Origin of the sequence: Knoellia terrae (assembly GCF_048606435.1) — a bacterium.
GTDB lineage: Bacteria > Actinomycetota > Actinomycetes > Actinomycetales > Dermatophilaceae > Knoellia > Knoellia terrae.
In genome coordinates this window covers 111339-169009 of record NZ_JBMBWH010000008.1, presented here as the reverse complement: position 1 = coordinate 169009, position 57671 = coordinate 111339, and the positions used below count along the sequence as shown (strand labels likewise).

The following is a 57671-nucleotide window of genomic DNA, read 5'->3' as shown; positions in this document are numbered from 1 at the left end:
GGAACCCACTTCTCCTCGCCGACGGAGCGGCTCCCCGGGTCGCTGACGTGTGACGGGATGGTGCGAGAGGCGCGCAGCTTCTCGCCCGTGGCCTTGGCGGCATCGGCGACGAAGTCGGCCACCACCGGAGCCGCCTTGGTCCGGGCGCTCTCCTTGGCGGCGGAGACCTGCTTCTGGACCGGCTTGCTCTGCCAGACCTTGCCGGAGACGGTCTTGATCTGGGCGTAGCGCTCGCGTCCGGCGCGGGCGCCGAGGACGTAGCCGGCGGCGAGGCCGGCGAGGAAACTCAGTTTGGGCACGGTGACCATCCCTTTCGATGTGAGCAACGACCCTACCTGCCGGGATGTCGGCCGCCGGGTTCCGCGGCAGGGGCGCTCGCGGCATACCCTGTCTGTCGGTCACCGGTTCGCCGGTGGGCCGGGCGGGTTCGCATAGTGGCCTAGTGCAGTCGCCTTGAAAGCGACCAGAGGGAGACCTCTCGTGGGTTCAAATCCCACACCCGCCGCCCTGCGTCGACGTGCTCGAGGGGTTCCCGGCACGTCTCACCATCCGACATCTCCGGTTGACGTACTCCCCGGTCACGTGTGAGGTCGTGCCTTGACAACGTTGTCATACCCGGGGAGACCATTCCATGCCACATCTCGTCCGACCACGTACGCGCCGCCACGGCCTCGTCCTCTTCGTCGTCGCGGTGCTCGCGGCGCTGGGCGTCGCGCCGGCTGCGGCCGACACGCCGCAGCACCGGCCCGCCTACCACTTCAGCCCGGCCAAGAACTGGATGAACGACCCCAACGGGCTCGTCTTCCACAAGGGCGTCTACCACCTCTTCTTCCAGTACAACCCGCTCGGTGACCGGTGGGGCAACATGTCCTGGGGTCACGCGACAAGCGCCGACCTCGTGCACTGGGACGAGCAGCCCGTCGCGATCCCGTTCGACGCCAACGAGGGGGTGTTCTCCGGCTCGGTCGTCGTGGACACGGCCAACAGCTCGGGCTTCGGCACGGCGCAGAACCCGCCGCTCGTGGCGATGTACACCAGCGCCTACACGCCCGCCAGCGGCCGCGACGGCATCCAGGCGCAGTCACTGGCCTACTCGACCGACGACGGCCAGACCTGGACCAAGTACTCCGGCAACCCGGTCATCGACATCGGTTCGCGCGAGTTCCGCGACCCCAAGGTGTTCTGGTACGCGCCGGCGAAGGAGTGGCGGATGGTCGCCGTCATCGCCAACGAGCACAAGGTGCTCATCTGGCGCTCGGCCGACCTCAAGAGCTGGACCCGGCTGTCCGAGTTCGGCCCGCGCAACGCGACGGGTGGGGTGTGGGAGTGCCCCGACCTCTTCCCGCTCGCGGTCGACGGTGACCCGGCCAACGTCAAGTGGGTCATGCTCGTGAGCCTCAACCCGGGCGGCATCGCCGGCGGCTCCGGCACCCAGTACTTCGTGGGCGACTTCGACGGCACGACGTTCACCGCCGACGGCCCCGCGACCTACGAGCCCCCGTCGGGAACGCTCCTTCAGGGCTTCGAGAACGGGTATGCCGGCTGGACCCCGACCGGGACTGCCTTCGGCTCCGAGCCCGTCGCCGGGACCCTGCCCGGACAGCAGGCCGTCACCGGCTACGTCGGGGAGCGCCTCGTGAACAGCTTCGTCGACTTCGACGCGGCCCAGGGCGAGCTGACCTCGCCGGAGTTCACGATCGACCAGCGATACCTGAACTTCCTCGTCGCCGGTGGCCGCCACCCGGCGGTCCCCGGTTCGACCCAGGGCGACCCGGGCGGCACGGTGTTCACCGACTTCGAGACCCTCGACCCGGCGACCCACTTGCCCGCCGGGTGGAGCGCCACCGGCGAGTTCGTCGGCTACGGCGCGACGAGCTCGGGCCTGCCCTACCACCAGGGGGACAAGGTCCTCGACACCTGCGTCGTGCCCGACCGCTGCGACCCCGCGACCGGCACCTTCGTGTCGCCGGAGTTCACGGTGACCCGCGACTGGGTCAACCTCCTCATCGCCGGCGGGAACCACCCGCTCGGGACCAGTGGTCCGACCGTGGTCGAGCTCGTGTCGGGCGGTGCGGTCGTCGGGTCCGTGACCGGCAACAGCTCGGGTGACATGGACTGGCGCCACATCGACGCCCGCTCGGTCGTGGGCTCGACGGCCCGCATCGTCGTGCGCGACGAGAACGCCACCGGGGACTGGGGCCACCTCATGGTCGACGACATCCGCTTCTCCGACACCGCCGCCGGACCGCGTGACGTCCAGACGACGGTCAACCTCGTCGTCGACGGTGAGGTCGTGCGCTCCAGCACCGGCTCTGACAGCGAGGCCCTCGACTGGGCCTCGTGGGACCTCTCCGACCTGCAGGGTCGCTCGGCGCAGATCCGCATCGTCGACCACAGCTCTGGCGGCTGGGGCCACGTCTTGGCCGACCAGTTCATGCTCGCGGACGCCCCCGCGAAGAACGGCACCGACCGGGCGGACTGGGTCGACTACGGCCGGGACAACTACGCGGGCGTGACCTTCAACGGCCTGCCGGACTCCCAGCGCATCGCCATCGGCTGGATGAACAACTGGCAGTACGCCCAGGACGTCCCGACGAGCCCATGGCGGGGCCAGATGACGATGCCCCGCACGCTGTCCCTCGTCTCGTCCGACGCCGGTCCACAGCTGCGGCAGGCTCCGGTGCCAGGGGTCGAGGCTGCCCTCGTGAACCGGGAGAAGCAGCAGGCCAAGGTCCGCCCGGTGGCGGTCGGCGAGCGGCCGACGGGGCTGGACGCGACGGTGGCGAAGGTCGAGGTGCGGGTGCACCTCGGTGCGGCCAGCGAGGCGGGCGTCGTGGTGAGGCGCAGCGCCGACGGCTCGGTCGGCACCAGGATCGGGGTCCGTCGCGACGGCACCCTCCTCGTCGACCGGACGAAGAGCGGTGACGTCGGCTTCCACGCCCTCTTCGCCAGCGTCGAGGAGGCCCCGGTGACGGTCCGCGACGGAGAGGTGACCTTCACGGCATACCTCGACCGCAGCTCGGTCGAGGTCCTCGCGGAGGGCGGACAGCGCTCCGTCACCGACCTCGTGTACCCGCCGGCCTCGGCCACCGGTATCGCCACCTATGCGGTGGGAGGGTCGGCCAAGGCGGTCGACGTCAAGGTGACGCCGCTGCGCCCCTGACCGGATCGGCCGCCACCGCCTCCGTGCCCGACGTCGGGCACGGAGGCGGTGGTGTCAGCCGGGCGGGATCTCGCCGGAGCCGCGGACGACCAGGGTGGGCTCGACGACCACCCGCTGCGGGGGCGAGGTGTCGCCGTCGATGCGGCCCAGCAGGATCTCGGCGGTGCGGCGACCGATCCGACCGACGTCCTGGCGGATCACGGTGAGGGCCGGGGTGAGCAGGTCGGCCAAAGGGAAGTCGTCGAACCCGACGACGGCCACCGACCGGCTGAGCCCGCGCCGACGGAGCGCCCGGACCGTGCCCTGTGCCAGGTCGTTGCGCCCGGCGAAGACCGCCGTCGGCGGGCGGTGGAGGTCCAGCAGCTGGATGACCGCCTCCTCGGCCGCGGCGGCGCCCCGCAGCCCCGAGACCATGAGGCGCTCGTCGGGCCGCTGCCCCCGCTCGGCATACGCCTGGACGAACCCGGCCCTCCGCCTCTGCGCGGTGGAGATCTCGGGCAGGTCGGTGAGGCAGGCGATGCGTCGATGGCCTTGTGCGAGAAGGTGTTCGGTCCCCATCTGGGCACCCTCGAAGTTCTCCACGCTGACCGAGTCCGCGGCCACCCCCTGGGGCTCACGATCGACGAACACCACCGGCAGCCCGGCCCTCACCTCCGACGACAGGTAGTCCTGACGAAGGGTCGACGGCATGATGACGAGGCCGTCGACCCGACGGGTCACGAGGTCGTGGACGAGGCTCAGCTCCCGGTCGGGCTCCTCGTCGAGGCTCGCGGAGAGGATGGCGGTGCCCCGGGTCCGGGCGGCGTCCTCGAGGGAGCGCAGCAGCGCGGCGGAGAAGCTGTTGCTCACGTCCTGGAGCAGGGCGCCGATGAGGCCGCTCCGGCTCGAGCCGCGGCGCAGGTTGCTGGCGCCGAGGTGGTGCCGGTAGTCGAGGCGGGTGACGGCTTCCTGGACGCGCCCGCGCACGGGATCGGCCACTCCCGGTTCGGCGTTGACCACCCGCGACACCGTCTTGATGCTGACCCCGGCGAGGGCGGCGACGTCGCGCATCGTGGCGCGCCCGCCCCGCTCAGTCATCGCCGAGAGGGGGTCGCGGACCTGACAACGATGTCACCGTCATGTCACGAGTTGTACGGCATGTCTTGACCTGAGCGCAAGGGGGCCCTATAACTGTCTCTGACAACGTTGTCATCGGACTCAAAGGAGAGAACCACCATGCGCATCACACCTCGAGCTCCCCGAGCCGCCCGAGGCCTCGTCTTCGCCGTGGCCGCCACGACCGCCATCAGTCTGGCCGGCTGCAACCGTGCGAGCGACTCCGACACCGCGTCCGGTGACGGCGGCGAGGCCCAGGTCGGCGTCGCACTCATCACCAAGGACTCGACCAACCCGTTCTTCGTCGCCATGCAGAAGGGCGCGAAGGCCGACGCGACCAAGAACAACGTCAAGCTCACTGTGGCCTCCGGCAAGCAGGAGGGCGACGATCAGGGTCAGATCACCGCCATCGAGGACTCCATCGCCCGCGGCGACAAAGGCATCCTCATCACCCCGATGAGCACGGGCGTCAACGCCGCCATCAAGAAGGCCCGCGACGCCGGTCTCTACGTCATCGCGCTCGACACCCCGCCCGACCCGGCCGACCTCGTCGACATCACCTTCGCCACCGACAACCGTGAGGCCGGCAAGCTCATCGGCCAGTGGGCCGCGGCTCAGGTGGCAGGCAAGCCGGCGACGATCGCGCTCCTCGACCTCTTCACCGACAAGATCGTCTCGGTCGACTACAACCGTGACCAGGGCTTCCTCGAGGGCATGGGCATCGACGTCAAGGACGGCAAGAAGAACGGCGACGAGGCCAAGTCCGGCAAGTACACCGCGGCGGGCGGCGGCGACTACACGATCGTCTGCAACGAGGCGAGCAACGGCGCAGAGGACGGCGGCCGCACGGCCATGGAGAAGTGCCTCGCGAGGAACCCCAACATCAACGTCGTCTACACGATCAACGAGCCGGCCGCGGTCGGCGCCAACGCCGCCCTCAAGGCCGCGGGCAAGACGGCGACCATCGTCTCGGTCGACGGCGGCTGCGCAGGCGTCGCGTCGGTCAAGAGCGGGGTCATCGGCGCCACCGCCCAGCAGTACCCGCTGAAGATGGCCACTGAAGGCATGGCGGCCATCGCCACCGTCGCGCGCGGTGGTGAGAAGCCCAAGCCCGACGCCGGCCTTGACTTCAAGAACACCGGCGTCGCCCTCGTGACCGACAAGAAGGTCGACGGCGTCGAGAGCATCACCTCTGACGAGGGCTCCAAGATCTGCTGGGGCAACTGAGCATGAGCACCACCGAGGTCACGTCTGCGTCCGCCGAGTTCGCTCGGCGGCAGCATTCGCCCGTCCAGCGGTTGCAGCACCAGCTCCACGGCAAGCCGTGGATCAGTCCGCTCTTCCTGCTGCTGGTGGCGTTCCTGGTGTTCTTCATCGCGACGCCCACCTTCCTGACGGCGAGCTCGATGGGCATCCTGCTCCAGCAGACCGCAGTCGTCGCTGCCCTCGCCGTGGGTCAGACCCTCGTCATCCTCACCGCCGGCATCGACCTCTCGGTCGGCGCGATCATGGTGCTGTCGATGATGGTGATGGCCACCCTGGCCCGCGACGACGGGATGCCCGGCATCCTCGCGCTGCTCATCGGCGTGGCACTCGCCACCGGTGCCGGCATGCTCAACGGGCTGCTCGTCACCAAGATCAACCTGCCGCCGTTCATCGTCACGCTCGGCACGCTGAGCATCTTCACGGCGATCGCGCTGCTGTACTCCGGTGGTTCGAGCATCCAGGCGGACCGGCTCCCCGACAGCCTCAACTTCCTCGGTGAAGGATTCGGCATCGGTCAGTTCAGGCTGACGTGGGGCATCGTCGTCGTGATCCTGCTCTACGCCGTCATCGGATTCGTCCTGTCCCAGACGGCCTGGGGCCGATACGTGTATGCCGTCGGCGACGACGCGGAGTCGGCTCGCCTCTCCGGCGTGCCGAGCATGCGGATCCTCCTCGGTGTCTACACGGTGGCGGGCCTCATCTATGGCATCGCGGCCTGGATCCTCATCGGCCGGGCCGGCGCGGCGACGCCGAACGCCGCTCCGGACGCCAACCTCGCGAGCATCACCGCCGTCGTCATCGGTGGCACGAGCCTCTTCGGTGGACGTGGTCGACTCATCGGCACGCTGATCGGCGCGCTCATCGTGCAGACCTTCGCGTTCGGGCTCTCCCAGATGGGTGTCGACCAGCAGTGGCGCGTCCTCGCCACCGGCGTCCTCGTCATCGTCGCAGTCGCCATCGACCAGTGGATCAGGAAGGTGAAGGCATGAGCACCACCACGAGGGAGCTCGAGGTCGCCCACGGCGGGATCCCCGCCGGCAAGGAACACGTCTACTCCCAGCAGCCCGTGCTCTCGGCCCGCGACATCGTCATCACCTTCGGTCGCGTCGTCGGGCTGGACGGGGTCGACCTCGACCTCTACCCCGGTGAGGTGCTCGCGGTCATCGGCGACAACGGCGCCGGCAAGTCGACCCTCATCAAGTGCCTCACCGGCGCCTACGTCCCCGACTCCGGTGACATCAGGCTCAACGGCGAGCCGGTCTCCTTCCGCAAACCACAGGACGCCCGCGACGCCGGGATCGAGACGGTCTACCAGCAGCTGGCCGTCATCCCCGCGCTCGACATCGCGAGCAACCTGTACCTCGGCCGAGAGGACCGGCGCAAGGGTCCGTTGGGCTCGGTGCTCCGGATGCTCGACAAGAAGGGCATGGAGAAGCGGGCCGGCGAGTCGGTGCAGAACCTCGGGATCCAGACGATCCAGAACATGGGTCAGGCGGTGGAGACCCTCTCAGGTGGCCAGCGCCAGGCCGTGGCCGTCGCGCGAGCCGCGGCGTTCGGCAGCAAGGTGATCGTTCTCGACGAGCCCACCGCTGCCCTGGGTGTCAAGGAGTCCGGCATGGTCCTCGACATGGTCAAGCAGCTGCGTGACAAGGGCCTGTCGGTCATCCTCATCTCGCACAACATGCCGCAGGTGTGGGACGTCGCCGACCGCATCCACATCCAGCGTCTCGGTGGACGGGCCGGCGTCATCACCCCCGAGACGCACGACATGGGCGAAGGCGTCGCCATCATGACCGGCGCGACCAAGCTCAGCGAGGACGCGCCGTGACCATCGTCGTCGGCTACATCCCGAGCCCCCAGGGCCTGGCTGCGGTCGACATGGCGATCGAGGAGGCAGAGCGTCGCGGGTCACGCCTCGTCGTCGTCAACTCGGGTGTCATGGGCGACTACTCGGGGCCGAGCTTCGCCGATCCCAAGGACCTCGACGCGCTCGACGCCCAGCTCACCGAGCGGGGCCTCGAGCACGAGGTGCGGCAGATGACGCGCGGCCTCGCCCCGGCCGAGGAGATCCTCTCCGTGGCCGCCGAGGTCGACGCGGAGCTCATCGTCATCGGTGTCCGGCGCCGCTCGCCCCTGGGCAAGCTGGTGACGGGCAGCACGGCCCAGCAGATCCTGCTCGACGCGACCTGTGCGGTGCTCGCGGTGAAGGCCTGACCGACGACGACCGCGTATGCCGGTCACGAACGTCTGCGCGGATGGTCAGGTCCTGACCATCCGCGCAGACGTGGGCAGCGCTGCCCGGCCAGGACGTGGGTTTGCTGGTAGGTTTGTGGCCGGTTGCACAACAGCAGTTCCTCGCAGGTCGCAGTACGCGCCCGTCTCGCTTCCACAGAAGGCGGGCGTTGATGTGTCTCAACCGGGTCGACAGGTTCGGTGGGGTAGGCGGGTGCAGCCTGGACGCACGCGATTCTGCTGCGGCCGAGTGCTACACACAGGAAAGAGTTACCCCACATGGCACAGGGCACCGTGAAGTGGTTCAACGCTGAGAAGGGCTTTGGGTTCATCGCCCAGGACGGCGGCGGACCGGACGTCTTCGTCCACTACTCCGCCATCGACACCCAGGGCTACCGCAGCCTCGACGAGAACCAGCAGGTCGAGTTCGAGGTCGTGCAGGGTCCGAAGGGTCCGCAGGCCGAGCAGGTCCGCGCTCTCTGACGAGGACTGCACCAGTCTCCGACGACGCCCCCTCCGCCACGGCGGAGGGGGCGTCGTCGCAGGTCAGGACCCCTGCCGCACAACGGAAGCGCTCCGAGCGCCCCGCCACAGGAACTCCTCAGGGTCGGCCCCTAGAATCGAGGTTGAGCGGCCGCGCCGACCCGGGGAACGGCGCACCACACGACAGACGAAGAGGACCCAGTGCCGCAGGACGAGGACGAGCTGAGCAGGCGAGCCGACCGCCGCGCTCAGCGCGTCGTCGGGGCCCGGAGCCACCGCCGCCGTCGGGGCCTCGTCATCGCCGGCATCATCGCCTCGGTGCTCGTCGTGGGGCTGGTCGCCGTCTATGTCCGGTTCACCGGCAACATCGACCGGATCGACGTCTCCGACATGCTGGGCGACGACCGGCCGACCGCCTCCGGCGACGTGGCGACGGGGCCGCTCAACATCCTGCTCATCGGCTCCGACGTCCGCCAGGGCGAGGGCAACGAGGGGTACGGCAGCGGGGACTGGGAGCCCGGCCAGCACTCCGACACCAACCTGCTCATGCACATCTCCGGAGATCGCTTCTCGGTGACCATGGTCTCCATCCCGCGCGACTCGATGGTCCCCGCGCCGGTCGGCTGCGACGCCGGCGCCCCCGAGGCGCAGTGGAAGGTCCGGCAGTGGAACCAGAACTTCAACACCGGCGGTCCCGGTTGCCTGATCCGCACGATCGAGGGCAACACCGACATCTTCGTCAACCACTTCGCCGTGGTGGACTTCGGTGGCTTCAAGGACATGGTGCAGGCGCTCGGCGGGGTGCCGGTCTGCACGCCGGTCGACATCGACGACCCGAAGGCCGGCCTCCGGCTGTCGGCGGGACGCCACCGTCTCAACGGTGAGCAGGCGCTGGGCTACGTCCGCACCCGCTACTCCGTCGGTGACGGGTCCGACATCGGCCGCATCAAGCGCCAGCAGGCCTTCATGTCCTCGGTCGCGCAGGAGGCCACCCGCTCCTCGCTCCTGCTCCGGCCCGACAAGCTGCTCCGCTTCCTCGACGCCGCCACGCGGTCGCTCACCACCGATCCCGACTTCGGCCTCGGGCAGATGCGCGACGTCGCCGAGAGCGTCAAGGGCATCGGGGTCGACAAGATCCAGTTCGTCACCGTGCCGACCGAGCCCTACCCCGCGGACGCCAACCGGGTCCAGTGGGCCCCGGCCGCCAACACGCTGTGGGCGGCGATCCGCGACGACCGCGACCTCGGCACCCCCAGACCGACGCCGAGCCCCACCGACACGGCCCCGCTGACCGTGGCACCCGACAGGATTCCGGTCGAGATCGTCAACGCCTCCGGCACCATCGGCCTGGCCAAGCAGGCCGTGACGGCGCTGCAGGTCCAGGGCTTCCCCGGCCCGACGTCGGTCAACTCGGACGTTCCGGCCAAGGGCGTCACGGTCGAGTACTCCGGAGCGGGCCGCGAGGCCGCCCGCACGGTCGCCGCAGCCTTCCCCGGCGCCACCGTCAAGGCGGCGACGACGGACCTCGCGGGCCGGGTCCGCGTCACCCTCGGTGCCGGCGCCCCCGCCGTCGTCGAGGTGCCCAACCGTCTCGGGTCGGCGCCGCTGCCCGCGCCGACCGTGTCGGCGACCTCCAACCCGTCCCAGCTCGAGACCCGCAAGGCCGACCAGGACATCTGCGCCTGACCGGGGTGCACCGCAGCGAGCGCCTCAGAACAGGCGCGACGCCGCGATCTCGGCCGGTTCCTCGAGCGCGAGGAGACGGGCCTTGCGATCGAGCCCACCGGCATACCCGGTCAGGGAGCCGTCGGCGCCGACGACGCGGTGGCAGGGGATGACGATGCTCACGGGGTTGCGGCCGACGGCCTGGCCCACGCGTTGCGCCAGGCCCGGTGCGCCGAGCTCACGCGCAATGGCGCCGTAGGTGGTCGTCGAGCCGTAGGGGATGGTGACGAGCACGGTCCACACACGTTCGGAGAACGCGTCGCCGTCCGTCGCGGTGCGAAGGTCGAATGCCGTCCGCTCGCCACCGAGGTACTCGGCGAGCTGCCGGCAGGTCGCCTCGAACACCGGGTCACCCGTCGGGCGGACCGCGGGGCCGGTCGTGCCGGCCTTCGGCGGGTGCCAGTGGCTGGGGAAGTAGAGCCCGACGAGGGCCTCACCCTCGGCCACGGCGAGCAGGTCCCCGAGGTCCGTGGTGAGAGTGGTGTGGCGGCGGCTGCTCATGAGCCTTCAACGCCCGACGCGCTCCCCGTGTGAGCCGACGGCACCCGGTCCCGACCGCGCACCGCATGATCCAGACGCTCGAGGTCCCCGGAGTCGAACAGCTCACCCATGCGCCGATTGTGGACCGTCAGCGCCCGGCGGGCATGAAAAAGCCCCGGAAGCTGGGCTCCCGGGGCTGATCCATGCGCGGAGGCGGAGGGATTTGAACCCTCGATGGGCGGTTAGCCCAAACCGCATTAGCAGTGCGGCGCCATAGACCGGACTAGGCGACGCCTCCTCGGCCGGAACAGGGTAACCGTCGGGCCCGGCGCCGAGCAAAGCGGCCCACGTCCTGGCGGCGCTCAGGTCGGCAGCCGCACGCTGACGTCCGTCCGCCCCGGCCGCGAGGCGAGCTCCGCCCGGCCGCCGTGCGACCTCGCCACGGCGTCGACGATCGACAGCCCGAGCCCGGTCGAGCCCTGGGCCCGGTTGCGGGACTTGTCACCCCGCGTGAACCGCTCGAACACGCTGGCCTGTAGCTGCTCGGGCACACCGGGCCCGTCGTCGACGACGCTCAGCCGCACCCACCCGTCCTCGCGTCGCAGCGACGTGACCACGCGGGTCCCCTCCGGGGTGTGCGTCCGGGCGTTGGCGAGGAGGTTGGCCACGACCTGGTGCAGCCGCGCCCGGTCACCCGTCACCTCGACCGGCTCGGCGGGCAGGTCGAGCTCGAAACGGTGGGTGGGTGCGGCGGCGTGGGCGTCCGAGACGGCATCCATGGCGAGCAGGGTGAGGTCGACGGGCTCGCGCTCGAGGGGGCGGCCCGCGTCGAGGCGGGCGAGGAGAAGCAGGTCCTCGACGAGCCCCTGCATCCGCAGGGACTCAGCCTCGACCCGGGTCAGCGCGTGGGCGACGGTGGGTGGCACCGGGTCGGTCACGCGACGGGAGAGCTCGGCATACCCACGGATGGACGCCAGCGGCGTCCGCAGCTCGTGCGAGGCGTCCGCGACGAACTGGCGCACCCTGGTCTCGGACTCGTGCCGTGACCGCAGCGCCCCTTCGACGTTGTCGAGCATGCTGTTGAGGGCGAGGCCCACCTGGCCGACCTCCGTGCGGGGGTCGGTGTCGCGCTCGGGCACCCGCTGCGCGAGCGCGACGTCGCCGGCGTCGAGCCGGAGTCGGCTCACCTGGGTGGCGGTCCGCGCCATGCGCTGCAGCGGCAGGAGCCCGCGGCGGATGAGCCACTGGCCCCCGAGCGTGACGAGCGCCAGCCCGGCGACGGTGGTGCCGGCGACGAGACCGACGATCGCGTCGAGGATCCGGCTGACCCCGCTCATCGGCAGACCCGAGACGACCGTCGTCACGCCGCCCGCGCCAGTGGCGGCGGCGACGCGGTACTCCCCGAGCCCCTCGAGGTCGACCGTGCGGGGTGTCCTCCCGAGGTCGGCTCTGCGCAGGGCAGCGAGCTGGGCGGTGGTGAGCTCGCTGGTCGTGCGGCCGGACTCGACGCGGTTGACGACGACCTGCTCGTTGCGCGTGACGACGAGGAGGGACTCACCACCGCTCCCGGGGATGGGCCCGCCACCGCGACCCGGCCCGGACTCCCGCGGTCCGCCGGCGCGCACGAGCGAGGACGTGACGTCCTGGTCCAGCTGGTCGAGGAGGGAGCTCCTCAGCGCGAGCACCGTGAAGGTGGCGGTGGCGAGGGTGATGACGAGGAAGAGGCCGACGACCGCTGCGACGAGCTTGGTGCTGAGCGACCAACCGGTGGCGTCGAGCCGCGAGCTGTTGCCGTGTGAGGTCGTCGTCCGGCTCACTGCGCCGGCTTGAGGACGTAGCCCACTCCACGCATCGTGTGGATCATCGGCGTGCGTCCCGCGTCGATCTTCTTGCGGAGGTAGGAGATGTAGAGCTCGACGACGTTGGCCTGGCCGCCGAAGTCGTAGTTCCACACGCGGTCGAGGATCTGCGACTTCGACAGCACGCGCTTGGGGTTGCGCATGAGGTAGCGCAGCAGCTCGAACTCGGTCGCCGTGAGGTGGATCGACTGACCGCCCCGCGTGACCTCGTGGCTGTCCTCGTCCATGGTGAGGTCACCGACGACGAGGAGGGAGGAGGACTCGTCGGCGACGACGGCGGTGCGGCGCAGAAGCGCTCGCAGCCGGGCGACGACCTCCTCCAGGCTGAAGGGCTTGGTGACGTAGTCGTCGCCTCCCGCCGTGAGCCCCTGCACCCGGTCCTCGACCGCGTCTCGGGCGGTGAGGAAGAGCACGGGGACGCTGTCGTTCTCGGCGCGCATCCGCCGAAGGACCTCGAGCCCGTCGAAGTCGGGCAGCATCATGTCGAGCACCACCGCGTCGGGCCGGAAGGCGCGAGCGGCCCTGACGGCCTTGGTGCCCGTCCCGGCGGAGCGGACGTCCCAGCCCTCGTAGCGCAGGGCCATCGAGAGCAGCTCGGCGAGGTTGGACTCGTCGTCGACGACGAGCACCCGCACGGGGCTGCCGTCGGCGCGCTGGAGCTTCGCGGAGGAGGTCGATGTCGTGCTCATGGAACCCAGTGAACCGCTCCGGCCTCAGGGTTGTCCCAGTCCCGCCTGTGCAGTTGCTGTGAGGGCCGCGACGGTCGACGTCAGGCGTGGTGGTCCACGACGGCGGCGAGCGGGATGTCCCGCTCGGCCGCCCACTGCTCCCAGGCAGCAGCGCTGCGCCCTGCGAAGACGTGGCCCAGGCGCTCCCGGGTGAGCTCCTCGGGCAGGGCGTCCAGGGCGGTCGCGAGACGCTGCACGAAGTGCGGCTCGAGGGCGGCGAGCGCGACGTGCCCCTCAGCGGCGGAGTACACGGCATATCCCGGCACGTCCCCACCGAGCAGGCCACGCGCGCCGGTGAGCCGGTGCACGAGGGGGCGCGCCAACATGCCGGCGACGTCGGACAGGGCGACCTCACAGCGGCTGCCGCGGCCGGTGCCGGCGCGTGCGACGAGCGCCGCGGCCACCTCGCCCGCAGCGCGTTCGGCGGCCGCGAGGTCGACGACCGTGGTGGCCGGCATCCGGCCGTCCGGGAGGAGCCCGGCACCCGCCTGGTAGGTGAGGTCATGGCCCGCCACCTCGGCTCCCTCGCCGGGGTGGCCGACGATGTCGACCTGGCAGAGGTGGGGGTGGCGGCGGCTCACGTGCTCGTGGTCGAGCCCGAGCCGGGCGAGCGCGGACGGCCGTGAGCTGGTGAGCAGGACGTCGGCGCGGACGAGGAGCTGCTCCAGCCGGTCCCTGCCCTCCGCCGCCTTGAGGTCGAGGTGGAGCACCTCCTGCCCGTCGTGCAGCTCGTCGAAGTAGGCCGGTGCGAACTCCTGCAGCGGGTCCCCCGACGGGGGCAGCACCGTCGTCAGCTCGGCGCCCCAGGCCGTCAGCCGCGCAGCCGCGGCCGGGCCGGGCAGGTTGATGGCGACCGACACGACGCGCACGCCCGCGAGTGGAGCCGTCACGGCGCGCTCGCCCGGTGGCACTCGAGCTCGTCGAGGTCCACGGCGGCGGCCATGGCGGCGTACCCGGCGTCACCGGGGTGCAGGTGGTCGCCGCTGTCGTAGGCCGGGAGCATCCGGGCCGGGCGCTGCGGGTCACGGATGGCGGCGTCGAAGTCGACCACGGCGTCGAGCTCCCCGCTCCCACGGATCCACGCGTTGACCGCCTCGCGGACGTCGTCCTTGGCCGGCGCCCACCGGCTGCCGCCCTCCCACGGGGGAATCGTGCCGCCGACGACGCAGACGCCACGGGCGTGGGCCCGGGCGACCAGCTGGCGGTAGGGACCGATGAGGTCGGCCGGCGTCGTCGCGAGGTCCCAACGCAGGTCGTTGACGCCCTCCATGAGGACGACGGTGCTGACGTCCGGCTGGGCCAGCACGTCGCGGTCGAAGCGGGCCTGGGCGCTCTGGCCGGAGCCGTCCGTGAGGACGCGGTTGCCGGAGATGCCGGCGTTCATCACACCGAGGTGCTTCGGAGCCGGCTGACGCAGCAGGCGCTGGGCGAGCACGTCCGGCCAGCGGCGGTTCGCGCCCGTGGTGGACCTGTCGCCGTCGGTGATCGAGTCACCGAACGTGACGACCGTGTCGACCTGCTCCGGGGTCTCGACGACCAGCGCCTCCACCCACGCCCAGCTCGTCGTCGCTGTCGCGTATGCCGTGCTGCTCTCGTCCTGCGCGTGGTCGCCCGGGGCCGAGACCCAGCTCCGCTGGTGGGCGAGCCTGTGCCCGGTGACGGTGCCCGGGTCACCGACGGCGTGGACGCTCACCGCGAGGGTGGACCTCGCCGGGACCTCGCCCGGGAGGGGGTCGCTGAGGACCTCCGCGCCCGGCGGGACCGTTACCGAGGTGCTGCCGCTGAAGGTGACCCGGCGGTTGGTGCCGGCGACGACGGTGGCGCCGGTGCCGGCCGTCCCCGCCCAGACGGAGTCGAACGTCGCGGCTCCGGACCCGAAGGCGTTCGAGAGCGAGACCCGCAGGTTCGTCCCGCCCACGCTCGTGTGCACGACGTTGCGCACCGTCCGGTCGGTCAGCTCGAGGGTCGTCGTGTCGACAGCCGTGCCCCAGGTGCCCACTTGGTCGGTGGGAGCTCCCGGACTGGAGGTCGCCTGCTGCGGCAGGACCGTCAGCGCGATGGCGACCGCGCCGACCGCCGCGACGACGAGCGGGGCCCGGAGGAGCAGTCGTGGGGTCATGCCGCCCATCCAAACCCCGTCGTCGCGCCCCCGCCACCCGAACGCGCAATCCCGGCGCGACGGAGTCCGGACGTCTCCCCGGTGGCCACCGGACGGCATACCGGATGCGCCGGAGGCGCCGCCCCCGCGTGGGGGAGCGACGCCTCCGGTCGTCGTGCGCGGTCCGCGTCAGCGGCGCAGGACCTGCACCTCCGTCACCGCGACCTTCTGCGCGCCGGCGTAGGCCGTCGTGCAGTCGGTGGCGTTGCCCGGGTCGTTGTCCTGCTCGCCCTGGAACTTCGGGCCACCCTGGCACTGGTTGGTCACGAGCTCGACGCGCAGGTGCGTCGCCGCGGTCTGTGGGATGTCGAAGGACCGCATTTTGAGCTCGGGTGCGACCGGGCGGGGTGCGTCGCCCGGGAACGCGTCCGCGGCCGAGGTGAAGACCTCACGGAAGTCGGCGTCCTGGTCGCAGACGACCGCGCCCTGGGCGTCACACGCCCAGACCCTGAACTGGCGCACGTTCTGGAACCGTCCCGCGGCACCGGGCTCGGGGAGCGCGCTCACCTGCACCTTGCGGACCACCTGGCGACCACCGGCGAGGTCGATCGTGAACCTCTTCTGCGCGGCTGACGGCTGGTCGACCGTGGTGGCCGTCGAGCCCTCGTCGCCGTCGACCATCGCGGGGACGTCGACGCCCTCGCCGGTGACCGTGGCGCCCGCCTGGGTGCTGGCGAGGTTGGTCAGCAGCGAGACGGGGAGGTCGCGCACCTGACCCGGCTTGGCCTCGAGGGTGACCCGCGCCTGGGCCGTGCGGGGCGCCGTGACCGTGTAGGTCGTGGTGCCGGGCATCATCCGGAACTGGTCGGACAGGGGCGTGGCCGGGTCGCTGTCCGCGATGGGCGTGGACCGGGCGGTGTACTCACCGACGTAGAGCCTGGCGCCGGCCACGGCGAGGCCGTCCTCGCCGGTCGGCCTGAACCGCAGCGTCGCGGTGTTGCCGTAGGCCGAGTCGAACGACGGGGTCGGCTCGTTGTCGTTGCTGCTGGCGGAGGAGGCGTCCTTGCCGAGGCCACGCCTGGCAAAGCCGTTCCACAGCAGGTCCTGGTTGGCACCGCCGAAGCGGAGCGTGTCGGCGGCGAGCATGGCGTTGCGGGCGTCGACCATGCTCACGGCACCGCTCGGCATGAGCAGCCACGCGTCGAAGACGAGCTGCATCCACCGGCGGTTGCCCGGGCAGGAACCGACCGGGGTGTCACCCTCGGCGCAGCTGCGCTGGGTCGCGGCGTCGCCGGCTCCGTAGCGAGCCATGAAGGCGCTGCGGAGGTCGCTCTGCGTCGCCGACCAGATCTCGCCGTCCGCGTGGACCTGCGGGCCGGTGAGGTCGTAGCCGACGTTGCTGTAGTTGAGCGGGCTCCGGCTGAAGTTGTAGTTGCGGATGCCGCGGTTCTCGTTGCCGGTGACGTAGGCGCCCATCGGCGTCGCCGTCGAGCTCACCGGGACGTAGCCGTACTCCTGGAGGTACTCGGTTGCCATGAGGTCGGACCAGCTCTCGCCCATGCCGCCGGCCTGGAGGCCGGAGAGACCGCGGTCGGGACCACCGGCCATGCGGTTGCTGATGGCGTGGCCGTACTCGTGGCCGATGACCGACATGTCGTAGTCGCCGTCGACGCAGGGCGCGTAGAAGGAGCCGGCGAGCGGCTGCCAGAGGTACATGTTGCTGTAGCCGCTGACGCCGTCGGGCGGGGTGCCCTGGTTGGCGTTGTTGCGGGCACCGGCCTGGGCGCCGGACTGGGCGTAGCCGAGCTCCGGGTCGTTGCCGAGGCCGCCCTTGCCGGCGTTGTCGCGCTGCATGTTCCAGGCCGACTCGGTGAACCCGAGGTTGTAGGACCAGTCGTGCACGCGGTTGTGCATGGCGAAGAGGTTGGCCGTGGCGGCGTCGATGTCGTTGCGTGCGGCGCTCGTGTAGTTGGCCGGGTCGCACTTGTTGGCCGACCACTGGTTGGCCCACGGGTAGACGTAGCTGCGGTCGGTGCTCGGCGTGGCCGGGATGACCGCTCCGGTGCCGCGCCAGCGCTCACCCGTGAAGGCGTTGTTGCCGCTCGTCGTGGTCGTGGTGAGTCCGGTCACCGGGTCGACGTCCCAGGCTCGGGGGGAGGCCGGGGTGGCGACGCTCTCGGCGCAGCCGGTGGCGCTCGTCCAGCACCACTCGACGCGGGTGTCGGTGGAGCTGTGGTCGGTCGCCGGGGTGCCGGTGAAGACCTTCCAGCGCGGGTTGTCGGAGTCGAAGTCGACGAGCGACTCCCTGGCGAGGACCTCGCCCGTGGCCGCGTCGACGTAGACGGAGTAGCCGCTGTCGACGTCGTCGCGCACGACGACGTGGTATGCCGGACGGGCCTCGCCTCCCGGGACGGGCACCGCGACCTGCTTGGCGTACTGGTCGCCGGTGAGGCCCTGTGCCGTGAGGCTGGTCCACCCCGCGGCCTGGCTGCGGGCGGTCCCGTTGCCTCGGGTGATCTTCGACGCGGGGGCGCCGACGTTGCGGGCCGCCTTCTCGAGCGCCTTCTCCGGCGTGACCGACTGGGTGGCCCTGCCCTTGCCGCTTGCGCCTCGCAGCGGTGCCATGGAGGAGTTGAGGTAGCGCGCGTTGCCCTTCTCGATCGCGACGACGACGAGGCCGTCGAGACCGGCCGGGATGCCGCCCACGGTCTGGCGGAGCATGACGACCTGCGACGAGCCGATCGTGTTGGTGCTCACGTGGTCCATCGCGGCGATGTCGGCTGCGGTCACGCCGAGCGCCTGGGCGTTGCGGCCCAGGTAGGCGCGGGCGGCGGCCACCGGGTCGGAGCCGAGGCCGGTGGCGAGCGGAGCCCTGGTGGTGGGTGCGATCTCGCCGACCGAGCCGAAGCGGTTCCACGAGACCGAGGCCTGCGCACCCCCTCGCTGGTCGGCCCGGGTGACCTGCGCCGCCGCGGCCCGCTGGGCGGCGGACGGTGCGGCGGACGCCGTGCGGGCGTCGAGGTCGGGCCGGTGGTCGTGCGGGTCGCCGGCGGCTGGTGAACCCTGCGGCTTCGCGTCGGGCGCGGCGAGGGCCACCCCCGTCGTGCTGGTGCCGACGGCGACCGCCGCGGCGACGGCGACGGCCGAGACGGTCAGTCCCCGCCGTCCTCTGGTGCTGGTCATCCTGCTCCCTCCGAGGGCACCCGTGACGGTCGCGGAGTCGCCGCCCCCTGGAGTGCCGGATCTCAGCCAAGCGAACGGCGGGTAAGGGCACGTCCACGGATCGGTCAGGACTTGGCAAAGTCCGCGCCTCGTGGGTCGGATGCAGCGAGAGGCGCCGCCTCCCGGTGGGGAAGCGGCGCCTCTCGTGAGCGGGCCGGTGCGGCCGGGTCAGGCCTCGACGCCCAGGCGGGCCTTGAGGCCGTCGAGCTCGACCTGGAGGGCCGTCGGCAGGTTGTCGCCGAACTTGGCGAACCACTCCTCGATCTGCGGGATCTCGGCCTTCCACTCCTCGACGTCGACCTCGAGCGCCTTGGCGAGCTCGGCCGGGTCCATGTCGAGGCCGTCGGTGTCGATGGACTCGGGGGTGGGCACGTGGCCGATGGGCGTCTCGACCGCGGCCGCCTTGCCCTCGATCCGCTCGATGGCCCACTTGAGGACGCGGCTGTTCTCGCCGAAGCCCGGCCACACGAAGTTGCCCTCCTCGTCACGGCGGAACCAGTTGACGTAGAAGATCTTCGGCAGCTTGGAGGCGTCGGCGTCCTTGCCGAGGTTGATCCAGTGCTGGAAGTAGTCGCCGGCGTTGTAACCGATGAACGGCAGCATGGCCATCGGGTCGCGACGGACGACGCCGACCTCGCCGGTGGCCGCAGCGGTCGTCTCGGACGAGAGGGTCGCCCCCATGAACGTGCCGTGCGTCCAGTCACGCGACTCGGTGACGAGCGGCACGGTGGTCTTGCGCCGGCCGCCGAAGAAGATCGCGGAGATCGGGACACCGTTGGGGTCGTCGTACTCGGGCGCGAGGATGTCGCACTGCTTGATGGGGGTGCAGTAGCGGCTGTTGGCGTGCGACGAGAGGACGCCGCGCTCGCCGTCGGCGGGGGTCCAGGGCTCGCCCTTCCACGACGTCGCGCGCTCGGGCATGTTCTCGAGGCCCTCCCACCAGATGTCGCCGTCCTCGGTGAGGGCGACGTTGGTGAAGACCGAGTTGCCCTTGTTGATGGTCGTCATCGCGTTGGGGTTGGTGTGCTCGTTGGTCCCGGGGGCGACGCCGAAGAAGCCGAACTCCGGGTTCACGGCATACAGCCGGCCGTCCTTGCCGAAGCGCATCCAGGCGATGTCGTCACCGAGGGTCTCGACCTTCCAGCCCGGGATCGTCGGCTTGAGCATCGCGAGGTTGGTCTTGCCGCAGGCGCTCGGGAAGCCGGCCGCGATGTAGTAGACCTGCTGCTCCGGCGAGGTGAGCTTGAGGATGAGCATGTGCTCGGCCATCCAGCCCTCGTCGCGCGCCATGACCGAGGCGATGCGCAGCGAGTAGCACTTCTTGCCGAGCAGGGCGTTGCCGCCGTAGCCGGAGCCGTAGGACCAGATCATGCGCTCCTCGGGGAACTGCACGATGTACTTCTCGGAGTTGCAGGGCCACTTCACGTCCTGCTGTCCGGGCTCGAGCGGGGCGCCGAGGGAGTGCAGGGCAGGGACGTACTTGGCGTCGTCGCCGAGGTCCTCGATCCGGCGCAGGACCTCCGTGCCGCAGCGGGCCATGACGCGCATCGACGCGACGACGTACTCGGAGTCGGTCAGCTCGACGCCGAACATCGGGTTCTCGGACTCGAGGTGGCCCATGACGAAGGGGATGACGTACATGGTGCGGCCCGTCATGCAGCCGGCGTAGAGCCCGCGCATGAGGTCCTTCATCTCGTTCGGGTCCATCCAGTTGTTCGTCGGGCCCGCGTCCTTCTCGTCGACCGAGCAGATGAACGTGCGGTCCTCGACGCGGGCGACGTCGCTCGGGTCGGAGGCGGCGTAGAAGCTGTTGGGCTTCTTGCTCTCGTCGAGCCTGACGAAGGTGCCGGCCGCGACGAGCGTGTCGGTGAGCCGGGTCCACTCCTCGTCGGACCCGGTCACCCACACGACCTCGTCGGGGGTGGTCATCGTGGCGACCTCGTCGACCCAGGCCTGGAGGCCTGCGTGCGTGGTGCCCTGAACGGGTGCGGCGGGGGCGGTCATTGTCGTCCGTTGTCCTTCCGGTTCCGGGCTCGTGCCCGGCTCTGACCCGGTCAAATCCCGGAGCCACCTCGGAGGGGATCCGACGACTGACCTGCTGGATTGATCCACCGTACTCGCATCGTGAGACGGATCTGTTCACGGATGCGAAACCGTGGTTAACGGGCTCGTGGAGCTCGTTGTCCCCACCGTAGGAGGTGACCCGGGAGTACAGGGACGCGGAAGCCTTTCCGCACCTATGAGGTCCCTCACACGCGGCCGGACCTGCGGGAATGCCGGTACGCCGCCGGGTCGCGTCACGAGTCGGGGCCTGCGTGACCAGTCGCCACCCGGTGGTGCCCCGACTCGTCACACCGGTCCCGACAGGCCGGCTCGTGCGGGAGCCGAGGGCCGCACGGGAGGTCGGCGGACGGCATACGAGCGGATTTCTCGTGCGAGCAGGTGCTCGGGTACGCTTGCCGATCGTTGCCCCCACGGGGGTGGCAGGCGCCCGTAGCTCAACGGATAGAGCATCTGACTACGGATCAGAAGGTTAGGGGTTCGAATCCCTTCGGGCGCACTCTGTGTTGAGACAGAGGGCGAAGCCCCGGCAGCGGAAACGCGGCCGGGGCTTCGTCGTGTGCGGGTCGTGCCAGGGGTCAGTCGACGGTCTGGAGCGCCTTGACCTCGTTGCGCGCGGCGACCACGGCCTGGTGCTGGCGGGAGACGACCTCGCGGAAGCCGGCACTGAGGTCCTTCTCGAGGGCCTTCTCGTACTCGGAGACCGCGTGGTCCTCGCCGGTCACCGCGGCGCCGAGCACGGCACCCGCGTCGTCACCGGTCACGGCGTCCTTGAGCGCGATCCAGCCGCGGTGCAGCGCCGCCGTGGCGGTGCCGCTCTCGTCCACGTCGTCGCCGTACGCGTGACCGAGCTCGATGATCTCGCGGCTGAACTGCGCGCGCTGCTCCGACAGGCGCTGCAGGGTGCTCGCCCACTCGGGACGGTCACCGTCACGCAGCTTCTCGGCGGCGGCGGCGAAGCCCTTCTCACCGTCACGCAGGGTCTCGACCAGCTCCTTGGCAGCCTTCTCGTCGTCAGACATGGGCTCTCCTTCGCGTTGGGGAACGGCCCGGTGGGGCCGTTTCGCGACGTTACGCGAGCAGGAAGCCGAGGGGTGGGGGAGGGCACGCGCGATTTGCGTATGCCGTGCGGGCGCGGCATACGGTGCAGGTATGGACTACCGATACCTGGGCAACAGTGGACTGAAGATCTCCGAGATCACCTACGGCAACTGGCTCACCCACGGCTCGCAGGTCGAGAACGACATGGCGACGCAGTGCGTGAAGGCGGCCCTGGAGGCCGGCATCAGCACGTTCGACACCGCCGACGTCTACGCCAACACCAAGGCGGAGACGGTGCTCGGCGAGGCCCTCAAGGGTGAGCGGCGCGAGAGCCTGGAGATCTTCACCAAGGTCTACTGGCCGACGGGTCCGGGTGGCAAGAACGACACCGGCCTGTCCCGCAAGCACGTCATGGAGTCGATCGACGGCTCCCTGCGGCGCCTGCAGACCGACTACGTCGACCTTTATCAGGCGCACCGCTACGACACCGAGACGCCCCTCGAGGAGACGATGCAGGCCTTCGCCGACATCGTCCGCCAGGGCAAGGCGCTCTACATCGGCGTCAGCGAGTGGACCGCCGACCAGATCCGCGACGGGGTGCGGCTGAGCAAGGAGCTCGGCTTCCAGCTCATCTCGAGCCAGCCGCAGTACTCCATGCTGTGGCGCGTCATCGAGGACGAGGTCGTCCCCACGTCGAAGGAGCTCGGGGTGAGCCAGATCGTGTGGAGCCCGATCGCGCAGGGCGTGCTCACCGGCAAGTACCAGCCGGGGCAGAAGCCGCCGGAGGGCTCGCGCGCCACGGACGAGAAGGGTGGCGCCGACATGATCAAGCGGTTCATGAACGACGACGTGCTCACCCGGGTGCAGGACCTCAAGCCGGTCGCCGACGAGGCCGGGCTGACGATGGCCCAGCTCGCCGTCGCGTGGGTGCTCCAGAACGACAACGTCGCCGCGGCGCTCGTCGGCGCCTCCCGCCCGGAGCAGGTCCACGAGAACGTCAAGGCCGCCGGCGTGCGGCTCGAGCCCGAGCTTCTGGCGCGGATCGACGAGGTCCTCGGGGACGTCGTCGAGCGCGACCCGGGCAAGACCGCGGAGAACGCGCCGAAGCAGCGGGTCGCCTGATCGGGGTGACGGTCCCGGCAGCACTGACCTCGCGGTCGGGGCTCCGGAGGGTGTGGCACCACCCGACGACGGCCTTGGCGGCGAAGTCCGCGGCCGCCGCCGGGCTGGCGTTCTGGCTCGGCGGCCTCGCGCCGGGTGACGTCGACGAGTACCGCTACTACGCGGCGCTGGGCGCCTACACGGTGATGTACCCGAGCGTCTCGGACTCCCTCACCCAGGCCGCGCGGGCCGTGGTGGCGGTGATCCTCGGGGCGCTGCTCGCCATGGGGTTGCAGCTCGCCGCGTGGACCAACCCGATCACCGTCGGCCTCGCCATCGGCCTCGGTGTGGTGCTCGGCGCGTGGCGCTGGCTGCGCGACCAGACCTCGTGGGTGCCGCTCGTGGCGCTCTTCGTGCTGGCCGTGGGAGGCGCGGAGCCCGAGGGGTACGTCGCGGGCTACGTCCTGCAGATCCTGCTCGGTGCCGTGGTGGGGTCGGCGGTCAACTTCGTCGCCTTCACGCCGCTTCCCGTCCACGAGCTGCAGTCGGCGACGACGGCCCTCCGGCACGAGCTCTCGGTGCAGCTGCAGGCCGTGGCCGACGCCCTGGCCGAGGACGGCGAGGGACCGGCGGAGGACGTTCTGGCCGAGCTGCCTGACGTGGGTCCGGCCAGGGAGCGGGTGCGGGTGGCCATTGCCCAGGCCAGAAGGGCCCGCAAGGGGAACCCGCGCGCGCCGGGCGCGGCGCACATCCACCGGGCGCTCTTCGACCTCGGCGAGACCCTGCAGCGGTGCAGCACCAGCGTGGAGTCCATGGCGGTGGTCATCCTCGACCCCCACGCCGCGCCGCTGGCGGAGGACCTCCGCCACCGCACGGCGGCCCTGCTCACGTCGTTGGCCACCCTGTTCGACGACGTCGAGGACGGGGTGCCCCACGAGCGGCAGGTCGAGCTCACCAGGGAGCGCGTCGATGAGCTCGTCGCGGCCGTCGAGGCCGAGAACGACGAGGGCGGCCGGGAGAGCCGGTGGGTCGCCGGCGCGGTGGCCGTCTCCGGCCTGCGCTGCCTGGAGGCCTTCGTCACGGCCCAGCGCCGGTCGGGGCCGGATGCCTCGGCCGTCCCCGCACTGCCGGCCGGCGGCTGAGAAGGCCGTCGCTCCCGCCCGTCGGGGAAGAGGGAACGACGATGACGGGACAGGGCGCGTGGCGGATGACGTGGCTGCCGACCGAGCCGAGCAGGAGGCCGGGGAAGCCTCCGAGGCCGCGTCGCCCCACGACGAGCAGCTGCGCGGTGCGGGACTCCCGGACGAGGGCCGTCCCGGCGCGTCCCCGCGCCAGCGACAGGGTCACGTCGACGTCGGGGGAGTCGTGGCGCCACCTGGCGAGCATCTCCGCCACGGTCCGCCGGTGCGACTCGACGACCTGGGAACGGTCGGCTCGCCCACATGCCGCGGCGAGGGAGGCGTCGGCCTCGTCCGACCACCACGTGTGGACGGCCCGCAGGGGAGCCCCACGGCGGGAGGCCTCCGCGAAAGCGAGCTCGACCGCAGGGGCGGAGTGCTCGTGCGTGTCCACCCCCACGACGACCGGGCCCGTCGTCGACCAGTCGGCCGTGAGGGGGACGACCATCACCGGGCAGGAGGCGTGCGCCACCACCGTGTGCGCCGTGGCACCGAGGAGGACGGCGCCGTCCCGGCCGAGCCGGCCGCCGTCGAGGACGACCATCGAGGAGTGCTGGCTGGCCGCGACGAGCATGGCCGCCGGGTCGTCGACCTCGGTCGCGGTCGTGATGCGCAGGTCCGGTGACACCTTCGCGGCGCGATGCCGGCAGTGCGCTGTCACCACCGCCACCCGCTGCAGGTGCGCGGGGGTCCACGGGACGAACGTGCGACCGGTCGCGTGCATGAGGTGCAGCGGCCTGCCGCACCTCATCGCCTGCGCTGCGGCCTCCTCGACCGCCCGTCCTGCCGGCTGCCCGCCGTCCACGCCCACGACGACGACCGCTCCCTGCGCCTCGGCGCCCGGTGTGCCCACGTCCATCTCCTCTCGGCCCGTCCAGCGTCGGGCGGGAAGCCCATCCCGGACAGGGGCGAAGGTCCCGCGGCGCCGGATGGCGGGAGCGCGGTCACCGTGGGTGACACTGTGCGGATGCGGACCACGGGCGCGCACGTCCTCCTCACCGGCGCGACCGGGACGATCGGCGCCGCCCTCGCGCGACGACTGACCGAGCGCGGAGCGCAGGTCACCTTGCTCGCTCGGACGCCGACCGCGTTGCAGGCGCTCGCGGACGCGACCGGTGGCACACCCTTCGCGGCCGACCTGTGCGACCCGGAGGGGCTGCGGGGGCTCGTCGACCGGGTGGAGGTGCAGCAGGGGCCGGTCGACGTGCTGCTCAACAACGCCGGCGCCGAGACGACCGGCCTCCTGACCGACCTCACGGCGGAGCAGCTGCGGGCCACCGTCGACCTCAACCTCACGGCGCCCCTCGAGCTCTGCCGCCAGGTGATCCCGGGCATGCTCGCCCGCGGCACCGGCCACCTCGTCAACATCTCGTCCCTGGCCGGGGTGGCGACCTTCCCGGGCCTCGCGGTCTACGGCGCCAGCAAGGCGGGGTTGACCCACGCGACCTCGGGCCTGCGAGCGGACCTGCGCGGGACCGGCGTGGGGACGCTCGCCGTCGAGATCGGGCCGGTGGCCTCGGAGATGATGGACCGCATCAGTCTGCACGGGCCCAGCGAGGCCTCCTTCGCCCGTGTCCTGCGAGCCCGGCTGCTCAGCCTGCTCGACCCCGACGACGTGGCCCACCGGGTCGTGACCGCCATCGAGCAGGGCCGCCCGCACCTGCGCCTGCCCAGGCGCGCCGCCCCGCTGGCAGCCGTGACGGGCACGCCCCGGGCGATCGCACGCATCGCGCTGTCCGGCATACCGACGTCGTCGACCCGGCACGACGAGGACCGGGAGACGGCGACGTGAGCCGCCGCCGCACCCCGATCCGCCGCAAGATCGCCGTCGCGACCTGGCGACCGTCGCGCGACGGCCGGATCTACGCGCGGATGGAGGTCGACGCCAGCGCGGCGCTCGCCTACCTGGAGCGGGTGCGGGCCGAGTCGGGCGAGCGGGTCACCATCACCCACGTCGTCGGTGCGGCGCTGGGCCGGGCCATCCGCGAGGTGCCCGAGGTTCGGGCCCGCGTCGTGCTGGGCCGGCTCGTCGAGCTCGACACGTGCGACGTGGGCTTCGCGGTGGACATCGAGCAGGGGTCCGACCTCGCTCCGGTCAAGGTGCTCGACGTCGACCGGCTGAGCCCGCTCGAGGTGGCCCGCGCGGTGGACGCCGGCGCCGGTCGGCTCCGCGCCCACGAGGACCTCGCCCACCGGCGGAGCTCCGGGATCGTGCGGTTGGCGCCGAGCTGGCTGATGCGGCCCGCCCTGTCGTTCGCCAGCCTCGTCGCCGGGGGGCTGGGGCGCTCGGCGCTGGGTCAACCGGGCTTCCCCCTCGGCACGGCGTTCGTGTCCAACGTCGGCTCGCTCGGCCTCGACGAGGCGTTCCTCGCGCCGCTGCCCTTCGCCAGGACGCCGGTCTACCTCGCGGTGGGTGCCATCCAGCGCAAGCCGGTGGTGGTGGAGGACGAGGTCGCCGTGCGCCCGGTCGTCGTGCTCGTCGCGACGGCGGACCACCGCATCGTCGACGGCGCGCACGCGGGTCAGCTGGCCGGCATCGTGCGCGAGCTGGTGCTGCACCCGGAGCGCATGGACTGACGTGCGGGTGTCGAACCGCTTCTCGCCGGGTAGGTGAGGGTCAACGACACCGGAGGTGGAGCGCATGGCAGCAGAGCCGAGGACAGCGACCTGGCAGGGGAGGCGGGTCGTCGTCACGGGTGGGGCCGGGTTCCTGGGCAGCCACCTGTGCGACGCCCTCGTCACCGCGGGGGCGGAGGTGGTCTGCCTCGACAACTTCGTCACGGGTTCGGCCGACAACGTCGCACACCTCCTCGGGCACGACTGCTTCCGCATGGTGACGTGCGACGTCACCGAGTTCATCCACGTCCCTGGAAGGGTCGACCTCGTCCTGCACTTCGCCTCACCGGCCTCGCCCGTCGACTACCTGAAGATCCCGATCGAGACGCTCAAGGTCGGTGCCATGGGCACGTGGCACGCCCTGGGTCTGGCCAAGGAGAAGGGCGCTCGCTTCGTCCTCGCCTCCACGTCCGAGGTCTACGGCGACCCCCAGGTCCACCCCCAGACCGAGGACTACTGGGGCCACGTCAACCCGATCGGTCCGCGCGGGGTCTACGACGAGGGCAAGCGCTACGGCGAGGCGCTGACGACGGCGTACCGCAGCCACGAGGGGGTCGACACCGGCATCGTCCGGATCTTCAACACCTACGGACCCCGGATGCGGCCGCACGACGGCCGCGCCATCCCGACGTTCATCCGGCAGGCGCTGCTCGACCAGCCCGTCACCGTGGCCGGGGACGGGTCCCAGACCCGGTCGGTCTGCTTCGTCGACGACCTCGTCGAGGGCATCCTCGCCTTCGCGGCGCTCGAGCACCCCGGCCCGGTGAACCTCGGGAACCCCGAGGAGATGTCGGTGCTCACCATCGCCCTCGATGTCGTGGCCGCCACGCACTCGCAGTCGGGGGTGACCTTCGTGGACCTGCCGGTCGACGACCCGAAGGTGCGCCGACCGGACACGACCCGGGCCACGGAGCTGCTGGGGTGGCAGCCACGCACCCCGTGGCGCGTCGGCCTCGAGCAGACGGTGGAGTGGTTCAGGAGGCTGGCGCGCGAGGCCGGCTGAGGGCCGCCGCCTCGAGCAGCGACTCCGCGGCGTCGAGGACCCGCCCCACCGTGATCCTCAGCAGGCGCGGGTCGGGCGCGTCGCCGTGCGGGTCGCCGGCCGGGTCCGCCGGATGCGGCTCCCAGAGGACGCGGTGCAGGTGCGGGTCGGTGCGCGGCCCCCAGAGCGCCGGCGCGACCGGGCCGAACAGGAGCACCGACGGGGTGGCGTGGGCCGTGGCCAGGTGGGCGACGCCGGTGTCCCCGCAGACGACCAGCGTGGCAGACGCCACGAGATCGCTGAGGCTGGCGAGGTCGTCTCTCCCGCAACGGTTCTCGGCTCCTGTCGCGGCCACCGCCCGGCAGAGGCACTGCTCGGTCGCCGTGCCCGTGACGACGACCGTCCGGCCCCACGACGCGAGCACGGAGGCCAGCTCGACCCAGCGCTCCACGGGCCAGCGTCGCGAGCGCGCCGCCGCCCCCGGGTGCAGGAGGACGTGCCCGGCGCGCGGCGTGGAGGTGGCGAGCCTGAGGTCGTCCGCGGAGCAGGAGCCGCCGGCGCTGTGCACCAGCCGGATCCACCGGTCCACCTCGTGCTCCTCCGGGAGCCAGCGCGGGCCCGTCACCCCGGCCTCGGGGCAGTCGAAGGCGAGGAGGTCACCGGGGCGGAGCGCGGCCAGCAGAAGGTGGCTCTGCGGGCCGCGCCCGTGCAGGTTGACAGCGACGTCGGGGGGAGCGCCCGGCCAGCCGAGAGGGTCGAGGCCGGTCGCGGGGTGGACCCGGTCGACGACGCCGAGAGAGCGGAGCCACCCGCCCACGGCCGGCGACGCGGCGAGGACGAGCTCGGCGTCGGGCCAGCGGCGGCGCAGTCCTCGCAGGGCGGGCACCCCGGTCAGCGCGTCGCCGAGCCCGAGCGCACGGAGCGCGAGGACCGTGCTCACGGCCAGGACGGCTCCGTCGAGCTCGCGACCACCAGCTCACGCACCTCGCAGCCCGGCGGCTGCCGCAGGGCCATGAGGACGACGTCGGCGACGTGGGCAGGATCGTTGAGCTGCGCGTCGGGGCCCGGCCGGTACTGCTCCGTGCGGTCGTCGAAGAAGGCCGTCCGCATGCCTCCTGGCACGAGCAGGGTGACGCCGACGCGGCCGGCGAGCTCCATCGCCAGGGCCCGCGTGAACCCGACCACCCCGAACTTCGAGGCGCAGTATGCCGTCGCGTCACCTGCCGCACGCAGCCCCAAGGTCGAGGCCACCGTGACCACCGTCCCGCCGGCCGACTCGAGGGCGGGCAGGCAGGCCCGCACGACCGCCGCCGTGCCGAAGAGGTTGACCCGCACGACCCGCTCCCACGCCTCCGTGGCGACCTCGCCCAGGGGCCCGCACGCGTCCATGCCCGCGGCCGTGACGACGGCCGAGGGTGGACCGACCGCCTCGGTCAGCTCGGCCACGGCACGCTCGGCGGCAGCCGAGTCGGAGAGGTCGGCGACGGCATACGGGATGGAGCCGTCCTCGGGTGCTCGCAGGTCGATCACCGCCGGCCGACCACCGGCCTTGGTGACGGCCGCGACGACGGCGGCGCCGAGGCCGCTCGAGCCCCCGGTGACGTAGACGGTCCCGATCTGGCGTTCAGCTGGCACGGTGGCCTCCCTGGGTGAGTCGGTGGATGGTGGCGGTGCTGGAGCGTCCGGGCAGGTGGGCGAGAACCTCGACCCGCCCGCCCCACGAGCGCACGACCGGGGTCTCGGGCAGGTCCTCGACCTCGTAGTCGCCGCCCTTGACCCAGATGTCGGGTCGCAGGGCGCGCAGTGCATCGACGGGGGTGTCCTCGTCGAAGACGACCACCCGGTCGACGCAGGCCAGGGCGCGGAGCACGGTCGCACGGTCGGCGGCGGGGTTCAGCGGCCGGCTCGTGCCCTTGAGCCGCCGGACCGAGCGGTCGCTGTTGAGCAGGACGACGAGCTCGTCGCCCAGCGCCTTTGCGGCAGTGAGGGTCTCGACGTGGCCGGCGTGGAGGACGTCGAAGCACCCGCCTGTCGCCACCACCGTGCGGCCCGCGGCCGACGGGCGCGGGACGGCGTCGCGCCACCCGGCTGATCCGCCCAGTGCGACGAACGAGCCGGCCGAGGCCACCGCAGCGCGGACCGCGGTGCCGGGGTCCGCGCCGGCACCCACGGCGATCGCGGCGGTGGCCGCGAAGCAGTCACCGGCCCCACACGGGTCCCCGGTCACCGATTCGGCGGCGACGAGCTCCACGTCGCCGGAGCGACGGGCCACCCAGGCGCCCTCGGCGCCGCAGGTGACGGCGACCGCATCGGCATCCCACTCCGCGACGAGGGTGCAGGCCATCTCGGCGGGTGGTGCGTCCGGGGCGCCCACGAGGTCATGGGCCTCGGCGCGGTTCGGGGTCACGAGGAGGCAACCGGCCACCGGTGAGGGACCCTTGGGGTGGGGGTCCCAGAGGACCGGCGCCCGGCGGGCGCGTTCGGACAGGACCGCCCGGATGTCGTCGTCCGCGGCGGTGCCCGCTCCGTAGCAGGAGACGAGCACGACGTCGGCTCGCTCGATGGCTCGTCGAGCGTCGGCCTCGAGGGCGCCGACCGGCGTCGCCGGCCCACCACGGTCCAGGCGCAGGAGTGACTGCCCACTCGCCCGCACGCGCACCTTCTCCCGCGTGGGTCCCTGCTGCCGCAGTGCCACCAGCGTGATGCCGGCGGCCTCGAGGTCGGCGCGCAGCAGCCGTCCGGCGGGGTCGTCGGCCATCGGAGCCACGAGCGTCACGTCGGCGCCGTCCGCGGCCGCGAGCAGGGCGGTCAGGCCGGCTCCACCCGGTGAGGTGCGCTCCGACGCGACGTCGACGACCGGCACGGGCGCATCCGGGCAGATCCGGTCGACCGACCCCACGAGGTCCTGGTCGAGGACGACGTCACCGACGACGGTGAGGCGCACGGCCCGGCTCATCGGCCCGCCTCGGCCGAGGACATCGCGCCGCGGGCCGCGAGCGCCGCGTCGAGCGCCGCGCAGAGCGCGTGCACCGCGACGAGCTGCACCTCCTGGACGGCGGCCGTCGAGCCGGCCGACACGGTCAGCGCCTCGTCGGCGAGGCTGGCGAGGGGGTTGGGCGCGGGCCCCGTCATCGCCCAGACGCACAGCCCGACGTCGTGCGCGCGCTTGGCGGCATGGAGCACGTTGCTGCTCGACCCGCTGGTCGACAGCAGCATGAGGATGTCGCCGGGTCGGCCGTGGGCCTCGACCTGGCGGGCGAAGACCTCGTCGGGCCCGTAGTCGTTGAGGATCGCCGTCAGGCTGGACGTCTCCGCCGTGAGGGCGATCGCGGACAGCGGCCGGCGCTCGTCGCGGTAGCGGCCGACGAGCTCGGCGGTGAGGTGCTGCGCCTCGGCCGCGCTGCCGCCGTTGCCGGCCGCGAGCAGGCGGCTGCCTCCGACGAGTGCGGTGGCCAGGCGCTCGCCCCACGAGCGCACCAGGGCTGCCTGCTCCAGGAGCGACTCCATGCCGTCCCGGACCTCGGCCTGGTGCTCCTGCAGCCACTCGCGGGTCTGGCAGGTCGCCTGCACCGTGGGGCGGCAGAGCCGGCCGAGCGCCTCCTCGGTCTGCGCCGCCACGACGGACCAGTCGAACCGCTCGACCGCGCGGGTGCGGGCCGCGGCGCCCCACCGCTCGCGCAGCCCGGGGTCGCCCATCACCTCGGTCATGGCCTCCACGAGCGCCCCGACGTCCCGCGGCGGCACGAGCCGCCCGGTGACGCCGTCCTGCACCGAGTCGAGCAGTCCGCCGACGGCGCTCCCAACGACCGGTCGCCCGCACGCCGCCGCCTCGAGGGGAGTGATGCCGAAGGGCTCGTACCAGGGGGTGGCCAGCACGACGTCCGCGAACCGGTACCACGCGGGCATGTCCCGCTGCGCCACCTGGCCGACGAGGTGCAGCCGGTCGGCGACACCGCACTCTCGGGCGAGCCAGCGCAGCCGCCGCACCTCGGCATCGTCGTCGACGAGCTGCGGGGCAGGCCCGCCGACGACGAACAGCTCGGCTCCGGGGATGCGGGCCAGGGCGCGCACGGCCTCGTCGAAGCCCTTGCGCGGCACCAGCCGTCCGGCTGCCAGGAGCCGGAGCGGACGGTCCGGCGAGTCGGCACGGTCCACAGACCCGGACCGGACGGCATACCGGCCGTCGAGCTGCGGGGGGAGGGAGGCTCCCATCGGCGTGAACTGGGCGGTGTCGACCCCGCACGGGATCACCCGCACGTGGTCGGTCGGGACCCCCATGGCGTCGAGCTCGTGCACCTCGTCACGGCAGGTCGCGAGGACCAGGTCGACCTCGCGCCCGATGCGCTGCTCGAGGAAGATGCGGCTCGGCGGGCTCGTGTCGGCGGAGCCCTGGTGGCGACGCTTGACCGTCCCCAGAGCGTGGAAGGTCTGTGCCACAGGCAGGTTCAGCCCACGGGTGGCGCGGAGCGCCGCCAGTCCGGACATCCAGAAGTGGGCGTGCACCACGTCGGGTCGCCCGTGCACGTCCCAGTCGGCGCGGACCCAGTCGCCGAACGCGTCCATGAGGGGCAGCAGGTCGTCCTTGGGCACGGGCGCCGCCGGGCCGACCGGGACGTGGACGACGTGGGCGCCCGGACCGAGCTCGACGCGCTCGGCCACGTCGGGGTCGTCACGACGGGTGTAGACGTCGACCTCGTGCCCCAGCCGACCGAGCTCGCGTGCCAACGCCGCGACGTGGACGTTCTGTCCACCGGCGTCGACGCCGCCCAGGACGGCCAGCGGACTCGCGTGCTCGGACACCATGGCGATCTTCACAGCGCCACCTCCTTGAGGATCTGGTCCCAGTCCGCGAGGAAGCGGTCAAGACCGTAGTGGGACAGGACGTGCTCACGGGCGGCGAGCCCTCGCTCAAGGGCCTCACCACGGTCGGCGAGCCAGCGAGCGGCGGTGCGCCGCAACAGGTCGAGGTCGTTGGTCACCACTCCGGCGCCGGGGGGCACGGCGCGGTGGTGCTCCGTCGTCGCCAGGGCGAGGACCGGCATGCCGAGGGCCATGGCCTCGAGCAGCGAGAGGCCGAGACTGGTCCAGCGGTACGGGTGGAGGTAGGCGCGGTGGCGGCCGAGGCGCCGGTGCAGCTCGGCCTGGTCGAGGTCGTGGCACCGCGCCCGGCTCAGTCCGGGGAGCCCTCGCTCCTCCGCGACGGCGCCGAGCGCGTCGGTGCCCATGCCGTAGGCGCTCACGAGCAGCTCTGTCGCGAGGTCGAGGACGAGGTCGGTCCCGGCCACCCGACCCCGTCGCACGGGCTCGTTGACGACGACGGCGAGGTCGGCAATCTCACCGGTCCAGCCCGGACCCGGGTCCGGGATGCCGTGCTCCACGACCACCGTGGGTGCGGGCCCGCAGTCCCAGGCCATGGCGTTGAAGTGGGTGACGTGCACGACCGGGAGCCCGGTGAGCGCGAGGTCGGTGGTCACTGGGTGCGCGGTGCAGACGGCGTGCCCGGTTGGTGCGTTGTGCTCGAGGTAGACGGCCGGGACGTCGTGACCGGCCCGCAGTCCCGTCCAATCGCGCAGCAGGGCCGCCTCGTGCGGGCGCTGCAGCACCACGACGTCGAGGGGTTCGTCCGCCAAGGCCTCGACCGGGACCTCCCGGACGGTGTCGGGCCAGTCCCACGTGCGCGCGCGACCGCGCCCGTCGGGTCCGCGGTCCGGCAGCAGCGGGATGACGTAGTCGTGGCCGCCCGAGACGAACGACGTGGTCCACGACCCGTGGACGTGCCACAGGAGGATCCTCACGCAGCACCTCCCGGGGTGGTCGTCCGCAGGGTATGACCGAGGGGTATGCCGGCCAGCTCCTTGACCGCGTCGCTCACCTGCACCGGTGCCACCGTCGACACGCACGGGTGTCCGAGGACGGGGCACTCCCGCGCGCGGGTCCCCCGACAGGCGGCCTCCTGGTCGCCGAGCACGACGTGCGGGACCCCCCACGGGCCCCAGCGCTCGACCGGGACGACGGGGGCGAAGATGCTCACCACCGGGGTGCCCACGGCCGCGGCCAAGTGAGCCGGGCCGGTGTTGCCTACGACGACCGCGGACGCCCCCTCGAGCACGGCGGCCAGCTCGGGCAGGGCGGTCCGTCCCGCGATGCAGGTGCCACCGGCCGGGGTGGCCTCGGCGCAGAGCTCCTCCTCACCCGGGCCACCCGTGACGACCACGTCCCAGCCGTCCGTGAGGAGCGCAGCAGCGAAGGCGTGGGCGAGGGCGAAGCCGATCCGGCGGCTGGGGACGGAGGCCCCGGGGTGGACGACGACGTAGTCGGTGCCCGGGAGGTCGGCCGGTGGGGAAGCGGGCACAGGGCGCAGCCGGAGCAGCTCGTCGCCGCCGAGCGGCGCGGGGAAGCCGGCCGCCTCGGCGAGCCGGAGGGCGGCCGTGACCTCGTGACCGCCCCGGGGGCCGCCGTCGTCGTCACCCCCGGGCAGGCGGCGGTGTCGGACGTCGAGGAGGCTGCCCGGATGGTCGTCGCAGGTGCCGGCGACGCGGGGGATGCCTGCCCAGCGCGCGAGCAGGGCCATGGGAAGCGGGCTCTGGTGGTAGGACGTGAAGACGACACAGACGTCGTGGGCCCGGGAGCGAAGCCGCTCCACGAGCGCGCCGAGCCCGGCCGGGTCGACGGGGGACGGGTCGAACCCGGTCCAGGGGGAGTCGAGGACGAGCACCTCGTCGACGCCCGGGAGGAGCCGGGCGGCGTGTGCGCCGCTCGGGCTCACGAGCAGGTCCAGCTGGCTGCTGCCCGCCCGCAGGGCTCGCAGGGCCGGGCCCATGAGGAGGACGTCGCCGTCGCTGTCGAGTCGGACGGCCAGGGTGCGGGGCCTGCGCTCACCCACGGGCACCCCCGAGGGCGAGCTCGACGGCGGACTCGAGGTCGGTGGCGACCACCGGGGCGTCGCGGACCTCCTGGGGCCGGGTCGCGGGGGTGGGCACGAGGATCGCCGACGCACCGACGGCCCGGGCGGCGAGCACGTCGGAGCCGATGTCGCCGATGACGACGCAGTCGCCCGGGTCCACGCCGAGGTCGCGTGCCGCGGCGAGAATCATCCCCGGTTCGGGCTTGCGACAACGGCAACCGTCGTTCGGCCCGTGGTGGCACACCTGCCAAGTGTCGAAGGGCCCCACCCGGGCCTCGACCTCGGCATTCACCGCGTCGACGTCCTCGGGGGTGAGCAGGCCTCGGGCCACGCCCGACTGGTTGCTCACCACCCCCACCTTGAGCCCGGCCTGGCGCGCCCGAGCCACCGCTGCAGCAGCACCGGGGACGGGCGCGACGCGTTGCGGGTCCCCGTTGTAGGGCACGTCCATGACGAGGGTGCCGTCGCGGTCGAAGAGGACCGCCCGGGGGCGCGGGGGCCAGGGATCGGCGCCGCGGTGGGCCCACCAGCCGGCCAGCCGGTGCGTTACCGCGGCGACGGGGATGGCGGCGCTCGTCCACAGCATCTCGGTGACCTCGGCGGCGGTGCGCGGGCCGGGGGCGATCCTCCTGCGCGCGAAGTCGGCCGTGAGGAGCACGTGGGCGGTGCCGCCGATGGCCGCCGCCACCCGGCCGGGCCGGGTGCGGCCGGCGACGGCGCCGCCGACGGCGAGAGCGGCGGCCGCGGTCGTGGCGACGTGCCACGGCAGCCGACCCCTGCCGATCTCCGCCATCGTCCTCCAGCGACGCCCGTGCAGGCGTCGCATCAGCGCGTCGTCGGCGTTGCCCCGCTGCGTCCGCAGGCTCGCCCCGCGCACGGACGGGCGGACCGGGTGCACGACGACTCGGGCACCCTTGCCCAGCGACCAGCCGGCCCGCCGGACACGCAGGGCGAGGTCGGCGTCCTCGCGGTAGGCCCGGGGGAAGCGCTCGTCGAAGCCGCACACCTCGACGAGCGCCTCCCGCCGGTAGGCCATGTCCGCCGTCACCCAGTGCGCCTGCTCCAGTCCCGCCGTCGAGCGCTCCCAGTCGGTCGGCCGCCGGTCCGCGTGCAGCGGCACGTGCAGACGTGCCTGCACGCCGGCGCAGCGTGGAGGTGCCGACCGCAGGTCCGTCAGGAGGGCCTCCAGCCAGCCGTCGGGCAGGACGACGTCGTCGTCGAGGAAGCAGACCCACACGCCGTCGCAGACGCGCCAGCCCACGTTGCGGGCTGCGGCCGGTCCGCGTCCCAGGCCGGGGACGACCCGCACGTCCAGTGTCCGGAGGAGGTCCGCGGGGAGCTCCAGCGGCGGCGGTGACCCGGGGCGGTCGTCGACGACGACGACCTCGTTGGGGCGTGGCTCGCCCTGGGCGGCCAGGCTCTCCAGCAGGTCCACCAGGCTGGCGCGGCCCACGGTCGGGACCACCACGGCATACGAGATCGGCTCGGTCACGGACGACCTCCGGCGAACAGGTCACCTCGGCGGACGAGGTGGGGCCCCAGAACGAGCGCGTCGACCGGTGCCGACCCGAAGAGCTCGAGGGCGTCACGGGGGTCGTCGACCATGGGGCGGCCCGCGGTGTTGAGGCTGGTGTTGGCGACCACCGGCAGGCCGGTGCGGGCCTCGAAGGCGCGCAGCAGCGCGGCCACCCGCGGGGTCGTCGCGTCGTCGATCGTCTGGATGCGGGCGGTGCCGTCGACGTGGACCACGGCCGGGATGCGGTCGCGCCAGGCGGGGTCCACCGTGTGGACGAAGAGCATGTAGGGGCTGGGCAGCGGGCCGTCGGAGAAGATGGCGGCGGCGCGGTCGGCGAGCACCATGGGAGCGACCGGGCGGAACTGCTCACGCCCCTTGACGTCGTTGAGACGCTCGAGGTTGGCAGCACGACCGGGGTGGGCCATGAGGGAGCGGTGGCCGAGGGCCCGTGGGCCGAACTCGCTGCGGCCGTCGAACCAGGCGAGCACGCCGTCGGCGGCCAGGACGTCCGCCGCCGCACCGGGGAGGTCCGGCGGCGTCGTGAACGGCACGGCAGCGGCGCGCAGCCATGCGGCGAGGTCGTCGTCGGACCAGCCGCGCCCCAGGGCGGCCGTCGTCATCGGGTCCGCGAGGGACCCGTCGTCGGCGCTGACCTGGAGCGCGGCGCCCAGCGCGGTGCCCGCGTCGCCGGCCGCCGGCTGCACCCAGACGTCGTCGAAGGGCGTCTCGCGCCAGATCCGGCTGTTGGCGACGCAGTTGAGCGCGGTGCCGCCCGCCATCGTGAGGGTGGTGTCACCGGTCTGCGCGTGCAGCCAGCGGGCGAGGTCGACGAGCACCTCCTCGACGACCGCCTGCACCGAGCAGGCGAGGTCGGCGTACTGCGGCGGCCAGTCGAGCTCGCCCCCGGGGCGGGGCGGGGCGAACTCGGACCAGTCCGGCGGCAGGGCCACGAAGCCGCCGTCCCCCGTCGCGTGCACGACCTCCCGGAGACGGTCGAGGTGCACCGGCTTCCCGTAGGACGCCAGCGCCATGACCTTGTACTCGTCGGAGGACCGGAGGAACCCGAGGTGCGCCGTCAGCGACTCGTAGAGCAGCCCCAGCGAGTGGGGGAGCGCCTGGGCCGCCAAGGTCTCCAGCCGGCCGTGCTCGTAGCGACCGGCCAGGTGCGAGGCCTGCTCACCCCGCCCGTCGAGGACGAGCACGCTGCAGGGTCGGCCGGCACCGCGCAGTGGTCCGGCGAGGGCGGCCGACGCGGCGTGGGCCACGTGGTGGGGGACGAAGCGGACCCGGCTCCGGTCGAGACCCGGCAGGGCGGTTGCGAGGAAGCCCGGCGCCGCCTCGGCGTAGCGCAGGCGCAGGTGGTCCCAAGGGTCGTCGAGCCCCATGTCCTCGGCCGGCTTGGCCAGGGCTGGGTCGAACGAGTACCCCACGGCGTCGAGGTCCTCGGGGCCCAGCCCGGCCTCGTCGAGGCACCAGCGCATGGCCTGCTCGGGCAGCTCCCAGGCGGCGAAGGGCACCGGGCGCTTGCCGTGCTTGCGCCGCGAGAACCGCTCCTCCTCCGCCGCCGCGACGATCCGTCCGTCGACGACCAGTGCCGCCGAGGGGTCGTGGAAGAGGGCGTTGACTCCCAGCACCTTCATGGAAGCGCTTCTACCCACGAGAAGCGCTTCTCACGCTTCTCGGTGGAGAAGTGACTCGTGGAATGACCCGCTCCACCTCCGCCAGGCGGTACGCGCCGGTTCACGTTTGGTCATGGCGATGGCGGGGCACTGCCTTGCCATGACCACCCTTCAGCAGCAGTCGGAACCACACGAGGACACCGGCACCAGTGAGGTGGCTGACGCGGTCGACCGGGCCCGGGCCGCGACGGTGTCGTGGCGGCGCACGGCGCCCGCAGAACGCGCTGCCTGCCTGCGCGCCGCGGCTGACGCCGTCCGCGCGCACGTCGAGGACCTCGCCGACGACCTCACCGGCACGACCGGCCGGCTCCTGCGCGAGTCGCGCGAGTCGGCGACGGTGGCTGCGGCGCTGCTCGACGAGGCAGCCGTGACCGGCCTCGCGGGCGGCCGGTCCCTCGCCGGGGCGAGCGGGGCGGTCGACTGGGTCCGCCACGAACCGCGCGGTGTGGTCGCCGTCCTCACCCCGTGGAACGACCCCTACCCGGCCGCGGCCGGGCTCCTCGCCGCAGCACTGGTCACGGGCAACACGGTCGTGCACAAGCCGTCCGAGCGGTCCGCCGGGCCCGGTCTGCACCTGGCGCGGCTGGTCCGGGAGTGCCTGCCCGCCGGCGTCCTCGAGGTGGTCGAGGGCGGACCCGACGTGGGCAGGGAGCTCGTGGACCTCGTCGACGTCGTCTGCCACATCGGCAGCAGCGCCTCCGGCAGGGAGATCCGCACGGTCTGCGCCGCCCGGGGTGCCAAGGCGATCACCGAGAACGGTGGCAAGGACCCGCTCGTCGTCGACGCCGGCGTCGACCCCGCCTGGGCGGCCTCACAGGTCGCGATCGGGGCCTTCACCAACGCCGGGCAGCTCTGCACCTCGGTCGAGCGCGTCTACCTGCACCGCGACGTCGCCGACGCCGTCACCGAGGAGCTGGTCGCCCTCGCCCGGGCCTCGGTGGCCGGTGACCCGCGCGACGAGGCGACGACCCTGGCCCGCCTCGTCGACGAGCAGCAGCTCTCCGTGGTGCAGGCGCAGGTCGAGGAGGCGGTGCGACGTGGCGCGCGGGTGCTCTGCGGCGGCCACCGGCTCGACCGGGACGGACCGTGGTTCCGCGCGACCGTCCTCGACCGGTGCGAGGACGACATGGAGGTGATGCTCGAGGAGACCTTCGGCCCGGTGGCGCCGCTCGTCACGGTGGACTCGTGGGAGGAGGGGCTGGCGCGTGCGGCGACGAGCCGCTACGGCCTCGCCGCCACGGTGCTCACCCCGGACGCTCGGCACGCGCTGCAGGCGGTGGAGGAGCTCCCGGTCGGCACGGTCAAGGTCAACGCGGTCTTCGGTGGTGCTCCCGGCGGGTCGGCGGACCCCCGGGGTGACAGTGGGGCCGGGCGGGGCTACGGACCCGACCTGCTCGGTGAGCTCGTCGCGCTCAAGGCCGTGCACTGGGAGCCGGGTCCACCGGCGTAGGAGTCCCAGCCGGCGGCGTGGGCGGCGGCGGTCGCCTCCGCGAGGACGACCCGAGACGGTATGCCGGCCAGCTCGGCTGCCGTGCGCACGTCCTCGAACTCCGGGGTCATGTGCACGACCCGACCCTCGAGGTCCAGCGACAGCTTCACCCTCACCTCCTGGTCCCGGACGGTGACCGACTCGAACCGGCGGCCGTGCGAGCTGCGGTCCACCCGGTGCTCGCGGACCCCGAGCGTGGACGTGTGCGTGAGGACGATGTCCCGCAGCGCCACCCGGTGCTGGTCGTCGGCGAGGACGGACAGGGTGTGGGCCGGCCGGCCCTTCTTCATGAGGATCGGGGTGAGCCACGCGTCGGCGGCCCCGGCGTCCATGAGGGCGGCGAGGACGCCGGGCCACAGACGCGGGTCCAGGTCGTCGACGTTGGCCTCGAGCACCCACAGGCTCTCGGAGGCGGGCTCGCCCGGGCCGGAGGTGGCCCGGGCCGCGTCGAGGAGCTCACCGACGACGACGCGCGTGACGTTCGCGCGTCCGTCGACGTCCCTGCTCCCGGCACCGGTGCCCGAGGCGGTGATCCGCACCGTCGGCAGGCCCTCGCACACGTCGGTGAGGCCCCGGATGAGCGCCATGCCCGTCGGCGTCGTCAGCTCACCCTTCCCCCCTGCTGCCACCTGCCAGCCGGTTGCGAGCTCGAGGGTGGCGGGTGCGGGGACGCCGACGACCCCGTGGGAGGTGCGCGCGGTCCCCGACCCGAGCGCCACCGGCCCGGCCGACACGGAGGTGATCCCCAGCAGGTGCACCGCGGCGACGGCGCCCACGACGTCGGCGATCGAGTCCCAGGCGCCGACCTCGTGGAAGTGGACGTCCGTGGCCGGCACGCCGTGCACGTGGGCCTCGGCCCTGGCCAGCAGGGCGAAGACCCCGAGCGCCGAGGTGCGGACCGTCTCGGAGATCGGTGCACCGTCGAGGAGGCCGCGGATGTCGGACCACCGGCGGTCCGGCTGGTCGGGGGCGAGCACCTCGACGTCGACCTTGCACGCGCGCAGGCCGGCACGGGTCACCTCGCCGGCCACCAGCCGGACGGTCCCGGGCAGCACGGCGTCGACCGTGGCCTGCACCTCCTCGAGCGGGGCGCCGGCGTCGACGAGGGCGGCGAGCAGCATGTCCCCGGCGACGCCGGCACCGGCGTCGATCCAGAGGTGGGTGGTCATCCTCGAACGCTAGACCCCGCACCGACCGGCGTGCGGAAGAGGTCTCCGACGGCGGCATACGAGCCGAGGAGTGCGGGGATGCGCTGGCGCGCGGCGGCGTAGGCCTCGCGGTCCGCGTCGCTCACGTCGACCGTGTCGCCGGTCCCGCGCAGGCCGGGGGCCAGCTGGTCGAGGCCGTCGGCGAGGGAGGTCGCGCGACCCACCGCGAGCAGCCCGAGGGCCGCAGCCCCGAGGGCGGACCCCTCGGCGCCCCCGGTCACGGCGACCGGGCGCGCGAGCACCCCGGCCACGACCTCGCGCCACACCGGGGAGCGGAAGACGCCGCCGGTCGCACGGACGGAGGTCACGGGGGTGACCGCGTCGAGCGCGTCGACGATCGTCCAGAGCTGGAGGGCCACGCCCTCGACCACGGCGCGCACGACGTGGCCGCGGGTGTGGGAGTGCCGCATCCCCACCAGCGCGCCGGTGAGGCTCGGGTCCCACAGGGGAGCACGCTCGGCGAGCAGGTAGGGAAGCATGACGAGACCGTCGCTCCCGGCCGGCACGGTCGCGGCCAGGGCGAGCAGCGAGGCGTCGTCGCCGCCGGCGTCCCCGAGGATGTCGCGGGCCCAGCGGATGGCGATGCCGCCGTTGCTCACCGCCCCACCGACGACCCAGGCGTCGTCGGTCAGCGCGTAGCAGAAGAGCCGGCCGGCCGGGTCGGTGACCGGTGCCGGGACGACCATCCGCGCAGCGCCGCTCGTGCCGACTGAGAGGCCGACGACGCCGGGGTCGAGGGCGCCGGTGCCGAGGTTGCCGAGCGGGCCGTCGCCTGCTCCGACGACGACGGGCGTCGCCGTGGCCAGTCCCAGCCGGGTGGCTACCGACTTCGTGAGGCCGAGGACGGCCGTCGTCGGCAGGATCGGGGGCAGCTGGTCCTCGCGTATGCCGGCCAGCTCGACCGCGCGCGGGTTCCACGTCCGTGTGGTCACGTCGAGGAGCCCGGACCCGGAGGCGGTCGAGAGCTCGGTCGCGGACGTGCCGGTGAGCGCCTGGAGGATGTAGTCCTTGAGGCCGACCCAGGCGCGGACCCGGGCCGCGAGGGCCGGCTCGTGACGGCTGAACCACACGAGCTTGGCGAGCGGGCTCATCGGGTGCAGGGGCGTGCCGGACGCTCGATGGAGGGCCTCGGCGTCGTCGGAGCCGCGCAGCTCGGCGGCCTCCGCGGCGGCCCGTGAGTCGGCCCAGGTGATGAGCGGCGTGAGGGGGCGCAGGCTCTCGTCGAGGCCGATCAGCCCGTGCATCGCGGTGCTGACCGAGATCCCGAGGACCCGGGCCCCCCGCGAGGCGGTGACGACCTCGGCGAGGGCGCCCATGACGGCAGCGACGATCGTGGCCGGGTCCTGCACCTGCCATCCCGGGCCCGGGGCGAGCAGGGGGTACTCCCGCACGACGGTGTGCCGCCAGGGTGACCCCATGCCGAAGGCGACGGCCTTGGTGCCGGTGGTGCCGACGTCGAGACCGACGACGACCTCGGCCGGGGGGTAGGAGCTGGCGGTTGTCATCTCAGGACATCTGGATCTCGGCGCCGCCCTGCGACCAGGGGGTGTGGAACGTGCCCGGCTTGTCGACGCGTCCGTAGGTGTGCGCCCCGAAGTTGTCGCGCAGGCCCTGGATGAGGGCTGCGGGCAGCCGGTCGGCGCGCACGGTGTCGTAGTAGGCGAGGGCGCTGGCGAACCCGGGCACGGGGACGCCGGCAGAGGTCGCCAGACCCACGACCCGGCGCCAGCCGTCCTGGCGCTCGGCCAGGCCGGTGACGATGCTCGGGGCGACGAGGAGGGTGGCCAGGCCACCCGCGGCGTACTCGTCGCTGATCTGGCTCAGCAGCCGGGCACGGATGATGCAGCCGCCACGCCAGATGCGGGCGACCGTGGCGACGTCGACGTCCCAGCCGTACTCCTCGCTGGCGGCACGGATCTGCTCCAGCCCCTGGGCGTAGGCGACGACCTTGCTGGCCCAGAGGGCCTGGCGCACCTGGTCGACGAGGGCCGCGCGGTCGACGTTCCCCAGCTCGCGGTCGGGGCCGACGAGGACACCCCTGGCGGCGTCGCGGATGGCGAGGTCGCCGGAGGCCGCCCGGGCGAAGACCGACTCGGCGATGGTCGAGACGGGGACGCCGAGCTCGAGACCGGACTGCACGGTCCAGCGGCCGGTGCCCTTCTGCTCCGCGGCGTCGGTGATGACGTCGACGAGCGCGCGACCCGTCCCGGGGTCGACCCGGTCGAGCACCTCGGCGGTGATCTCGACGAGGAAGGAGTCGAGCTCACCGGAGTTCCACTCGCGGAACACGTCGGCGACCTCGGCGGCGCTCATGCCGGCGGCCGACAGGACGTCGTAGGCCTCGGCGATGAACTGCATGTCGGCGTACTCGATGCCGTTGTGGACCATCTTGACGAAGTGGCCGGCGCCGTCGGGGCCCATCCAGGCGCAGCACGGCTCACCGTCGACCTGCGCAGCGATCGACTCGAGGATCGGGCCGAGCGCGGCATACGACTCCTTCGAGCCACCGGGCATGATCGACGGGCCGTTGAGCGCGCCCACCTCGCCCCCGGAGATGCCGGCGCCGACGAAGTGCAGGCCGAGCTCGCGCAGCCGCGCCTCACGGCGACGGGTGTCGAGAAACTGGGCGTTGCCGCCGTCGACGACGATGTCACCGTCCTCGAGGTGGGGGAGGAGCTCGTCGATGACCGCGTCGGTGCCCGCGCCGGCCTGCACCATGACGATGATCCGGCGGGGCCGCTCGAGCGAGCCGACGAACTCCTCGACCGTCTCGGCGCCGACGAACGTGCCGTCGGCGGCATGGGCCTCGAGGTGGGCGAGGGTGCGGGCGTGGGTGCGGTTGAACACCGCGACGGTGTGGCCGTGCCGGGCGAGGTTGCGCGCGAGGTTGCTGCCCATGACGGCGAGTCCGACGACGCCGACGTTGGCGAGGCCGAGGCTGGGTGGAGTGGATGGAGTGGTCATGTCAGAAGTTCTTCTTCCAGCGGCGGCGCAGCGCGAAGGCAGCGGACTTGGGGCGCCGGTCGCGGGTGAAGGCGCCCTTCTTGTTGCCGTCGACGCGCATGATCCCGGAGGTCGTCGCGAAGTCGGCGAAGTTCCAGACGTGCTCGCCGACGACGGCGTCGATCGAGTCGAAGACGCGGTGGTTCATGTCGAGGTAGTCGACCTGGTACTCCTCGCTCCACGGCTGCGGGGTGAGGGAGTGGTTGCCGGCGAGCGTGTCCGCGCCGTACTCGGTGATGACGATCGGCTTGCCCTCGGTCGCCCAGCCCTGCAGCTCCTCGGTCCAGGCGATCTCGGCGCCGGGAAGGTCGCCGGTGTTGACGTACCAGCCGTAGTAGCGGTTGAGCATGAGGATGTCGGCGAACTGCGAGACGCGGCACGTCCCGTGCGGGGCGAGCATGACGTTGACGAAGCCGACCGGCCGGGTGGGGTCCGCCTCGCGGGCGACGTCGAAGAGCGGGCGGAAGTAGTTCTCGGCGCCCTCGGTGTCGGACTCGGGCTCGTTGGCGATGGACCAGACGACGACGCTCGGGTGGTTCTTGTCGCGGGCGATGAGCTCGCGGATGGCCTGCGCGTGGACCTCCTGGCTGGCGTCGTTGATCGTCTCGGGGGAGAAGGTGGTGTAGCCCTGCCCGCCGAAGATGCCGCCGCCCAGGCCCATGTTGAGGCCGACCGCGGCGGTCTCGTCGATGACGACGATGCCGTGCCGGTCGGCGTAGTCGAGCACGTCCTCGCTGTAGGGGTAGTGGGACGTGCGGAACGAGTTCGCGCCGATCCAGTCGAGCAGCTCGAAGTCGTTGACGAGGTGCGCGTCGTTCTGCGCCTTGCCGATGATGGCGTGGTCCTCGTGCATCCCGAAGCCGGTGAAGTAGAAGGGTTCGCCGTTGATGAGGAACTCGGTCCCACGGACCTCGACGGTGCGGACGCCGACGTTCTGGGAGACGGAGTCGACGACGGCGCCGCCGTCGTCGACGAGCTGCGCCTCGAGGCCGTAGAGGTAGCCGTCGCCGGGTCCCCACAGGTGCACGTCGGGGACCTCAAGGGTGCCGGTCGCGCCAGAACCCTCGGCGACGACCCCACCGGAGCCGTCACGGAGCACGACGTGGACGTCGAGCCCGTCCTGGTCGACCGCCTCGACGGTCCAGTCCACCGAGCCGGTCGAGCCGGTGAACCCGGTGACGACGGTGACGTCCTCGATGCGGGCCTGGGGGGTGGCCGAGAGCCACACCGAGCGGTGGATGCCGGCGTAGTTGAAGAAGTCGTGCCAGTAGACCTGCGCCGGGCCGCTGGGGCGCTGCTCGATGACGCCCGGCGGGATGCTCTGGAAGCTCAGGGTGTTGTTGACGAGCGCGGTGACGAGCACCTCCTCGCCGGCCGTGACGAACTCGGTGATGTCGGCCTCGAACGGGGTGTAGCCACCCTCGTGGCTCATGACCTCGTGCTCGTCGACCCAGACGGTGGCGCGGTGGGTGGCCGACTCGAAGTGCAGGACGACGCGCTGGCCGTCCCACCCACGGGGGACGCGGACCGTCCGCTGGTACCAGATGTCGCCGAAGTAGTCGCGGACCGCGGCGTCGGCCACGACGTCGTTGAAGCTGGCCGGCACGGCCATGTCGCGGGCGTCGGCGAGCGGGCCGGCATACCAGCGGGCGTCGCGACCGGCGGCCTCAGCGTCGAGTCGGAAGGACCAGATGCCGTCGAGGTTCTTCCGCTCGCGGGTGGTGGTGTCCTGGGGGCGCAACATGTGAAACCTTTCGCTGGGAGGGTCGGTGCTGTCCTGAGGTCCATTGAGACAGCCGCCAGCTGGCGCCGTACAGCGATTGCCACCAGTTGCCAACGTCCGGGACCCTGTGTGAAGCAGGTCCCCCAGCACGAGGGTGATGGCTCGATGGCAACCCCCGCGCAACAACTGGCAACTCGTTGTCGCCACGTACCGCACGGCGCTCTACTGGGTGACAACACCCCCACCCGCCACGAAAAGCGTTGCCATCAAAGGAGATTGACATGTCACATGTGACGAAGGAGGAGATCGCCCAACGGTTCGTCGACGAACGGCTTCCCAAGCGCTCGATTGTCGGATACGGCTTCGGCGACTTCGCCAACAACCTGGCCTTCACGCTGGGGACGGCCTTCCTGCTCTACTACTACACCGACGTGGCCGGCCTCTCTGCTGCGTCCGTCGCGACGATGTTCTTCGTCGTCCGCCTCTGGGACGCCTTCGCCGACATCTTCGCCGGGCGGCTCGTCGACCGGACGATGACCCGGATGGGCAAGTTCCGCCCGTTCATCCTCTTCGGGGCGGTGCCGCTGCTGTTCCTCAGCTATCTGACCTTCCACGTCCCGGCCTCGCTGGAGCAGGGGCAGAAGCTGCTCTACGCCTACGTGACGTATGCGGTCCTCGGCCTGGTCTACTCCCTCGTCAACATCCCCTACGGCTCACTCGCCTCGGCGATGACCCAGTCGGTCAACGAGAGGGCCAAGCTCGTGTCGTCGCGCTTCTTCGGCGGTGCGGTCGGCGGCATCGTCCTCAGCTTCATCATCGCCCCCCAGATCGCCGGCCTGCGCGAGGAGAAGAAGACGCTGAGCTCAGCCGACTACCAGGAGAAGGTGCAGGCCATCTTCACCCAGACCACCCTGCTCTTCGTCCTCCTCGGCACCATCTCCTACGGCGTCACGTTCTACTTCTGCCGCGAGAAGGTCGTCCGCACGCAGCCGCGGGTCAACCTGCGGGACACGTGGGACACCCTGAAGAGCAACAAGCCGCTCGGCTACCTGTGTGCCGCGAGCTTCTTCTACCTCATCGGTCTCTTCGCCGTCGGTGGCGCCTCGGTCTACTACGCGCTCTACGTCCTGGGCGACATCAAGTGGGTCGTGTGGATCACCATCGTCAACAGCGGCATCTCGATCGTCGCCGCACCGTTCATCCCATGGCTCGTCGACCGGTTCGGCAAGAAGGCCCTCTTCCAGTACTGCGGCGTGTTCACCGTCGTCGGCGGCCTGGCCCTGTTCTTCACCCCGACCGGTGCCGTCGCCCCCGCCCTGATCTTCCTGGGCGTCAAGGGCATCGGCGCAGCGCTCATCAACACGCTGATGTTCGGTCTCGAGGCCGACACGGTCGAGTACGGCGAGTGGACGTCCGGCAAGCGGACCGAGGGCACGACGTACGCGCTCTTCTCCTTCACCCGCAAGATCACCCAGTCGATCGGTGGCGCCCTCGGCGCCGCGGCCCTCGCCGCGGGCGGCTACCTCTCCGCCACGGCGGAGGTGGCCAACCCGGTCCAGCCCGAGAGCGCCATCACCGCGATCCGGGCGACCATGGGCCTCATCCCGGCCGTCGCCGCGGTGGTCGCCATGCTCATCTTCTGGAAGTACCCCCTCACCGACGCGCGCTTCCGCGAGATCCGCAACGAGACCGAGCTGCGCAAGCAGCGCGAGGGGCACCTCATCGCCCCCGACGGCCACGTCATCGACTGACCTCCGGTGCACGCTCGACCGGCCCCGCGGCAGCGCCTCCGGGGCCGGTCCCATTCCCCGGACCGTGAGCGGTGGCGGCGACAACTCATGGCAACCCATAGGTGGCTTCGGGGCGGTGCACGAGCCTGTGTCGACCGGGCACACGGTTCGTCGATGCACCCGCCCGGCAGGTCCTGCATCGCATCCCGGACAGGAAGCCCACCTCCATGAAGCCCTCCACACGACTGGTGCGGCACCGAGGCCTCCTCGGCCTCGCCACCGCAGTGCCGCTCACCCTGACCCTGGGGGTCGCGGCCGCAGCGCCGGCCCCCACCGCCCCTGCTGCGTCCGGCGCGGGACAGCCCACCGCTGCCGAGCGTGGCGACGAGGGCAACCACGGCCGGCCCCCGACCCTCGAGTCACGCGTCAAGGACGTCATCACGGTGACGGGACGCTCGTTCAAGGACCTCAACGACAACGGCCGGCTCGACACCTACGAGGACTGGCGCAAGCCCGTGGAGGAGCGGGTCGCCGACCTCGTCAGCCTGATGACGCTCGAGGAGAAGTCCGGCCTCATGCTCATCGACACCGTGAACGCGGCGTGCGACCCGGTGACCAAGCAGCGGGGCACGGTCCCGGCGTCGGCGCTCGACTACGTCACCAACCAGAAGATGCACCGCTTCATCTTCCGCAACGTCGTCACGTCGCCCGACAAGGCCGTCTGCGGCGGGACGGACGGGGGCTTCGGCGCGTCGACGTCGGTCACCCCGAGCGAGGCGGCGAGCTTCATGAACTCGATGCAGGAGCTCAGCGAGAGGACCCGCCTGGGCATCCCGGTCCTCTACAAGTCCAACGCCCGCAACCACATCGACCCGGATGCCCGCGCGGGGATCAACGAGTCGGCCGGCGCGTTCACCTCCTTCCCGAAGGAGGCGGGTGTCGCTGCCGCCGCGCTCGGCGAGGAGGCGAAGCGGACCGGGAAGGCTCCCACCGTCGGTGACATGTCCGTCGTGGAGGACTTCGCCGAGGTCATGGGTGACGAGTGGTCCTCGATCGGTCTGCGCGGCATGTACGGCTACATGGCCGACCTCTCGACCGAACCCCGCTGGTACCGCACCCACGAGACCTTCACGGAGGACGCGGACCTCGGCGCCAACATCATGGGATCGCTGGTCGAGACCCTCCAGGGTCCGGTCGGCAAGGACGGCACCTCGCTCAGCCCCGGGACCGATGTGGCGCTGACGATGAAGCACTTCCCCGGCGGCGGCCCCCAGGAGCTCGGCCTGGACCCGCACTACGCGTTCGGGAAGGCTCAGGTCTACCCCGGAGGGGCCTTCGGTGAGCACCTCAAGCCCTTCACCTCGGCCATCGCCGCCGGTGTCAGCGCGATCATGCCGTACTACGGCGTGCCCGTCGGGGTGACCTACAACGGCAAGACCTACGACGAGACCGGCATGGCCTTCTCCGACCAGATCGTCAACGAGCTGCTCCGTGACGAGCTCGGCTTCAAGGGATACGTCAACTCGGACACCGGCATCATCAACGACCGGGCGTGGGGCCTGGAGGACAAGACCGTGCCCGAGCGGGTCGCCGCAGCACTCAACGGCGGCACGGAGACGCTCTCCGGCTTCCACGACGTCAAGACCATCACCGACCTCGTCGATGCCGGGCTGCTCTCCGAGGAGCGGATCACCGAGGCGGCCGGCCGCCTGCTCGACCCGATGTTCCGGATGGGCCTCTTCGAGGACCCCTACGTCGAGGAGTCCGTCGCCACGGACACCGTCGGCAGCCCGGCCCACCGCGCCGTCGGCCTCGACGTCCAGCGGAAGTCCGCGGTGCTGCTCGAGAACAAGGACCGGGCCGACGGCAGCAAGGCGCTGCCGCTGAAGGCCGGCTCGACGGTGTACATCCTCGGCGACTTCAACGAGGCCACCGTGCGCAGCTACGGCTACGACGTCGTCAACGGCAACACCCTGGTGGACGGGAAGCGTCCGAGCGCGGCCGGGGCCGACCACGTCCTCATCTCGATGAGCGCGAAGAACAGGAACACGGGCTCGTACGTCAGCAACAGCCCCGCGACCGGCCTGAACCCGGACCACATCAACCCGAGCGTCGTCGAGGGCATCGCCGGTCTCGACGGCAGGAGCACCTACGGCACTGCCGACGCCTGCGTGTCGTACGGCGCCCGGGCGTGCACCGACAACGGTCTTCGCTTCGGGGGGTCCTTCCCCTGGGAGTCGAGCATCCTCGACTTCAGCGGGATGGAGACCTCGCAGTCCTGGCAGGTCGTGCCGGCGCTCAGCACGATCCAGCAGGTCATGGCCGAGGTCGGTGACCCGCGCAAGGTCGTCCTCCAGGTGTACTTCCGCCAGCCCTTCGTCATGGACGAGGCCAGCGGCCTGCGTGACGCCGGCGCCGTCGTGGCCGGCTTCGGGATCAGCGACACGGCCCTGCTCGACGTCCTGTCGGGGAAGGTCGCACCCCAGGGTCGGCTGCCCTTCGCCCTCGCCGGCACGCGTGCGGCGATCGAGGAGCAGAAGGCCGACCTCCCCGGCTACGACGAGACGAGCGACGGTGCGCTCTACCCGTTCGGCCACGGCCTGACCTACGAGGACAGCGCCGGCTGACCCGGGGCGTCGCCCCATGGACGGAACGAGGCGGTCCGCACCTCTGGTGCGGGCCGCCTCGTCGGTGGCCGGACGGCATACGAGGTTGCTCTTGCGCATCGGCTCGGCCGATTCGTTGCCCCCGGGTCGCCGACCTCCCTAGATTGGCGCGATGGAGCGACGGCCGACGATCTACGACGTGGCCCAAGCCGCAGGCGTCGCGGCCTCGACCGTCTCCCGGGCGTTCGCCCGTCCGGGGCGGGTCAACGCCGAGACGGCCGCGAAGGTCTTCGCGGCCGCCCAGGTGCTGGGCTATCGCTCCGCGTCACTCCCCGGACTCACGACGACGCGCACCTCCACGATCGCGCTCGTCGTCACCGACATCACGAACCCCTTCTACGGCGACATCATCCGAGGCGCCCACGAGGCCGCGGGCGAGCTCGGCTACACCGTCCTGCTCTCCCACACCCAGGAGGACGCGCAGCTCGAGCGGGAGTGGACCGAGCGTGAGCTGCAGGGCGTCGACGGGGTCCTGCTCACGAGCTCGCGCATGTCCGACAGCGCGATCCGGATGATGGCGAAGCAGAAGCCGGTCGTCGTCCTCAACCGGCGGCTGCCCGAGGTGCCGAACATCCTCATCGACAACGCCCGAGGAGTCCGTCGAGCGGTCGAGCACCTGACCGAGCTCGGCCACGACAGCGTCACCTACGTCGCCGGCCCGGAGTCCAGCTGGACCGACGGGACACGGTGGCAGGCCATGAGGGAGGCGGCCTACGAGCTCGACATCCGCCTGCGACGGGTCGGTCCGTGTGCCAACCCGACGCTCCAGGCAGGGTTCGCGCGGGCGCGCGACATCGCGGAGCAGCAAGCGACCGCCGTCATCGCCTACAACGACGTCGTCGCGATCGGCGTGCTCAAGGGGCTGTTCCGGCTCGGCCTGCGCGTCCCGGAGGACGTGAGTGTCATCGGCTTCGACAACACCCTGCTGGCCGAGATCACCGAGCCCGAGCTGACGACCGTCGCCGCCCCCCTGCACGCCATGGGTGCGACGGGCGTGAGGAACCTCGTGGGGATGATCGGTGGTGCGGTGTCCAGCCGCGAGCCGGTCGTCATGCCGGTCAAGCTCGTGGTGCGGCGCTCCACGGCTCAGCGCAGCCGGAACAGGACCTCGCCCGCGTTGGGGACGACGAACGTGCCACCCTCCGCCTCGGCGGCGACGTCGATGGAGTCGAGGTCGACGTAGCCCAGGTTGGCCCGGCGGCACTGTTCCTCGGGAATCCTCGTCGCCAGGGTGACCCTGACCCGCAGCCGCTCCTCGCCGGTGTCGGCGTCGTAGGTCCCGGCGCCCCGCAGGTGCGTCGAGTGGGCGAGCGTGCCCCAGTGGATGTGCTTGAACCGGTCCCACTGCTTCACGAAGTAGTCGCGGCAGTGGTAGCCGATCTCGAGGATCTCGGGGTGGCTCGTCGAGATCTCGGTGATGTGCGGCGCGTAGAGGATGACCTCACCGCCGTCGGCGACCACCGGCTCGAGCTTGTAGAAGCCCTTGGCTCCGGTCCAGATGTCGTCGTACATCTCCGGAATCACCGAGATCACGCGCTGCACCTGCTCGTCGAGGTAGTGGACGTGCGTGGCGGCACAGACCTCGGCGGCGCTGGCCCACGAGGCGATGGTGTCGCCGAAGGAGATCGAGTGCAGGTCGAGGCTCCCGGCCTCGCCCACGACGCAGAACGCGAGCTTCTCGGCGGGGACCAGCGAGGCACCCTCGTTGATGAGCGCCCGGACCGGAGTGATCGCGGTCGTGCCGATGATCTCCGCGGAGGTGATGAGGGCGCCGATCCAGTGCGAGACGTCGATGATGTCCTGCCCGGCGACCCCGGGGAAGAAGTACTTGTTTCCCCCCGAGATGCCCACGACCTCGTGGGGCAGGACCGGTCCGACGACGAGGGCGATGTCGTGCTCGACGACGGCCCTGTTGAGCAGCACCGGCACGTCCATCGTCAGCCGTCCCTCGGACAGCTCGGCGAGGCGGGACGCGGGAATGGTGCCGAGGTCCGCGAACGTGGACTCGTCCCACCACTCGTGGTTCACGACCCGCATCCCCGGATAGGTCTCCTCGAGCGCGCCGGCCTCGTAGCCCAGGTGCGCGGCGAGGGCCTCCTCGCTCATCGGCTGGTGGGTGCCCAGGGCGATGAGGGTGGTCATCCGGCTGGCTCGACCGTGCAGCGCGGTGTGCACCGCCTTCATCAGCATCGGGAGGGGACACGTCCGCGTCCCGTCGGGCACGACGATGCAGACGCTCCTGCCGTCGACGTCGACCTTGCCCAGCTGTTCGGCGATGAACGCCGTCACCTCCTCGGTCGCGAGGACCCCGTGCTCGTCGCCCAGTCGCACGGCTCGAGCGGCCGCCTCGGACGGTGTCTCGACGGGGTCGGCTGTCGTCGTCATGGCCACACTCTCGCCCTGTCGGCGAGGGGAGGCAAGGCCGACCGGCAACTGGTGGCAACCCGTGGACGGGTCGTGCAACCGGGCTGCACGATCGTGACCATGACCTCACTGCACCCTGATCGGCTCCTTCCCGCTGACCCCGGGACGCGTGACGTCGCCCGTCGCCTGTATGCCGAGACGGCGGATCTCCCGATCATCTCCCCGCACGGGCACGTGCCCCCGGAGTGGCTCGCCGAGGACATCCCCTTCAGCGACCCGACGACCTTGCTCCTCTCGCCGGACCACTACATCTTCCGGCTGCTCCACGCCGAGGGTGTCCCGCTAGGGGACCTCGGCGTCGGTGGCAGCCGGCTCGACGAGCGGGGCTCACGCCGCGCCTGGCGGCTCTTCTGCGAGCGGTGGCCGGCCTTCCGTGGGACCGCGAGCCGGTACTGGATGCAGGACGTCCTCGGCGACGTCTTCGGTCTGGACGACGCGCCGTCACCCGCCACCGCGGACGCGCTCTACGACGCGATCGCGGCCGCCCTGACGACGCCGGAGTTCCGGCCGCGGGCGCTCGCCGAGCGCTTCGGGATCTCGGTCCTCGCGACCACCGACGACCCCGTCGACAGCTTGGAGCACCACCGGACCCTGCGGGACGACCCCGCGGTGGCGACCCGGGTCGCTCCCACCTTCCGTCCGGACCGCTACCTCGAGCCGGCACGGGCGGACTTCCCCGAGCTGGCCAAGGCCCTCGGACAGGCCGCCGACATCGACACCGCGACGTATGCCGGCTACCTCGCCGCCCTCGAGGACCGGCGCCGCTTCTTCAAGGACAACGGTGGCGTCTCCACCGACCACAGCCACACCGACGTCGTCACGTTGACCCTCGAGGCGGGCGAGGCCGCGCGCATCTATGCCAGCGCCATCGCCGGCGAGGTTCGCGAGGAGGAGGCCACCGCCTTCCGGCGGCACATGCTCGTCGAGATGGCCCGCATGGCGACAGAGGACGGCCTCGTCATGACGCTGCACCCGGGCGCCCTGCGCAACCACCACGGACCCACGTCCGACGCCTTCGGTCCCGACACGGGCCACGACATCCCGATCGCCGTCGAGTTCACCCGAGGGCTGCAGCACCTCCTGGGTCGCTTCGGCACCGCGGAGGGCTTCCAGCTCATCCTCTTCACCCTGGACGAGACGGTCTTCAGCCGCGAGATCGCGCCGCTCGCCGGCTTCTACCCCAGCGTGTATGCCGGTGCGCCCTGGTGGTTCCTCGACGCACCCGAGGCGGTGCGCCGCTACCGTGGAGCCGTCACCGAGACCGCCGGCTTCCACCGGACATCGGGCTTCATCGACGACACCCGGGCCTTCCTGTCCATCCCGGCCCGGCACGACATGTCCCGTCGTCTCGACGCGGCCTACCTGGCCCAGCTGGTGGCCGAGCACCGGCTCGACGAGGACGAGGCGCGCGAGACCGCGGTCGACCTCGTGACGACGGTCCCGACCCGGGCGTTCAAGCTGTGACCGCCGCCGGCTCCGCGCCCCGCCTGTCCCGGACGACCCACGGGCGCCCCGCGGCGCCGGTGCGCATCATCCACCTCGGTCTGGGCAACTTCTTCCGCGCGCACATGGCCTGGTACACCGAGCACGCCCCCGACGCCGCGGAGTGGGGCATCGCCGCGTTCACGGGTCGTTCGCCGGCCGCCGCCGAGTCGCTCGCCGCGCAGGACGGGCTCTACACGCTCCTGGTCAGGGGACCGCAGGGTCCCGAGCCGGAGGTGGTCTCCAGCCTGTCGGCAGTGCACGCGGGCGCCGACCTCGAGGCCCTGCGCGACTACTTCTCCCGCCCCGAGGTCGCCGTCGTGACGCTGACGGTGACCGAGGCGGGCTACCGACGGGCCGCCGACGGCGGTCTCGACCGGGAGGACGGTGACGTCAGCGCCGACATCACCGCTCTCCTCGCCGACCCCGCGCAGGGCACCGTGACGACGACGCCGGGGCGACTCGTCGCCGGTCTGCTCGCCCGACGCGCCGCCGGTGCCGGTGCGATCGCGATCGTCCCCAACGACAACGTCCCTGACAACGGCGCCATGGTCGCCCGGGTCGTCACCGACCTCGCCGCCGCCGTCGACCCCACGTTGAGTGCCTGGCTCGACGAGCACGTCTCGTGGGTCACCACGATGGTCGACCGGATCACGCCCCGCACGACCGACCACGACCGATCCGAGGTGCGCTCGCTCCTCGAGGTCGACGACCCGGAGGTCGTTCCCACGGAGCCCTACTCCGAGTGGGTCCTCGCGGGTGAATTCCCCGGGGGGCGCCCGGCCTGGGACGCCGTGGGCGCCCACGTCGTCGAGGACGTGGCACCGTTCGAGCAGCGCAAGCTGTGGCTCCTCAACGGATCGCACTCGCTCATGGCCTACGCCGCCTCGACCCTTGGTCACGAGACGGTCGCCGACGCGATCGGTGACCCCCAGGTCCGCCAGTGGGTCGAGGAGTGGTGGGACGCCGCAGCGCGACACCTTCCGCTCCCGGGAACCGACGTCACGGCATACCGGAACGCTCTGGTCGAGCGATACCTCAACGCCAACATCCGACACCTTCTCGTCCAGATCGCGGCCGACGGCTCACAGAAGATCCCGATCCGCGCCGTGCCCGTCATCAGGGCCGAGCTGGCCGATGGTGACGCCACCCCCGGCGCGCTGCGGCTCGTGTCGGCGTGGGTCGCCCACCTGCGCGGTGCCGGCGCACCCGTGACCGACACGCAGGCAGACGCGGTCGTGGAGCTGGCTTCCGGACCGCTCGACGAGGCGGTCGCACGAGTGCTCGAACGGCTCGGTCTCGATGCCGCGGTCGTCGGCGGGGTCGTGCGCGACCAGGTCGTGGACCTTCTCGCACCGCAGGATCGGCCGGGCTCACGGTGAGCGTCAGGGTCACCGACCCGGACGACGGTTCCCAGCAACCCACCGACTCTCCTCGGACACCGAGGACCCGCCCACCCTGGGCGTGACCTGACCCCGCTCCACCACCACGAAGGGCGGCGACCGGCATCTGCCGGTCGCCGCCCTTCGCGGTGGTGCGGGTCGGTCAGGGGGTGCCCGTCATCAGACCCATCTGGGTCGGCAGCCAGGTCGAGAGCGCCGGCACGAAGGTGACGACGAGCAGCCCGATGCACAGGGCCCAGAAGAACGGCATGACCTTGGCCATCAGGGGCTCGATCCGCACGTTCGCGACCCGGGCCGCGACGAAGAGGTTGTTGCCGATCGGCGGTGAGATGTTGCCGAGGCACATGTTGAACACCATCATCGCGCCGAAGTGGATCGGGTCCACCCCGAGCTCGGTCACGGCCGGCAGGAAGATCGGCGTGAAGATGAGGATCGCGGGGGTCGGGTCCATCACCGTCCCGGCGATGAGCAGGACGACCATGATGATGAACAGGATGATGACGACGTTGTCGGTCAGGCCCAGCAGCGACTCCGCGATCGTCTCCGGGATCCTGGCGAACGACAGGACCCAGGCGAGGATGCCCGACACCCCGACGAGCAGCATGACGATGGCCGTCGTCTTCGTCGCGTCGAGCAGGATCTGCGGCAGCTCGCGCACGGGGAGGGTGCGCTGGATGAGTCCCTGCAGCAGGGCGTAGACGACGGCGATCATGGCCGACTCGGTGGCGGTGAAGAAGCCCGCGAGGATGCCGCCGATGACGACGACGATCATGAACAGCGACGGAACGGCCCGGAGGAGGACGGTGAGGGCCTCGGAAGCCGTCGGCCGGGCAGTGCTCTTGAGCTCCGGGTGCTTGCGGGCATAGAGCGCCACGATGAGCACGCAGATGCCGGCCCAGAGCAGACCCGGTCCCACACCTGCCATGAAGAGGGCGGCGACCGACGTGCCGGACACGAGCGAGTAGACGATGAAGGTGTTGCTGGGCGGGATGAGCATCCCGGCGGGTGAGGCCGCGGCGTTGACCCCGGCGGAGAAGGCGGGGTCGTAGCCGTCGTCCTTCATCCGCGGCGAGAGCACGGTGCCGACCGCTGCGGCGGAGGCGACGGAGGCGCCGGAGACGGCGCCGAACATCGCGTTCGCGACCACCGTCGTCTGGGCCAGCGACGCCGGGAGCCGCCCCGAGACGACGAGGGCGAGGTCGATCAGGCGTTTGGCGATACCGCCGTTGTTCATCAGGCCTCCCGCGAGGATGAAGAACGGGATGGCCAGCAGGGCGAACGAGTTGCTCGCCGAGAACAGGCGTTGGGCGGAGGTCAGGGCAGCGCCCTCTGGCCCGAGGAGGATCGCGATGGCGACGGCCGAGGGCACTCCCATCGAGACGGCGACGGGTACCCCGAGGCCGATGAGCACCGTGATCCCGGCGAGCAGGACGACGGTGGCAAGGGTGACGTTCTCCATGGTGACCTCAGATTCCCTGGTTGGCTTCGTCGATCTCGGGCACGGCTTGCTTCTCGCCGGCCAGGACCCCGACAAGGTGGCAGATCGCGAAGTACGTGATGAGCACGCCCGCGACGGGCAGCACGAGGTAGATCTGGCCGACGCTCACCGGCATCGTGGAGATGTTCTGGCCCCAGGCGTTCCGGGTCGCGCGCAGCCCGCCGTAGACGAGGACGAAGAGCGCGAAGAAGACGACGGTGAGCTCGACGGCGACCGCCATGGCCCGTTGCACCGTCGGACGGAACCGGCTGGCGAGGAGCTCGACGGCGATGTGCCCACGCTCGGAGAACACCAGGGTGCTGCCGAACATCGCGAGCACGACGAACACGTAGCGGGCGGTCTCCTCGGTCCAGGACGCGGGTGTCGGCAGCACCTGACGGGAGAAGACCTGCCAGCCGACGATGAGGACGAGGGCGGTGAAGATCGCGACGCACAGAACGGCGAGGATGCGGTCGATCACCTTCCGTGGAGCGTCGATTCGGCGGGCCACGGCCCGCCAGCGCTCTGATCCCGCGGCCTCGCCGATGGCCTCCGGCGCATCGGCCCCGGGATCGCCCGGCCTTCTGGTTCCACTGGTGCTCATGTCATCCTCCACGCTCGTGCCGATCGGTCGCGATGCCGCCAACCGTCCAGGGACCCGGGACGGCTGGCGGCATTCGCGATGGTGCTTGCCCGGACGGGCTGCGCAGGGTCAGCCGGCGGCCTGTGCGGTCTCGTAGAGCTTCTTCTGGACGTCGGAGGTGAGGAACTTCTCCTTGAGCGGCTCGAGGGCTGCCTCGAAGGCCGCCGCATCGACGTCGTTGAACTTGGCACCGGCGGCCTCGGCCGTGGCGATGGCCTTCTCCGTCTCCTTGCCCCAAAGCTCGGTGTGCTCCGCCCACGCGGCGGCCCACTCCTTGTCGAAGGCAGCCTTGTCCTCGCCCGAGAAGCCCTTGACGAGGTCGCTGTTGACGACGAGGTAGTCGAGGCCGACCAGGTGGTTGGTGCGGGAGTAGAACTTGGCCACCTCGAAGTGCTTCTGGGTGACGTAGGAGACCTCGTTGTTCTCGGCGCCGTCGAGCACGCCGGCCTGGAGGGCGGTGTAGACCTCGCCGAAGGCCATCGGGGTCGCCGAGGCGCCCATGGCGGAGATCATCGAGGTGTGCAGGTCGCTCTCCTGGACGCGGATCTTCTGGCCCTTGAGGTCGGCGGGGGTGTTGATCGGCGCCTTCTTCGAGTACACGTTGCGCGTGCCCTGGGTGAAGGCCCCGACGACCGTGACCTTGTTGCTGGCCTCGAGCGAGGAGTAGAGGTCGCCGACCGCCTTCTGGTCGTTGACGACCTTCATCTGACCCTCGACCGAGCTGAAGGCCAGCGGCATGTTGAAGACGGAGAAGTCCTTGTTGAGGTTCTCCAGCTGCGTGCCCGAGACGATGGCGAGGTCGACGGTGCCGTCGCTCACGAGTTGGAGGGTCTCCTGCTGCGCGCCCAGGGTCTCGTTGGGGTAGACCTGAACGGACAGGCGTCCGCCGGTCGACTCCTTGAGCCGCTTGCCGAAGTTCTCCAGCGCGATGAAGGAGGGGTGCTGCTCGGTCTGGTTGAGGGCCAGCTTCAGCGTCTTGCTCTCGCCTCCGCCA

46 protein-coding genes and 3 tRNA genes (3 of these 49 running past the window's edge) are annotated in these 57671 nt (G+C 71.8%); 21 read left to right on the top strand and 28 right to left on the bottom strand.

Annotation, left to right across the window (positions count from 1 at the left end):
* Positions 1-53, top strand: the end of a protein-coding gene (locus tag ACOJV9_RS12645; protein ID WP_420185569.1) for a lanthionine synthetase LanC family protein. 1339 nt of this gene lie to the left of the window's left edge; the window shows 53 of its 1392 coding nt (coding positions 1340-1392); its start codon lies off the left edge, out of view; it ends in the stop codon at positions 51-53.
* On the opposite strand, the gene ACOJV9_RS12640 is transcribed toward ACOJV9_RS12645, so the two are convergent.
* Positions 1-299: the 5' portion of a protoporphyrinogen oxidase gene (locus ACOJV9_RS12640; RefSeq protein ID WP_420185568.1), read on the bottom strand. The gene continues 52 nt to the left of window position 1, outside the view; the window shows 299 of its 351 coding nt (coding positions 1-299); it begins with the start codon at positions 297-299; the stop codon falls past the left edge of the window. The two genes, ACOJV9_RS12645 and ACOJV9_RS12640, sit on opposite strands and share 105 nt — an antisense overlap.
* A gap of 121 nt (positions 300-420) precedes the next feature.
* Here ACOJV9_RS12640 and ACOJV9_RS12635 point away from each other — a divergent pair.
* A tRNA-Ser gene (locus tag ACOJV9_RS12635) sits at positions 421-505 on the top strand.
* Between the two features lie 126 nt (positions 506-631).
* Complete coding sequence (locus tag ACOJV9_RS12630; RefSeq protein ID WP_420185567.1) at positions 632-3163, top strand: glycoside hydrolase family 32 protein; 2532 nt, start codon at positions 632-634, stop codon at positions 3161-3163.
* A gap of 54 nt (positions 3164-3217) precedes the next feature.
* On the opposite strand, the gene ACOJV9_RS12625 is transcribed toward ACOJV9_RS12630, so the two are convergent.
* Positions 3218-4240: a LacI family DNA-binding transcriptional regulator gene (locus ACOJV9_RS12625; RefSeq protein ID WP_420185566.1), complete on the bottom strand. Its 1023-nt coding sequence runs from the start codon at positions 4238-4240 to the stop codon at positions 3218-3220.
* Between the two features lie 138 nt (positions 4241-4378).
* Here ACOJV9_RS12625 and ACOJV9_RS12620 point away from each other — a divergent pair, with 138 nt between their 5' ends.
* The 6 genes from ACOJV9_RS12620 to ACOJV9_RS12595 all read left to right on the top strand — a co-directional run bounded on the left by ACOJV9_RS12620 (position 4379) and on the right by ACOJV9_RS12595 (position 9925).
* Complete coding sequence (locus ACOJV9_RS12620) at positions 4379-5485, top strand: substrate-binding domain-containing protein (protein WP_420185565.1); 1107 nt, start codon at positions 4379-4381, stop codon at positions 5483-5485.
* 2 nt (positions 5486-5487) lie between these two features.
* The gene (locus ACOJV9_RS12615; RefSeq protein ID WP_420185564.1) at positions 5488-6513 is read left to right on the top strand and encodes an ABC transporter permease; all 1026 of its coding nucleotides are present in this window, start codon (positions 5488-5490) and stop codon (positions 6511-6513) included.
* Positions 6510-7352, top strand: coding sequence for an ATP-binding cassette domain-containing protein (locus ACOJV9_RS12610; protein ID WP_420185563.1), 843 nt, complete (start codon positions 6510-6512; stop codon positions 7350-7352). Before ACOJV9_RS12615 ends, ACOJV9_RS12610 begins: the two co-directional genes overlap by 4 nt.
* Positions 7349-7738, top strand: coding sequence for a universal stress protein (locus tag ACOJV9_RS12605; RefSeq protein ID WP_420185562.1), 390 nt, complete (start codon positions 7349-7351; stop codon positions 7736-7738). Before ACOJV9_RS12610 ends, ACOJV9_RS12605 begins: the two co-directional genes overlap by 4 nt.
* Before the next feature lie 297 nt (positions 7739-8035).
* Positions 8036-8239: a cold-shock protein gene (locus ACOJV9_RS12600; protein ID WP_420185561.1), complete on the top strand. Its 204-nt coding sequence runs from the start codon at positions 8036-8038 to the stop codon at positions 8237-8239.
* A 201-nt stretch (positions 8240-8440) separates the two neighbouring features.
* On the top strand, positions 8441-9925 hold the full coding sequence (locus ACOJV9_RS12595; protein ID WP_420185560.1) for an LCP family protein: 1485 nt from the start codon (positions 8441-8443) through the stop codon (positions 9923-9925).
* Between the two features lie 24 nt (positions 9926-9949).
* Here ACOJV9_RS12595 and ACOJV9_RS12590 read toward each other — a convergent pair whose 3' ends face one another.
* The 8 genes from ACOJV9_RS12590 to ACOJV9_RS12555 all read right to left on the bottom strand — a co-directional run bounded on the left by ACOJV9_RS12590 (position 9950) and on the right by ACOJV9_RS12555 (position 20355).
* Entirely contained in the window at positions 9950-10465 is a 516-nt protein-coding gene (locus ACOJV9_RS12590; RefSeq protein ID WP_420185559.1) for a methylated-DNA--[protein]-cysteine S-methyltransferase, read from the bottom strand.
* 187 nt (positions 10466-10652) lie between these two features.
* A tRNA-Ser gene (locus ACOJV9_RS12585) sits at positions 10653-10742 on the bottom strand.
* 64 nt (positions 10743-10806) lie between these two features.
* Positions 10807-12261, bottom strand: coding sequence for a sensor histidine kinase (locus ACOJV9_RS12580; protein ID WP_420185558.1), 1455 nt, complete (start codon positions 12259-12261; stop codon positions 10807-10809).
* Entirely contained in the window at positions 12258-12992 is a 735-nt protein-coding gene (locus tag ACOJV9_RS12575; protein ID WP_420185557.1) for a response regulator transcription factor, read from the bottom strand. The genes ACOJV9_RS12580 and ACOJV9_RS12575 overlap by 4 nt, the downstream gene beginning before the upstream one ends.
* Positions 12993-13072: 80 nt before the next feature.
* Entirely contained in the window at positions 13073-13921 is an 849-nt protein-coding gene (locus ACOJV9_RS12570; protein WP_420185556.1) for a CoA transferase, read from the bottom strand.
* On the bottom strand, positions 13918-15150 hold the full coding sequence (locus ACOJV9_RS12565; RefSeq protein WP_420185555.1) for an SGNH/GDSL hydrolase family protein: 1233 nt from the start codon (positions 15148-15150) through the stop codon (positions 13918-13920). The genes ACOJV9_RS12570 and ACOJV9_RS12565 overlap by 4 nt, the downstream gene beginning before the upstream one ends.
* A 168-nt stretch (positions 15151-15318) precedes the next feature.
* Entirely contained in the window at positions 15319-18312 is a 2994-nt protein-coding gene (locus tag ACOJV9_RS12560; protein ID WP_420185554.1) for a M36 family metallopeptidase, read from the bottom strand.
* Between the two features lie 207 nt (positions 18313-18519).
* A complete protein-coding gene (locus ACOJV9_RS12555; RefSeq protein ID WP_420185553.1) occupies positions 18520-20355 on the bottom strand; it encodes a phosphoenolpyruvate carboxykinase (GTP) in 1836 nt (611 codons plus the stop codon).
* Between the two features lie 483 nt (positions 20356-20838).
* Between ACOJV9_RS12555 and ACOJV9_RS12550 the strand changes: the two genes are divergently transcribed.
* Positions 20839-20911, top strand: a tRNA-Arg gene (locus ACOJV9_RS12550).
* A 79-nt stretch (positions 20912-20990) separates the two neighbouring features.
* Here ACOJV9_RS12550 and ACOJV9_RS12545 read toward each other — a convergent pair.
* Complete coding sequence (locus tag ACOJV9_RS12545) at positions 20991-21434, bottom strand: ferritin-like domain-containing protein (RefSeq protein WP_420185552.1); 444 nt, start codon at positions 21432-21434, stop codon at positions 20991-20993.
* A 130-nt stretch (positions 21435-21564) separates the two neighbouring features.
* Here ACOJV9_RS12545 and ACOJV9_RS12540 point away from each other — a divergent pair, with 130 nt between their 5' ends.
* The gene (locus tag ACOJV9_RS12540) at positions 21565-22575 is read left to right on the top strand and encodes an aldo/keto reductase family protein (RefSeq protein ID WP_420185551.1); all 1011 of its coding nucleotides are present in this window, start codon (positions 21565-21567) and stop codon (positions 22573-22575) included.
* 5 nt (positions 22576-22580) lie between these two features.
* Positions 22581-23696, top strand: coding sequence for an FUSC family protein (locus tag ACOJV9_RS12535; RefSeq protein ID WP_420185550.1), 1116 nt, complete (start codon positions 22581-22583; stop codon positions 23694-23696).
* Here ACOJV9_RS12535 and ACOJV9_RS12530 read toward each other — a convergent pair.
* A complete protein-coding gene (locus ACOJV9_RS12530) occupies positions 23632-24585 on the bottom strand; it encodes a universal stress protein (protein WP_420185549.1) in 954 nt (317 codons plus the stop codon). The two genes, ACOJV9_RS12535 and ACOJV9_RS12530, sit on opposite strands and share 65 nt — an antisense overlap.
* A gap of 114 nt (positions 24586-24699) precedes the next feature.
* Here ACOJV9_RS12530 and ACOJV9_RS12525 point away from each other — a divergent pair, with 114 nt between their 5' ends.
* The 3 genes from ACOJV9_RS12525 to ACOJV9_RS12515 all read left to right on the top strand — a co-directional run bounded on the left by ACOJV9_RS12525 (position 24700) and on the right by ACOJV9_RS12515 (position 27351).
* The gene (locus ACOJV9_RS12525) at positions 24700-25524 is read left to right on the top strand and encodes an SDR family NAD(P)-dependent oxidoreductase (protein WP_420185548.1); all 825 of its coding nucleotides are present in this window, start codon (positions 24700-24702) and stop codon (positions 25522-25524) included.
* Complete coding sequence (locus ACOJV9_RS12520; protein ID WP_420185547.1) at positions 25521-26309, top strand: 2-oxo acid dehydrogenase subunit E2; 789 nt, start codon at positions 25521-25523, stop codon at positions 26307-26309. Before ACOJV9_RS12525 ends, ACOJV9_RS12520 begins: the two co-directional genes overlap by 4 nt.
* 64 nt (positions 26310-26373) lie before the next feature.
* A complete protein-coding gene (locus ACOJV9_RS12515) occupies positions 26374-27351 on the top strand; it encodes a UDP-glucuronic acid decarboxylase family protein (RefSeq protein WP_420185546.1) in 978 nt (325 codons plus the stop codon).
* Here ACOJV9_RS12515 and ACOJV9_RS12510 read toward each other — a convergent pair.
* The 8 genes from ACOJV9_RS12510 to ACOJV9_RS12475 are packed head-to-tail and all read right to left on the bottom strand — an operon-like array spanning position 27323 to position 37390.
* On the bottom strand, positions 27323-28270 hold the full coding sequence (locus ACOJV9_RS12510) for a glycosyltransferase family 9 protein (protein WP_420185545.1): 948 nt from the start codon (positions 28268-28270) through the stop codon (positions 27323-27325). The two genes, ACOJV9_RS12515 and ACOJV9_RS12510, sit on opposite strands and share 29 nt — an antisense overlap.
* Positions 28267-28965, bottom strand: coding sequence for an SDR family oxidoreductase (locus ACOJV9_RS12505; RefSeq protein WP_420185544.1), 699 nt, complete (start codon positions 28963-28965; stop codon positions 28267-28269). The genes ACOJV9_RS12510 and ACOJV9_RS12505 overlap by 4 nt, the downstream gene beginning before the upstream one ends.
* Positions 28955-30286, bottom strand: a complete 1332-nt coding sequence (gene rfaE2, locus ACOJV9_RS12500; RefSeq protein WP_420185543.1) for a D-glycero-beta-D-manno-heptose 1-phosphate adenylyltransferase — start codon at positions 30284-30286, stop codon at positions 28955-28957. Before rfaE2 ends, ACOJV9_RS12505 begins: the two co-directional genes overlap by 11 nt.
* Positions 30283-32145, bottom strand: coding sequence for a glycosyltransferase (locus ACOJV9_RS12495; protein ID WP_420185542.1), 1863 nt, complete (start codon positions 32143-32145; stop codon positions 30283-30285). Before ACOJV9_RS12495 ends, rfaE2 begins: the two co-directional genes overlap by 4 nt.
* Positions 32142-33125 (bottom strand): glycosyltransferase, encoded by a 984-nt coding sequence (locus ACOJV9_RS12490; protein ID WP_420185541.1) that lies wholly within the window; start codon positions 33123-33125, stop codon positions 32142-32144. The genes ACOJV9_RS12495 and ACOJV9_RS12490 overlap by 4 nt, the downstream gene beginning before the upstream one ends.
* Complete coding sequence (locus tag ACOJV9_RS12485) at positions 33122-34213, bottom strand: glycosyltransferase family 9 protein (RefSeq protein ID WP_420185540.1); 1092 nt, start codon at positions 34211-34213, stop codon at positions 33122-33124. The genes ACOJV9_RS12490 and ACOJV9_RS12485 overlap by 4 nt, the downstream gene beginning before the upstream one ends.
* Positions 34206-35726 carry an HAD-IIIA family hydrolase gene (locus ACOJV9_RS12480; RefSeq protein WP_420185539.1) on the bottom strand — a complete coding sequence of 507 codons (1521 nt, stop codon included), beginning with the start codon at positions 35724-35726 and terminating at the stop codon, positions 34206-34208. The genes ACOJV9_RS12485 and ACOJV9_RS12480 overlap by 8 nt, the downstream gene beginning before the upstream one ends.
* A complete protein-coding gene (locus ACOJV9_RS12475; RefSeq protein WP_420185538.1) occupies positions 35723-37390 on the bottom strand; it encodes a carbamoyltransferase family protein in 1668 nt (555 codons plus the stop codon). Before ACOJV9_RS12475 ends, ACOJV9_RS12480 begins: the two co-directional genes overlap by 4 nt.
* Positions 37391-37529: 139 nt before the next feature.
* Here ACOJV9_RS12475 and ACOJV9_RS12470 point away from each other — a divergent pair, with 139 nt between their 5' ends.
* A complete protein-coding gene (locus ACOJV9_RS12470; RefSeq protein ID WP_420185537.1) occupies positions 37530-38879 on the top strand; it encodes an aldehyde dehydrogenase family protein in 1350 nt (449 codons plus the stop codon).
* On the opposite strand, the gene larC is transcribed toward ACOJV9_RS12470, so the two are convergent.
* Genes larC through uidA form a run of 4 tightly spaced genes read right to left on the bottom strand, consistent with a single transcriptional unit; the run spans position 38807 to position 44873 of the window.
* Positions 38807-40087, bottom strand: a complete 1281-nt coding sequence (larC, locus tag ACOJV9_RS12465; protein ID WP_420185536.1) for a nickel pincer cofactor biosynthesis protein LarC — start codon at positions 40085-40087, stop codon at positions 38807-38809. The genes ACOJV9_RS12470 and larC overlap by 73 nt on opposite strands.
* The gene (locus ACOJV9_RS12460; protein ID WP_420185535.1) at positions 40084-41631 is read right to left on the bottom strand and encodes a gluconokinase; all 1548 of its coding nucleotides are present in this window, start codon (positions 41629-41631) and stop codon (positions 40084-40086) included. Before ACOJV9_RS12460 ends, larC begins: the two co-directional genes overlap by 4 nt.
* 1 nt (position 41632) lies before the next feature.
* Entirely contained in the window at positions 41633-43090 is a 1458-nt protein-coding gene (gene gndA / locus ACOJV9_RS12455; protein ID WP_420185534.1) for an NADP-dependent phosphogluconate dehydrogenase, read from the bottom strand.
* Position 43091: 1 nt separating this feature from the next.
* Positions 43092-44873 carry a beta-glucuronidase gene (gene uidA / locus ACOJV9_RS12450; protein ID WP_420185533.1) on the bottom strand — a complete coding sequence of 594 codons (1782 nt, stop codon included), beginning with the start codon at positions 44871-44873 and terminating at the stop codon, positions 43092-43094.
* A 260-nt stretch (positions 44874-45133) separates the two neighbouring features.
* Between uidA and ACOJV9_RS12445 the strand changes: the two genes are divergently transcribed.
* From ACOJV9_RS12445 to ACOJV9_RS12435, 3 genes are all read left to right on the top strand, one after another.
* Positions 45134-46603 (top strand): glycoside-pentoside-hexuronide (GPH):cation symporter, encoded by a 1470-nt coding sequence (locus ACOJV9_RS12445; RefSeq protein WP_420185532.1) that lies wholly within the window; start codon positions 45134-45136, stop codon positions 46601-46603.
* A gap of 206 nt (positions 46604-46809) precedes the next feature.
* Entirely contained in the window at positions 46810-49209 is a 2400-nt protein-coding gene (locus ACOJV9_RS12440) for a glycoside hydrolase family 3 protein (RefSeq protein WP_420185531.1), read from the top strand.
* Between the two features lie 151 nt (positions 49210-49360).
* Positions 49361-50431 carry a LacI family DNA-binding transcriptional regulator gene (locus ACOJV9_RS12435; RefSeq protein ID WP_420185530.1) on the top strand — a complete coding sequence of 357 codons (1071 nt, stop codon included), beginning with the start codon at positions 49361-49363 and terminating at the stop codon, positions 50429-50431.
* Here the strand turns inward: ACOJV9_RS12435 and ACOJV9_RS12430 are convergent.
* On the bottom strand, positions 50335-51633 hold the full coding sequence (locus ACOJV9_RS12430; RefSeq protein ID WP_420185529.1) for a lactate racemase domain-containing protein: 1299 nt from the start codon (positions 51631-51633) through the stop codon (positions 50335-50337). The two genes, ACOJV9_RS12435 and ACOJV9_RS12430, sit on opposite strands and share 97 nt — an antisense overlap.
* Before the next feature lie 99 nt (positions 51634-51732).
* Here ACOJV9_RS12430 and uxaC point away from each other — a divergent pair, with 99 nt between their 5' ends.
* Together uxaC and ACOJV9_RS12420 are read left to right on the top strand one after the other, a co-directional pair.
* On the top strand, positions 51733-53136 hold the full coding sequence (gene uxaC, locus ACOJV9_RS12425) for a glucuronate isomerase (protein WP_420185528.1): 1404 nt from the start codon (positions 51733-51735) through the stop codon (positions 53134-53136).
* Positions 53133-54536: a mannitol dehydrogenase family protein gene (locus ACOJV9_RS12420; RefSeq protein WP_420185527.1), complete on the top strand. Its 1404-nt coding sequence runs from the start codon at positions 53133-53135 to the stop codon at positions 54534-54536. The genes uxaC and ACOJV9_RS12420 overlap by 4 nt, the downstream gene beginning before the upstream one ends.
* A gap of 163 nt (positions 54537-54699) precedes the next feature.
* Here ACOJV9_RS12420 and ACOJV9_RS12415 read toward each other — a convergent pair whose 3' ends face one another.
* From ACOJV9_RS12415 to ACOJV9_RS12405, 3 genes are all read right to left on the bottom strand, one after another.
* Positions 54700-56016: a TRAP transporter large permease gene (locus ACOJV9_RS12415; RefSeq protein WP_420185526.1), complete on the bottom strand. Its 1317-nt coding sequence runs from the start codon at positions 56014-56016 to the stop codon at positions 54700-54702.
* A gap of 7 nt (positions 56017-56023) precedes the next feature.
* Positions 56024-56638: a TRAP transporter small permease gene (locus ACOJV9_RS12410; RefSeq protein WP_420185525.1), complete on the bottom strand. Its 615-nt coding sequence runs from the start codon at positions 56636-56638 to the stop codon at positions 56024-56026.
* A 108-nt stretch (positions 56639-56746) separates the two neighbouring features.
* Positions 56747-57671, bottom strand: partial view of a TRAP transporter substrate-binding protein gene (locus ACOJV9_RS12405; protein WP_420185524.1) — the 3' portion only. It continues 92 nt past the right edge of the window; only the last 925 of its 1017 coding nucleotides appear in the window; its start codon lies off the right edge, out of view; its stop codon occupies positions 56747-56749.

What these genes read in the sequence shown, in the direction of transcription:
- uidA (WP_420185533.1), bottom strand. Translation starts at nt 44,873, where the DNA reads ATGTTGCGCCCCCAGGACACCACCACCCGCGAGCGGAAGAACCTCGAC.
- uxaC (WP_420185528.1), top strand. Translation starts at nt 51,733, where the DNA reads ATGACCTCACTGCACCCTGATCGGCTCCTTCCCGCTGACCCCGGGACG.
- ACOJV9_RS12610 (WP_420185563.1), top strand. Translation starts at nt 6,510, where the DNA reads ATGAGCACCACCACGAGGGAGCTCGAGGTCGCCCACGGCGGGATCCCC.
- ACOJV9_RS12620 (WP_420185565.1), top strand. Translation starts at nt 4,379, where the DNA reads ATGCGCATCACACCTCGAGCTCCCCGAGCCGCCCGAGGCCTCGTCTTC.
- ACOJV9_RS12415 (WP_420185526.1), bottom strand. Translation starts at nt 56,016, where the DNA reads ATGGAGAACGTCACCCTTGCCACCGTCGTCCTGCTCGCCGGGATCACG.
- larC (WP_420185536.1), bottom strand. Translation starts at nt 40,087, where the DNA reads ATGACCACCCACCTCTGGATCGACGCCGGTGCCGGCGTCGCCGGGGAC.
- ACOJV9_RS12460 (WP_420185535.1), bottom strand. Translation starts at nt 41,631, where the DNA reads ATGACAACCGCCAGCTCCTACCCCCCGGCCGAGGTCGTCGTCGGTCTC.
- ACOJV9_RS12470 (WP_420185537.1), top strand. Translation starts at nt 37,530, where the DNA reads ATGACCACCCTTCAGCAGCAGTCGGAACCACACGAGGACACCGGCACC.
- ACOJV9_RS12440 (WP_420185531.1), top strand. Translation starts at nt 46,810, where the DNA reads ATGAAGCCCTCCACACGACTGGTGCGGCACCGAGGCCTCCTCGGCCTC.
- ACOJV9_RS12435 (WP_420185530.1), top strand. Translation starts at nt 49,361, where the DNA reads ATGGAGCGACGGCCGACGATCTACGACGTGGCCCAAGCCGCAGGCGTC.
- rfaE2 (WP_420185543.1), bottom strand. Translation starts at nt 30,286, where the DNA reads ATGAGCCGGGCCGTGCGCCTCACCGTCGTCGGTGACGTCGTCCTCGAC.
- ACOJV9_RS12540 (WP_420185551.1), top strand. Translation starts at nt 21,565, where the DNA reads ATGGACTACCGATACCTGGGCAACAGTGGACTGAAGATCTCCGAGATC.
- ACOJV9_RS12410 (WP_420185525.1), bottom strand. Translation starts at nt 56,638, where the DNA reads ATGAGCACCAGTGGAACCAGAAGGCCGGGCGATCCCGGGGCCGATGCG.
- ACOJV9_RS12555 (WP_420185553.1), bottom strand. Translation starts at nt 20,355, where the DNA reads ATGACCGCCCCCGCCGCACCCGTTCAGGGCACCACGCACGCAGGCCTC.
- ACOJV9_RS12575 (WP_420185557.1), bottom strand. Translation starts at nt 12,992, where the DNA reads ATGAGCACGACATCGACCTCCTCCGCGAAGCTCCAGCGCGCCGACGGC.
- ACOJV9_RS12590 (WP_420185559.1), bottom strand. Translation starts at nt 10,465, where the DNA reads ATGAGCAGCCGCCGCCACACCACTCTCACCACGGACCTCGGGGACCTG.
- ACOJV9_RS12430 (WP_420185529.1), bottom strand. Translation starts at nt 51,633, where the DNA reads ATGACGACGACAGCCGACCCCGTCGAGACACCGTCCGAGGCGGCCGCT.
- ACOJV9_RS12560 (WP_420185554.1), bottom strand. Translation starts at nt 18,312, where the DNA reads ATGACCAGCACCAGAGGACGGCGGGGACTGACCGTCTCGGCCGTCGCC.
- ACOJV9_RS12545 (WP_420185552.1), bottom strand. Translation starts at nt 21,434, where the DNA reads ATGTCTGACGACGAGAAGGCTGCCAAGGAGCTGGTCGAGACCCTGCGT.
- ACOJV9_RS12475 (WP_420185538.1), bottom strand. Translation starts at nt 37,390, where the DNA reads ATGAAGGTGCTGGGAGTCAACGCCCTCTTCCACGACCCCTCGGCGGCA.
- ACOJV9_RS12565 (WP_420185555.1), bottom strand. Translation starts at nt 15,150, where the DNA reads ATGACCCCACGACTGCTCCTCCGGGCCCCGCTCGTCGTCGCGGCGGTC.
- gndA (WP_420185534.1), bottom strand. Translation starts at nt 43,090, where the DNA reads ATGACCACTCCATCCACTCCACCCAGCCTCGGCCTCGCCAACGTCGGC.
- ACOJV9_RS12515 (WP_420185546.1), top strand. Translation starts at nt 26,374, where the DNA reads ATGGCAGCAGAGCCGAGGACAGCGACCTGGCAGGGGAGGCGGGTCGTC.
- ACOJV9_RS12525 (WP_420185548.1), top strand. Translation starts at nt 24,700, where the DNA reads ATGCGGACCACGGGCGCGCACGTCCTCCTCACCGGCGCGACCGGGACG.
- ACOJV9_RS12625 (WP_420185566.1), bottom strand. Translation starts at nt 4,240, where the DNA reads ATGACTGAGCGGGGCGGGCGCGCCACGATGCGCGACGTCGCCGCCCTC.
- ACOJV9_RS12600 (WP_420185561.1), top strand. Translation starts at nt 8,036, where the DNA reads ATGGCACAGGGCACCGTGAAGTGGTTCAACGCTGAGAAGGGCTTTGGG.
- ACOJV9_RS12445 (WP_420185532.1), top strand. Translation starts at nt 45,134, where the DNA reads ATGTCACATGTGACGAAGGAGGAGATCGCCCAACGGTTCGTCGACGAA.
- ACOJV9_RS12630 (WP_420185567.1), top strand. Translation starts at nt 632, where the DNA reads ATGCCACATCTCGTCCGACCACGTACGCGCCGCCACGGCCTCGTCCTC.
- ACOJV9_RS12615 (WP_420185564.1), top strand. Translation starts at nt 5,488, where the DNA reads ATGAGCACCACCGAGGTCACGTCTGCGTCCGCCGAGTTCGCTCGGCGG.